54 protein-coding genes (2 of these 54 cut by a window edge) are annotated in these 57,111 nt (G+C 68.8%); 24 read left to right on the top strand and 30 right to left on the bottom strand.

What is annotated here, in order from left to right; all coding sequences use genetic code 11:
- The 3 genes from GPX89_RS18390 to GPX89_RS18380 form a co-directional block, all read left to right on the top strand.
- A protein-coding gene (locus GPX89_RS18390; protein WP_328601972.1) for an oxidoreductase crosses the window boundary here: on the top strand, positions 1–469 show its 3' portion. 413 nt of this gene lie to the left of the window's left edge; 469 of the gene's 882 nt are visible here — the last part of the coding sequence; its start codon lies beyond the left edge, outside the window; the stop codon is at positions 467–469.
- Positions 470–485: 16 nt separating this feature from the next.
- Positions 486–848: a PH domain-containing protein gene (locus tag GPX89_RS18385; RefSeq protein ID WP_157388805.1), complete on the top strand. Its 363-nt coding sequence runs from the start codon at positions 486–488 to the stop codon at positions 846–848.
- Positions 849–1,098: 250 nt separating this feature from the next.
- Complete coding sequence (locus tag GPX89_RS18380) at positions 1,099–2,235, top strand: 3-deoxy-7-phosphoheptulonate synthase (protein WP_157388803.1); 1,137 nt, start codon at positions 1,099–1,101, stop codon at positions 2,233–2,235.
- Between the two features lie 89 nt (positions 2,236–2,324).
- Here GPX89_RS18380 and GPX89_RS18375 read toward each other — a convergent pair whose 3' ends face one another.
- Positions 2,325–2,906 (bottom strand): GNAT family N-acetyltransferase, encoded by a 582-nt coding sequence (locus tag GPX89_RS18375; protein ID WP_157388801.1) that lies wholly within the window; start codon positions 2,904–2,906, stop codon positions 2,325–2,327.
- A 102-nt stretch (positions 2,907–3,008) separates the two neighbouring features.
- Between GPX89_RS18375 and GPX89_RS18370 the strand changes: the two genes are divergently transcribed.
- From GPX89_RS18370 to GPX89_RS18355, 4 genes are all read left to right on the top strand, one after another.
- Positions 3,009–3,932 (top strand): sigma-70 family RNA polymerase sigma factor, encoded by a 924-nt coding sequence (locus tag GPX89_RS18370; RefSeq protein ID WP_328601971.1) that lies wholly within the window; start codon positions 3,009–3,011, stop codon positions 3,930–3,932.
- 61 nt (positions 3,933–3,993) lie between these two features.
- Positions 3,994–5,181, top strand: a complete 1,188-nt coding sequence (locus GPX89_RS18365; RefSeq protein WP_157388798.1) for a pyridoxal phosphate-dependent aminotransferase — start codon at positions 3,994–3,996, stop codon at positions 5,179–5,181.
- Positions 5,182–5,260: 79 nt separating this feature from the next.
- On the top strand, positions 5,261–6,217 hold the full coding sequence (locus GPX89_RS18360; protein WP_157388796.1) for a zinc-binding dehydrogenase: 957 nt from the start codon (positions 5,261–5,263) through the stop codon (positions 6,215–6,217).
- Between the two features lie 115 nt (positions 6,218–6,332).
- Complete coding sequence (locus GPX89_RS18355; protein WP_328601970.1) at positions 6,333–6,977, top strand: LysE family translocator; 645 nt, start codon at positions 6,333–6,335, stop codon at positions 6,975–6,977.
- A gap of 4 nt (positions 6,978–6,981) precedes the next feature.
- On the opposite strand, the gene GPX89_RS18350 is transcribed toward GPX89_RS18355, so the two are convergent.
- From GPX89_RS18350 to GPX89_RS18335, 4 genes are all read right to left on the bottom strand, one after another.
- On the bottom strand, positions 6,982–8,409 hold the full coding sequence (locus GPX89_RS18350) for a M1 family metallopeptidase (protein ID WP_157388794.1): 1,428 nt from the start codon (positions 8,407–8,409) through the stop codon (positions 6,982–6,984).
- A 63-nt stretch (positions 8,410–8,472) separates the two neighbouring features.
- On the bottom strand, positions 8,473–9,111 hold the full coding sequence (locus GPX89_RS18345; protein WP_157388792.1) for a LysE family translocator: 639 nt from the start codon (positions 9,109–9,111) through the stop codon (positions 8,473–8,475).
- Between the two features lie 41 nt (positions 9,112–9,152).
- Positions 9,153–9,824, bottom strand: coding sequence for a DUF3239 domain-containing protein (locus GPX89_RS18340; RefSeq protein WP_328601969.1), 672 nt, complete (start codon positions 9,822–9,824; stop codon positions 9,153–9,155).
- A 37-nt stretch (positions 9,825–9,861) separates the two neighbouring features.
- Positions 9,862–11,520 (bottom strand): DNA repair helicase XPB, encoded by a 1,659-nt coding sequence (locus GPX89_RS18335; RefSeq protein ID WP_328601968.1) that lies wholly within the window; start codon positions 11,518–11,520, stop codon positions 9,862–9,864.
- A 311-nt stretch (positions 11,521–11,831) separates the two neighbouring features.
- Between GPX89_RS18335 and GPX89_RS18330 the strand changes: the two genes are divergently transcribed.
- Positions 11,832–13,316, top strand: a complete 1,485-nt coding sequence (locus tag GPX89_RS18330) for an endoglycoceramidase I (RefSeq protein WP_456237929.1) — start codon at positions 11,832–11,834, stop codon at positions 13,314–13,316.
- A 271-nt stretch (positions 13,317–13,587) separates the two neighbouring features.
- Complete coding sequence (locus GPX89_RS18325; RefSeq protein ID WP_328601967.1) at positions 13,588–14,121, top strand: LppU/SCO3897 family protein; 534 nt, start codon at positions 13,588–13,590, stop codon at positions 14,119–14,121.
- A gap of 165 nt (positions 14,122–14,286) precedes the next feature.
- Here the strand turns inward: GPX89_RS18325 and GPX89_RS18320 are convergent, their stop codons facing one another.
- The 4 genes from GPX89_RS18320 to GPX89_RS18305 all read right to left on the bottom strand — a co-directional run bounded on the left by GPX89_RS18320 (position 14,287) and on the right by GPX89_RS18305 (position 18,514).
- Complete coding sequence (locus GPX89_RS18320; protein ID WP_407939411.1) at positions 14,287–16,665, bottom strand: helicase-associated domain-containing protein; 2,379 nt, start codon at positions 16,663–16,665, stop codon at positions 14,287–14,289.
- Positions 16,666–16,809: 144 nt separating this feature from the next.
- Complete coding sequence (locus GPX89_RS18315; RefSeq protein ID WP_157388786.1) at positions 16,810–17,007, bottom strand: hypothetical protein; 198 nt, start codon at positions 17,005–17,007, stop codon at positions 16,810–16,812.
- 236 nt (positions 17,008–17,243) lie between these two features.
- Entirely contained in the window at positions 17,244–17,876 is a 633-nt protein-coding gene (locus tag GPX89_RS18310; protein ID WP_157388784.1) for a transglycosylase family protein, read from the bottom strand.
- 407 nt (positions 17,877–18,283) lie between these two features.
- Positions 18,284–18,514, bottom strand: coding sequence for a hypothetical protein (locus GPX89_RS18305; protein WP_328601965.1), 231 nt, complete (start codon positions 18,512–18,514; stop codon positions 18,284–18,286).
- 183 nt (positions 18,515–18,697) lie between these two features.
- On the opposite strand from GPX89_RS18305, the gene GPX89_RS18300 reads away from it, so the two are divergent.
- Positions 18,698–19,147, top strand: a complete 450-nt coding sequence (locus tag GPX89_RS18300) for a cold-shock protein (protein ID WP_328602065.1) — start codon at positions 18,698–18,700, stop codon at positions 19,145–19,147.
- Positions 19,148–19,232: 85 nt separating this feature from the next.
- On the opposite strand, the gene GPX89_RS18295 is transcribed toward GPX89_RS18300, so the two are convergent.
- From GPX89_RS18295 to GPX89_RS18285, 3 genes are all read right to left on the bottom strand, one after another.
- Positions 19,233–19,865, bottom strand: a complete 633-nt coding sequence (locus GPX89_RS18295; protein ID WP_328601964.1) for a DUF2771 family protein — start codon at positions 19,863–19,865, stop codon at positions 19,233–19,235.
- 16 nt (positions 19,866–19,881) lie between these two features.
- A complete protein-coding gene (locus GPX89_RS18290; RefSeq protein WP_157388781.1) occupies positions 19,882–22,035 on the bottom strand; it encodes an MFS transporter in 2,154 nt (717 codons plus the stop codon).
- Positions 22,036–22,188: 153 nt separating this feature from the next.
- Entirely contained in the window at positions 22,189–22,983 is a 795-nt protein-coding gene (locus tag GPX89_RS18285) for a glutaminyl-peptide cyclotransferase (protein WP_157388779.1), read from the bottom strand.
- Between the two features lie 17 nt (positions 22,984–23,000).
- On the opposite strand from GPX89_RS18285, the gene GPX89_RS18280 reads away from it, so the two are divergent.
- The gene (locus tag GPX89_RS18280; protein WP_328601963.1) at positions 23,001–23,996 is read left to right on the top strand and encodes a DUF3027 domain-containing protein; all 996 of its coding nucleotides are present in this window, start codon (positions 23,001–23,003) and stop codon (positions 23,994–23,996) included.
- 217 nt (positions 23,997–24,213) lie between these two features.
- On the top strand, positions 24,214–27,630 hold the full coding sequence (locus GPX89_RS44685) for a sacsin N-terminal ATP-binding-like domain-containing protein (protein WP_328602064.1): 3,417 nt from the start codon (positions 24,214–24,216) through the stop codon (positions 27,628–27,630).
- Positions 27,631–27,701: 71 nt separating this feature from the next.
- Here GPX89_RS44685 and GPX89_RS18270 read toward each other — a convergent pair whose 3' ends face one another.
- The gene (locus tag GPX89_RS18270; RefSeq protein ID WP_157388778.1) at positions 27,702–28,316 is read right to left on the bottom strand and encodes a TetR/AcrR family transcriptional regulator; all 615 of its coding nucleotides are present in this window, start codon (positions 28,314–28,316) and stop codon (positions 27,702–27,704) included.
- 149 nt (positions 28,317–28,465) lie between these two features.
- Complete coding sequence (locus GPX89_RS18265) at positions 28,466–28,708, bottom strand: DUF2530 domain-containing protein (protein WP_328601962.1); 243 nt, start codon at positions 28,706–28,708, stop codon at positions 28,466–28,468.
- A 109-nt stretch (positions 28,709–28,817) separates the two neighbouring features.
- Between GPX89_RS18265 and GPX89_RS18260 the strand changes: the two genes are divergently transcribed.
- Positions 28,818–29,255: an Rv0880 family HTH-type transcriptional regulator gene (locus tag GPX89_RS18260; protein ID WP_328601961.1), complete on the top strand. Its 438-nt coding sequence runs from the start codon at positions 28,818–28,820 to the stop codon at positions 29,253–29,255.
- Positions 29,256–29,332: 77 nt separating this feature from the next.
- Here GPX89_RS18260 and GPX89_RS18255 read toward each other — a convergent pair whose 3' ends face one another.
- The 5 genes from GPX89_RS18255 to pdxH form a co-directional block, all read right to left on the bottom strand.
- Positions 29,333–29,743: a YccF domain-containing protein gene (locus GPX89_RS18255; protein ID WP_157388776.1), complete on the bottom strand. Its 411-nt coding sequence runs from the start codon at positions 29,741–29,743 to the stop codon at positions 29,333–29,335.
- A gap of 70 nt (positions 29,744–29,813) precedes the next feature.
- On the bottom strand, positions 29,814–31,022 hold the full coding sequence (locus tag GPX89_RS18250; RefSeq protein WP_157388774.1) for a GNAT family N-acetyltransferase: 1,209 nt from the start codon (positions 31,020–31,022) through the stop codon (positions 29,814–29,816).
- Positions 31,023–31,347: 325 nt separating this feature from the next.
- Positions 31,348–32,661 (bottom strand): citrate synthase, encoded by a 1,314-nt coding sequence (locus GPX89_RS18245; RefSeq protein WP_328601960.1) that lies wholly within the window; start codon positions 32,659–32,661, stop codon positions 31,348–31,350.
- 186 nt (positions 32,662–32,847) lie between these two features.
- Positions 32,848–34,173: an MFS transporter gene (locus GPX89_RS18240; RefSeq protein WP_157388772.1), complete on the bottom strand. Its 1,326-nt coding sequence runs from the start codon at positions 34,171–34,173 to the stop codon at positions 32,848–32,850.
- A 63-nt stretch (positions 34,174–34,236) separates the two neighbouring features.
- On the bottom strand, positions 34,237–34,986 hold the full coding sequence (pdxH, locus tag GPX89_RS18235) for a pyridoxamine 5'-phosphate oxidase (RefSeq protein ID WP_157388771.1): 750 nt from the start codon (positions 34,984–34,986) through the stop codon (positions 34,237–34,239).
- A gap of 101 nt (positions 34,987–35,087) precedes the next feature.
- On the opposite strand from pdxH, the gene GPX89_RS18230 reads away from it, so the two are divergent.
- Positions 35,088–36,230 (top strand): citrate synthase 2, encoded by a 1,143-nt coding sequence (locus GPX89_RS18230; RefSeq protein ID WP_157388769.1) that lies wholly within the window; start codon positions 35,088–35,090, stop codon positions 36,228–36,230.
- 159 nt (positions 36,231–36,389) lie between these two features.
- On the opposite strand, the gene GPX89_RS45920 is transcribed toward GPX89_RS18230, so the two are convergent.
- Complete coding sequence (locus GPX89_RS45920) at positions 36,390–37,190, bottom strand: RDD family protein (RefSeq protein ID WP_157388767.1); 801 nt, start codon at positions 37,188–37,190, stop codon at positions 36,390–36,392.
- A 130-nt stretch (positions 37,191–37,320) separates the two neighbouring features.
- Here GPX89_RS45920 and GPX89_RS18220 point away from each other — a divergent pair, with 130 nt between their 5' ends.
- Entirely contained in the window at positions 37,321–37,500 is a 180-nt protein-coding gene (locus GPX89_RS18220; RefSeq protein ID WP_157388764.1) for a DUF1272 domain-containing protein, read from the top strand.
- A gap of 50 nt (positions 37,501–37,550) precedes the next feature.
- Complete coding sequence (locus GPX89_RS18215; RefSeq protein ID WP_328601959.1) at positions 37,551–38,420, top strand: polysaccharide deacetylase family protein; 870 nt, start codon at positions 37,551–37,553, stop codon at positions 38,418–38,420.
- A 3-nt stretch (positions 38,421–38,423) separates the two neighbouring features.
- On the opposite strand, the gene GPX89_RS44675 is transcribed toward GPX89_RS18215, so the two are convergent.
- The gene (locus GPX89_RS44675; RefSeq protein ID WP_235947491.1) at positions 38,424–39,506 is read right to left on the bottom strand and encodes a hypothetical protein; all 1,083 of its coding nucleotides are present in this window, start codon (positions 39,504–39,506) and stop codon (positions 38,424–38,426) included.
- Positions 39,507–39,639: 133 nt separating this feature from the next.
- Between GPX89_RS44675 and serC the strand changes: the two genes are divergently transcribed.
- From serC to GPX89_RS18195, 3 genes are all read left to right on the top strand, one after another.
- Positions 39,640–40,764, top strand: coding sequence for a phosphoserine transaminase (serC, locus tag GPX89_RS18205; protein WP_157388763.1), 1,125 nt, complete (start codon positions 39,640–39,642; stop codon positions 40,762–40,764).
- Positions 40,765–40,926: 162 nt separating this feature from the next.
- Positions 40,927–41,982: a septation protein SepH gene (sepH, locus tag GPX89_RS18200; protein WP_328601958.1), complete on the top strand. Its 1,056-nt coding sequence runs from the start codon at positions 40,927–40,929 to the stop codon at positions 41,980–41,982.
- A gap of 251 nt (positions 41,983–42,233) precedes the next feature.
- A complete protein-coding gene (locus tag GPX89_RS18195) occupies positions 42,234–42,968 on the top strand; it encodes a DUF6928 family protein (protein ID WP_157388759.1) in 735 nt (244 codons plus the stop codon).
- A gap of 25 nt (positions 42,969–42,993) precedes the next feature.
- Here the strand turns inward: GPX89_RS18195 and GPX89_RS18190 are convergent, their stop codons facing one another.
- Positions 42,994–43,314: a DUF2537 domain-containing protein gene (locus tag GPX89_RS18190; RefSeq protein WP_328601957.1), complete on the bottom strand. Its 321-nt coding sequence runs from the start codon at positions 43,312–43,314 to the stop codon at positions 42,994–42,996.
- A complete protein-coding gene (locus GPX89_RS18185) occupies positions 43,311–44,114 on the bottom strand; it encodes a TrmH family RNA methyltransferase (RefSeq protein ID WP_328601956.1) in 804 nt (267 codons plus the stop codon). Before GPX89_RS18185 ends, GPX89_RS18190 begins: the two co-directional genes overlap by 4 nt.
- Positions 44,115–44,204: 90 nt before the next feature.
- Between GPX89_RS18185 and GPX89_RS18180 the strand changes: the two genes are divergently transcribed.
- Positions 44,205–44,567: an FKBP-type peptidyl-prolyl cis-trans isomerase gene (locus GPX89_RS18180; RefSeq protein ID WP_157388756.1), complete on the top strand. Its 363-nt coding sequence runs from the start codon at positions 44,205–44,207 to the stop codon at positions 44,565–44,567.
- A gap of 70 nt (positions 44,568–44,637) precedes the next feature.
- Here the strand turns inward: GPX89_RS18180 and GPX89_RS18175 are convergent, their stop codons facing one another.
- The 7 genes from GPX89_RS18175 to GPX89_RS18145 form a co-directional block, all read right to left on the bottom strand.
- Entirely contained in the window at positions 44,638–45,279 is a 642-nt protein-coding gene (locus GPX89_RS18175) for an RDD family protein (RefSeq protein ID WP_157388754.1), read from the bottom strand.
- Between the two features lie 53 nt (positions 45,280–45,332).
- Positions 45,333–45,617, bottom strand: a complete 285-nt coding sequence (locus tag GPX89_RS18170) for a hypothetical protein (protein WP_157389149.1) — start codon at positions 45,615–45,617, stop codon at positions 45,333–45,335.
- Between the two features lie 149 nt (positions 45,618–45,766).
- The gene (locus tag GPX89_RS18165) at positions 45,767–46,924 is read right to left on the bottom strand and encodes a YhgE/Pip domain-containing protein (protein WP_328601955.1); all 1,158 of its coding nucleotides are present in this window, start codon (positions 46,922–46,924) and stop codon (positions 45,767–45,769) included.
- 29 nt (positions 46,925–46,953) lie between these two features.
- Positions 46,954–48,366: a HAMP domain-containing sensor histidine kinase gene (locus GPX89_RS18160; protein WP_157388752.1), complete on the bottom strand. Its 1,413-nt coding sequence runs from the start codon at positions 48,364–48,366 to the stop codon at positions 46,954–46,956.
- Positions 48,363–49,070 (bottom strand): response regulator transcription factor, encoded by a 708-nt coding sequence (locus tag GPX89_RS18155; protein WP_407939410.1) that lies wholly within the window; start codon positions 49,068–49,070, stop codon positions 48,363–48,365. Before GPX89_RS18155 ends, GPX89_RS18160 begins: the two co-directional genes overlap by 4 nt.
- A gap of 25 nt (positions 49,071–49,095) precedes the next feature.
- The gene (locus tag GPX89_RS18150) at positions 49,096–49,482 is read right to left on the bottom strand and encodes a hemophore-related protein (RefSeq protein WP_157388748.1); all 387 of its coding nucleotides are present in this window, start codon (positions 49,480–49,482) and stop codon (positions 49,096–49,098) included.
- Between the two features lie 215 nt (positions 49,483–49,697).
- Positions 49,698–51,839 carry an AMP-binding protein gene (locus tag GPX89_RS18145; RefSeq protein WP_157388746.1) on the bottom strand — a complete coding sequence of 714 codons (2,142 nt, stop codon included), beginning with the start codon at positions 51,837–51,839 and terminating at the stop codon, positions 49,698–49,700.
- Positions 51,840–52,178: 339 nt separating this feature from the next.
- Here GPX89_RS18145 and GPX89_RS18140 point away from each other — a divergent pair, with 339 nt between their 5' ends.
- The 4 genes in view from GPX89_RS18140 to GPX89_RS18125 are tightly spaced (at most 7 nt apart) and all read left to right on the top strand, a layout consistent with a single transcriptional unit that may run on beyond the window.
- The gene (locus GPX89_RS18140; protein ID WP_157388745.1) at positions 52,179–56,219 is read left to right on the top strand and encodes an ATP-binding protein; all 4,041 of its coding nucleotides are present in this window, start codon (positions 52,179–52,181) and stop codon (positions 56,217–56,219) included.
- Positions 56,216–56,629: a roadblock/LC7 domain-containing protein gene (locus GPX89_RS18135; protein WP_029930951.1), complete on the top strand. Its 414-nt coding sequence runs from the start codon at positions 56,216–56,218 to the stop codon at positions 56,627–56,629. Before GPX89_RS18140 ends, GPX89_RS18135 begins: the two co-directional genes overlap by 4 nt.
- 7 nt (positions 56,630–56,636) lie before the next feature.
- Positions 56,637–57,011, top strand: a complete 375-nt coding sequence (locus tag GPX89_RS18130; RefSeq protein WP_033085504.1) for a DUF742 domain-containing protein — start codon at positions 56,637–56,639, stop codon at positions 57,009–57,011.
- Positions 56,992–57,111, top strand: the 5' portion of a protein-coding gene (locus GPX89_RS18125) for a GTP-binding protein (protein WP_172416781.1). The gene runs 483 nt beyond the window's last position; only the first 120 of its 603 coding nucleotides appear in the window; its start codon is at positions 56,992–56,994; its stop codon lies beyond the right edge, outside the window. The genes GPX89_RS18130 and GPX89_RS18125 overlap by 20 nt, the downstream gene beginning before the upstream one ends.

The raw sequence follows: 57,111 nt of genomic DNA, 5'->3' as shown, positions 1-57,111 counted from the left end.
CATGCACGCCATCGGCCGCATCGACCTCGAGGATCTGAACTGGGAGCGGCGCTCCTATCAGCGCTGGGCCGCCTACGGTCAGTCCAAGCTCGCCAACCTCATGTTCGCGCGGGAGCTGCAACGCCGTCTGAGCGCCGCCGGGTCGAGCAAGGTGTCGGTGGCCGCGCATCCCGGCTATGCCGCGACCGAACTGCAGGGCCACACCGAATCGCTGTACGACACGCTGATGTCCCTCGGCAACAAGATCTTCGCGCAGAGCGCCGAAATGGGTGCGCTGCCCTCGTTGTTCGCGGCGACCGCGGAGGTCGAGCCGGGCGGCTTCTACGGGCCGACGGGGTTGCGCGGCATGCGCGGCTATCCGGGACCGAGCACCTCGACGGCCGCGTCCAAGGACGAGGTGACCGCGCGCCGGCTGTGGGAGCTCTCCGAACAGCTCACCAAGGTCAATTACCCGTTCGTGCGCAAGTGATCCGGAGCCGGGGGATATGAGCATTCCATTCGACCGGCGCGATCAGCTCGACAAGATCCAGCAGGGGCTGCTGCCCGGCGAGCAGATCATCGCCGTGTACGACGCCATCGGGGTGGGCACCGGATTCCTGGGGCTCACCGACCGGCGGGTCGTCATCCAGGACAACTCGTTCGTGGGGAAGAAGATCGCCATCACGAGCATCCCGTACGCGCGGATCACGAGTGTCAGCATCCTCACCAACAAGTCGTTCGCGGGACAGTTCTTCTCCTCCGGGCACATCGCCATCTCGACCGGGCACCACACCTACGAGGTGGAGTTCCGCGGGGACGAGAAGACCCACCACGTGCACGACGTGATCCTGCACTACATCCTGCGCTGACCTGGGACTTCCCAATAATTGGGATGCTTGTCCCACCGATCGTGTCCCACGCCACACGCACGATTCGAGATCTCTGGTACTGTGCCGGTCATGCAGCGTGTGTATTTCTGGTTTAGCCAGCCGGCCCCGGGTGGGTCGCGCGGCGCTGACCTGCGCTGACATCCTCCACCCCGAGCCGGACGAAAACAGACCGGCTCCAAGGGGTTTCGCACAACTCTCCGTGGGTCGGCCTGGGACAAGGAAACCCACGATGACTACCGCCGATCTCGACCGGCATGCCGATCTCGACGACCAGCGCACGCTGAGCATCAGCCCGCTGCGCTCACCCCGTGAGATCCGCGCCGTCCACCCGATCGACGACACCCTCGCCGACACCGTGCGCGCGGGCCGCAAGGCCACCGTCGACGTGCTCAACGGCGACGACGACCGCCTCATGGTGATCGTCGGGCCGTGCTCGGTGCACGATCCCGAGGCCGCCATGGACTACGCGCGCCGCCTGGCCGCCAAGGCCGAAGAGGTCTCCGACCGGCTGCACGTGGTGATGCGCGTGTACTTCGAGAAGCCGCGCACCACGCTGGGCTGGAAGGGCCTGATCAACGATCCGCACCTGGACGGCACCTTCGACATCAACACCGGCCTGGACCTGGGCCGGCGGCTGCTGGTCGACATCACCGCGCTGGGTCTGCCGGTGGCGTGCGAGTTCCTCGACCCGATCACCCCGCAGTACATCGCCGACCTGGTCGCCTACGGCGCGATCGGCGCGCGCACGGCCGCCAGCCAGGTGCACCGGCAGCTGTCCTCGGCGCTGTCCATGCCGGTCGGCATCAAGAACGGCACCGACGGCGACGTGCAGGTCGCGGTCGACGGCGTGCGCGCCGCGGCGGCCTCGCACGTGTTCCCCGGCACCGACCTGGACGGGCGTTCGGCGCTCATCCGCACCGCGGGCAGCCCGGACTGCCACGTCATCCTGCGCGGCGGCTCCAACGGCACCAACTACGACGCCGCCTCCTGCGCGGAAGCCCTGCTCCGCCTGGAGAAGTCGGCGCTGGCGCAGCGCCTGGTGGTGGACGCCTCGCACGGCAACTCCAACAAGGACCACAACCGCCAGGTCGACGTCGTCACCGATATCGCCGACCGCATCGCCGGCGGCGAGGACACCGTGGTCGGGCTCATGATGGAGTCCTTCATCGTGGCGGGCCGCCAGGACCTCACCCTCGGCCACCCGGAGGACCTGACCTACGGCCAGTCCATCACCGACGCCTGCATCGACTGGGACACCACCGCCACCCAGCTCGACCGGCTCGCCGACGCCGTCGCCGCGCGGCTCGCGGCTAGCCCGTCGATCTCCGACCCGCACCCGCTCGCGGCGAGTTCGTCTCGCACATAACGAGTTCGGCGTGCACACTGAGTTCGGCCCACACCCAGTCCGGCGGGTGTGGGCCGAACTTTTTCGGTCGTGACGTGGTCGTAGAAGTATCAGACGCCCGCGGGCCAATTCGGGCTGGGGATGGCCGGATCCGCGCGCAGGCGGCCCGCCACCCAGATGTCGCGGCGGATACCGCGCTGCACGCCGCCGCCGCGGATCAAGCCCTCGTAGTGGTAGCCCGCGCGGCGGGCCACGGCCGCGGACGGATGATTGCCGACGAAGGCGCGCCATTCCAGGCGCTGGAAGCCGAAGACCGTCGAGTCGAGACCCGCGGCGGAGACCAGCAGGGCGGCCCGGGTGATGAGCCCCCGGCCCCGGGCGGCGGCGGAGAGCCAGAAGCCGATCTCGGCGGTGTCGTCATCGCGGCGCGGGTAGAGCGGGCTCATGCCGATCATGCCGACCACCGGGCCGTTGTCGGCGCGGCGCACGGCCCAGGTGGGGCTGCGGCCCGCCCAGCCGGGGCCGACGATGTCGTAGATGAACTTCTCCGCGTCGGCGCGGTGATACGGGACCGGCATGGTGGTCCACGCGCCGATCGAGGGTTCCTGGCACAGGGCGGTGATGCCGTCGATATCGGAGACGGCGGGCGGCGACAGCCAGACCGTGCCGTCGGACAGGAATTCCGCGTCCATGCGGCCATGCTGTCACGGAAACGGGCGCGGGCGCACGGTCTTCCGGTCGGCAGCATCGGGGTGGTGACGGGGGTGCCGGGGCCCGGCCGTAGCATCGATGCGGTGGTTGCCGCTCTTCTCGCCGACTTGTTCGAATCGCATCGGCCGCACCTGCTCTCCGTGGGCTACCGGCTCACCGGCAGCGTCAGCGATGCCGAGGACGCGGTGCAGGAGAGCTGGTTGCGGCTCTCGGTGGCCCGCCAATCCGAGATCGAGGATCTGCGCGCCTGGCTCACCACCGTGGTCAGCCGGATCTGTCTGGACCGGTTGCGCAGCGCCGCCGTCCGGCGGGAAAAGTATGTGGGGCAATGGCTCCCGGAGCCCATCGTCACCGCGGTCACGCCCTCGAGCACCCCGGATCCGCTCGCGGCGGTGGTGCGCAAACAGGAGTACCGCTTCGCCGCGATGGTCGTGCTCGACACCCTGACGCCGCCGCAACGCGTGGCCTTCGTTCTGCACGACGGCTTTTCGGTGCCGTTCACCGAAATCGCCGACATCCTCGGCGTTTCCGCCGACGCGGCGCGGCAGTTGGCGACTCGGGCCCGCAAGGCCGTAGCCCGCGCCCCGCAACCGGTCTCGGACGACGAGCACGGTGCGGCCGTGCAACAGCTGCTGAAGGCGTTGGCCGGCGGTGACGTGGATGCCATTGTGGCGGCGCTGCATCCGGACGTGCGCACGGTCGGCGACGGCGGGGGCGCGGTCTCCACCGCCATCAATATCGTTGCGGGCGTGGACAAGAACGTCCGGCTGTGGACGGGGCTGTTCCGCAGGTTCGGGCTCTTCGAACCGACGCACATGGGACGCGAGCTCGAACCGGTCCTGGTCAACGGACAGTGGGGCGTGCTGGCGCACGAGATGGCCCCGCACGACGGTGTCCCGGGCACCCCGCAGCGGGTGTACGCGTTCACCGTGCGCGACGGCCGCGTGTGGGGCATCTACGACGTGGTCAATCCGGCCAAGCTGTCCGGCATCCGGCTGCCGCACTAGGTTCAGCCGCGCTTTTCGGGGCCTTATCAGCGCTTTTCGGGCATCGACTAGGCTCCGGGGAATGCCGTCCCGCATTCCCACCGTCGCCCGCCTGCAGCCGTTCGCCTCGACGATCTTCGCCGAGATGACCGAACTGGCCGTGCGTCACGGCGCGGTCAACCTCGGCCAGGGCTTCCCCGACAGCGACGGGCCCGCGGGCATGCTCGAGGTGGCCCGGCAGGCCATCGCCGACGGGTTCAACCAGTACCCGCCCGGACGCGGCGTGCCCGCCCTGCGGCAGGCCGTCGCCAACGACCGGGCCCGGCGCTACGGGACCCACTACGACCCGGACAGCCAGGTGCTCGTCACCGTCGGGGCGACCGAGGCCATCGCGGCCACCGTTCTCGGGCTGGTCGAACCCGGCGAGGACGTGGTGCTCATCGAGCCCTACTACGACTCCTACGCGGCGGCCATCGCCCTGGCGGGGGCGAACCGGCGCACCGCGCGACTGGTGCCCGACGGCGACGGCTTCGCTCTCGACCTGGACAGCCTGCGTGCCGCCATCACCCCGAAAACCCGGCTGCTGCTGGTGAACTCGCCGCACAACCCGACCGGGACCGTGCTCTCGCGGGCCGAGCTCACCGCCATCGCCGAGCTCGCCATCGAACACGACCTGTACGTCATGTCGGACGAGGCGTACGAGCATCTCGCCTTCGACGGCCACGAGCACATCAGCCTGTCCACGCTGCCCGGCATGTTCGAGCGCACCGTCGTGGTCTCCAGCGCCGCCAAGACCTTCAGCGTCACCGGCTGGAAGATCGGCTGGGCCTGCGCGCCCGCGCCGCTGCTGGACGCGGTGCTGGCCGCCAAGCAGTTCCTCACCTTCGTCGGCGGCGGGCCCTTCCAGCCCGCGGTCGCCCACGCGCTGAACACCGAGCAGCAGTGGGTGGCGGCGCTGCGCGAGACCCTGTCGGAGAAGCGGCTCCGCCTCTCCGCCGCGCTGGCCGAGGCCGGATTCGAGGTGAAGCGCAGTGACGGAACGTATTTCGTGTGCGCCGACATCACCCCGCTCGGCGCGAGCGACGCCTACCGGTTCTGCCGCGAACTGCCCGAACGGCTGGGCGTCGCCGCCGTCCCGGTGAGCGTCTTCGCCGATGACAAGGCCGCCTGGAATCGGCTGGTGCGCTTCACCTTCTGCAAGAAGGAGGAGACCATCGCCGAGGGCGTCCGCCGGCTTCGGGCGGGCCGTGCTGCCGAGGCGCTCCGCTAGCCGCTCGCCGCCGGGCGGTGTTGCCCAGGAGATGCTCCGGGCTGCGGAATGATCCGGCGGGCCGTACGGTTGTGAGCCGTTGTCGCACTTCCAGACGAACGGACGCACCATGCTCGGCTACCTCACCGACCCCGCCGGACCCGCGGGGCTGCGGCTCGCCACCGATCTGCCCGAGCCGGAGGCGAAGCCGGACGAGGTGGTCGTCGAGGTGCGGGCCTTCGCCATCAACCACGACGAGCTGAACCTGATCAAGCGCCGGCCCGACGGCTGGCGGCCGGGACAGGACGTGGCCGGGGTCGTGATCGCGGCCGCCGCTGACGGGACCGGACCCGCGCTCGGTGAGCGCGTAGTTTGCTACCTCGACTGGGAGGGCTGGGCGCAGCGTATTCCGGTGCCGGTGAAACGCCTTGCGGTACTGCCGGATTCGGTGACCTTCGAACAGGCGGCGGCCCTGCCCATCGCCGGGATCACCGCGCTGCGCGCAGTCCGGGTCGGCGGTGCTCTGCTGGGGAGGCGCGTCCTGATCACGGGGGCTACCGGTGGCGTGGGGCAGTTCGCCACCCAGCTGGCCGTCGCCTCCGGGGCCACCGTCACCGCCCTGGTCAGCCGCCCCGAACGCACCCCCGACGCGCTCGCGCTCGGCGCGCACCACGCCGTCACCTCCCTCGAAGACCCGGCGCTGGGCCCCTTCCACCTGGTCCTCGACGGCATCGGCGGCGATCTCACCGCCCAGGCCGTCCGCCGCCTCGCCCCCGGCGGCCATCTGGCCTGGTACGGAAACCTCGGCGGCGCGGCCGAACTCCGCCTCGCCGACTTCTACGCCCAGGGCTGGAACGCCCACATCGTCGGCTTCATCAGCCCGGTCCCCGAGGACACCCTCGGCGAAGACCTCGCCATCCTCGCCGGCCTGGTCGCCGACGGCCGCCTGACCCCGGATATCGGACTCACCTTGGACTGGACCCAGACGCCGAAGGCTTTCGAGGCCATCGAATCCCGCACCCTCCGCGGCAAAGCCGTTCTGACCCTCCGCGACTGAAGCATCTGCCCGGCGGGGTGTGTATCCCGCTGGGGCCGGTGGCCTTTGCCGTCGCGGTCCACCGGGCCGCAAGTGGACCGCGACAGAGATCGGTTGGGGTCCCAGAATTGGGCATGTGATTGAAACGACTGCGGTGCTCGGTGTGGCGGCGGCGGAGCTCGGACTGGTGCTGACGCCCGGGCCGAACATGATGTATCTGGTGTCGCGGACGATCTCGCAGGGGCGGCGGGCCGGACTCGTGTCGCTCGCGGGCGTCGGAGTGGGATTCGGGGCGTACATGGTGGCGGCTACCGCCGGGATCACCGCGGTGTTCGCCGTGGTGCCCGCGCTGTATCTGGCGCTGAAGATCGCGGGTGCGGTCTACCTGCTCTACCTCGCGTGGAAGATATTGCGGCCGGGCGGCGTTTCGCCGTTCGCTCCGATCGAGCTGCCCCCGGATTCGTCACGGCGGCTGTTCACCATGGGACTGGTCACCAACCTGCTGAATCCGAAGATCGCCATCCTGTACATGGCGCTCATTCCGCAGTTCGTGGTTCCCGCGCACGGCCGGGTCTGGTTACAGAGTCTGGTGCTCGGCGCGGTGCAGACCAGCATCGCCGTCACCGTGAACGGGCTCATCGTGCTCAGCGCCGGAGCGATCGCGGCTTTCCTTGCGGGCCGGCCGCTCTGGCTGCGCGCGCAACGGTTCGTCACGGGCACTGTGCTCGGGGCCATGGCCGTCCTCGTGCTCAACGACCGGACCCGGCCCCTTCCGGCCTGACAGGTCAGGACCGCAGCGAACCCGGGTACAGGAATTCGTCGGCGGGGCGGTCGGTGCGGTCCAGCCAGGCGGTGAAGAATCCGCTCAGGTCGTGTGGTGTGCGGGTCTGCACGAACTGGCGGAACTCCGGCATCGAGGCATTGCCGTACTTGTGGCCCATGACGAAGTCGCGCACCGCCGGGAAGTAGGCGTCATCGCCCATGGTGCGGCGCAGTGCGTGCAGGAACAGCGGGCCCCGGTAATAGACCGAGGTGAATTCGCTGCCCTTGCCGGGGTTCTGCAGCGCGATCTCCCAGAACTTCGGATCGTCATGGTATTTCGCGACCGTCTCGCGGTACTGGGCGTCGACGTCCTTGCCGTCCTTGCGTTCCGGCCACAGGTAGTCGGCGGTATAGCTGGCGAAGCACTCGTTCAGGCAGACGTCGGACCACTGCTTCACCGACATGGAGTCGCCCCACCACTGGTGGGTGATCTCGTGCACCACGGTGTCCAGATCCGTCCACGGCGCATAGATGGGCCGCGACTGGGTCTCCAGCGAGAAGTTCAGGTCGGTGTCGACGAAGATGCCGCCCGCGACATCGAACGGGTACGGGCCGTAGAGCTCCTCCTGGAAGTCCAGGATCTCCGGCAGCTGGAAGTCCAGGATCTCCGGCAGCCGCGACTCGATGTCCTTGGCCTTCAGCGCATCCGGCGCGAACGCGCTCAGCAGCTGGGTGCCGTTGGCGCGCCGCTGTTCCAGGAACTCGAACTTGTCGATGGCGATGGTGGTCAGATAGCCGATCACCGGCTGCCGCAGCTCCCAGGAGACGGTGCGGTTCGCGCCCTGCACGGTGTCGGACACCTTGTCGCCGCCCGACATCACCTCCCACTCCTGCGGCACCGTGGCGTGCAGCGTGAAAGTCGCCTTGTCCAAGGGGGTGTCGTTGATCGGATACCAGCTGCTGGCCGAATGCGGTTCACCCGCGACGAAAGCCCCGCCGCTGGGCGAGAACACCCAGCCCTCGCCGTCGGTGCCGGTCACCTCGCCCGCGTAGTCGACCTGCACGGTGAACGGCAGGCCGGGCAGCAGCGGGATCATCGGCGTCACGACCAGTTCGTGCTCGTCGGTGCGGTCGAACCAGGCGGGCAGGTTGTCGACCGTCACCTTGGAGATCTGCGGGCCGCTGTAGTCCAGGTTGAATGTCCGCAGCGCCTGGGTGGCCACCGCGTCGATGCGCGTGGACGCGGCCAGGTGATGCGACGGGGGATCGTAGGAGAGCGTGACGTCGTAATGGCTCGCGTGATAGCCGCCATTGCCGTCCATCGGGTAATAGGGATCGCCGAGCCCGGATGAACCCGCCAGGGGGTCCGCCGAATCCGCCTGTGCTGGAGCCGCATTCGCGCCCGCCAGCAGTACCGCCCCCACCGCCAAGTACCGCCAGTTCCGTCTCATGCGCCGCTACCGCCCCTTCCCACGCCGATACCCCTGCCTGCCCGATGCTAATCGGCCGATCGCTCAGTTGGTGCTGCCCGACACGGCCACGCTGGCGCCCAGCCCGATGATCATCACCCCGCCCGCGCCGCCGACCGCCTCGAGCCGCTTGGGCGAGCGCGCGAACCAGTCCCGGGCGCTCCCGGCCAGCAGGGCGTACACCGAGTCGGAGACGAGCGCGACCACCAGGAAGATCAGGCCCAGCAGCAGCATCTGGACCGGGACCGCGCCGGCCTTGGGCGCCACGAACTGCGGCAGCACCGCCGAGAAGAAGATGATGGCCTTGGGGTTGGTGACCCCGACCAGCACGGCCTGGCGCAGCGCCCGCCGATTGTCCATGGGCTCGATCTTCGCCTCGAAAGCCTCACGCAGGGAACGCCGTTCCCGGAAGGCGTGGATGCCCAGGTAGATCAGATAGAACGCGCCGATCAGCTTCACCACCGAGAGCGCGATGGCCGAGGCGGCGAGGATGGTGCCCAGCCCGGCGGCGACCAGCCCGAGAATCACCATGACGCCGATCGAATGGCCCAGCACCGACAGCAGGGCCGCGCGGCGGCCGTAGCTCAACGCCCGGCCGATCACGAAAAGCACACCGGGACCGGGGATTATGACAATGACAATGGATGCGACGAGAAATGCCAGCATGTTCGCGGCGGGAATCATCGGATCATTCTATTTTGCGGTTTCCGGTCTGTCGCCCGGAATTATCGGTGCCGCAGCTCATCCGGCAGCTGTTGCGGGTCCAGGAGCAGCCGCTTGGCATCCGCCCCGCGCACCTTGTCGGCCAGATCCAGATTGTCGGTGAGCAGCTTCCACTCCACCTCGTTGATGGCGTCGCGGGCGCGCTCGATGATATTGAGGTCGCGGGTGCCCCAGGCGATGGGCATGGCGCTCACGGTCTGCCATAGATCGCCGACCGGGCCCGGCGCACGGTCCACGCGGACGGTCACCGCGGGCACGCGCTCCCCGGCGCGGGCCCGGTGCCCCGGTAGTGAACGCACGGTCCGGGTGACCAGCGCGTAGCGCGGCCCCTGGGCGTTCGGCTTGGCCAGATCGACCAGAGCCAGCAGGGTGGCGCCGTTGCCGTGGGCCTCCGACACCACCGAGGGCACCAGGTCGCCGGCCGCGTAGAGCTTGTCGACGCGGCCGCGATGCGGCATCCAGTACCCGATGAACAGCGCTGTCACCGTGGCCAGGGTGAAGGCCACGGCCAGCAGCCAGGACCACGGATGGTTCACCCAGACCAGGAACGCGACCCCCAGGCCGAGCACGATGGCCGCGGTATACGCCCAGATCCGGAGTCGACGCAGGTACGCGACGACCTCGTTGACCGCCCGGGCATGTTCGCGGTCCACCGCGAATTCGAAGCGCCGCACGTGCGTCCCTCCCGCCTAATGGAGGCTATTCCTCCACTTATCCTATCGTCGGACCCAGCAGATCGTCTGCATCGGTGATGCGATAGGCATACCCCTGTTCCGCAAGGAAACGCTGCCGGTGCGCAGCGTATTCGGCGTCCAGCGTGTCACGTGCGACGACGGAATAGAAGTGAGCTTGGCCGCCATCGTGTTTCGGCCGAAGTAGGCGGCCCAGCCGTTGTGCTTCTTCCTGCCTCGACCCGAACGTGCCCGAAACCTGCACGGCCACAGAAGCTTCCGGAAGATCGATGGAGAAGTTGGCCACCTTCGACACCACCAGCACCGGAATCTCCCCGCGGCGGAAGGCGTCGAAGAGCTCCTCGCGCTCCTTGGTGCGGGTGGAACCCTGGATGACCGGGGCGTTCAGGTGCTCGCCCAGTTCGTCGAGCTGATCCAGATAGGCCCCGATCACCAGGCTCGGCGCGTCCTTGTGGCGGGCCAGAATCGATTCCACCACCGGCAGTTTCGTGCGCGCGGTGGAGCACAGCTTGTAGCGCTCCTCCGGCTCGGCGGTGGCGTAGGCCATGCGCTCGGCGTCGGTCAGGGTGACCCGCACCTCGACACAGTCCGCGGGCGCGATCCAGCCCTGCGACTCGATGTCCTTCCACGGGGCGTCGTAGCGCTTGGGGCCGATCAGGGAGAACACGTCGCCCTCGCGGCCGTCCTCGCGCACCAGGGTGGCGGTCAGGCCCAGGCGGCGGCGCGACTGCAGGTCGGCGGTCATCCGGAAGACCGGCGCGGGCAGCAGGTGCACCTCGTCGTAGATGACCAGACCCCAGTCGCGGCTGTCGAACAGCTCGAGATGGCGGTACTCGCCCTTGGTCTTGCGCGTGATCACCTGATACGTGGCAATGGTGACCGGGCGGATCTCCTTGCGCTCACCGGAGTATTCGCCGATCTCGTCCTCGGTCAGCGAGGTGCGGGCCAGCAGCTCGCGCCGCCACTGCCGCCCGGCCACGGTATTGGTGACCAGGATCAGCGTGGTCGCCTTGGCCTTGGCCATGGCCGCCGCGCCCACCATGGTCTTGCCCGCGCCACACGGCAGCACCACCACACCGGACCCGCCCGCCCAGAACGACTCGGCGGCCAGCTCCTGGTAGTCGCGCAGATGCCAGTCGCTGGAGGCGTAGTCCAGATCGATCTGATGCGCCTCGCCGTCCACGTACCCGGCCAGGTCCTCGGCGGGCCAGCCCACCTTGAGCAGCATCTGCTTGATGCGCCCGCGCTCGGAGGGATGCACGATCACCGTGTCGTCGTCGATCCGCGCACCCAGCATCGGCTGAATCTTCTTGTGCCGCAGGATCTCCTCCAGCACCGCCCGATCCAGGCTGACCAGCACCAGACCGTGCGCCGGATGCTTCACCAGCTGCAGCCGCCCGTACCGCGCCATGGTGTCGACGATGTCCACCAGCAACGGCTGCGGTACCGCGTACCGGGAGAAGTTGACCAGCGCGTCCACCACCTGCTCGGCATCGTGCCCCGCCGCCCGCGCATTCCACAGCGCCAGCGGCGTCACCCGATACGTGTGCACATGCTCGGGTGCGCGCTCCAGCTCGGCAAACGGCGCGATAGCCTGCCGAGCCGCATTGGCCGACTCATGATCGACCTCCAGCAGCAGCGTCTTGTCGCTCTGCACGATGAGTGGACCGTCGGTCACGACACCTCCTGGCTTGTCCGGGCCCGAATGAGCCTGGTCCATTCTCCAGCAACCCACCGACAAGGCGACGTGACCTGCGTCCCCGTTCTCTGAGAGCGGAGAAATGCGGCCGGGAGCGGGGTGGAAGGGTGGCCGGAAGTCCGGTGGATTCGGCGAAAAGGGTCAAGCCCCGAGTTTCTGTGGCTACGATCACTCGAAACTTGGACGTGTGTCCATTTGGACGTTAGACCTGATTGAACTGAACAGGGGTGCCGATGCGCGGGGTCAGAGCTCGGGGGAGATGGCGGAGGGCCGGGCGAGGGGTGGTCGGGGTGGTGGCCGCGGTGCTGGCGGGGGCGGTGCTCACTCCTGCGGTGTCGGCGTCGGGTGCTCCCGATGCCGCTTCGGTCGGGCGGATACACGCCGACGGCAGCCGGTTCGTGGACGAGAGCGGGCGGGTCGTGGTGTTGCACGGGGTCAACAATGTGGACAAGGCGCCGCCTTATATAGAGCCTGGTGACGGGTTCACGGTGACCGCCGAGGATGCGGCGGCGCTCGCGGGGCACGGGTTCAATACGGTGCGGCTGGGGGTGTCGTTCGATGCGCTCATGCCGACCGAAGGGGTGGTCGATACCGCGTACCTCGATCGGGTCGCCGGGGTCGTGGACACCTTGGCGCAGTACGGGATTCACACGCTGCTCGACAATCATCAGGACGGGCTGTCGAAGCCGTGGGGAGGCAATGGATTTCCGGAGTGGGCCATTCACTCGCGACCGGGGGTCGGGGAGCCGAATCTGGGCTTTCCGTTCTTCTACCTGATGCCGAGCATGAATGCGGGGTGGGACGAGGTCTGGAACAACACCTACGGGGTGCTCGACGAGCTGGGTGCGGCGCTCGGGGCGCTCGCGGCGCGGGTGAGCGGGCATCCGGGGGCGCTGGGGATCGAGTTGCTCAACGAGCCGTGGCCGGGATCGGCGTTCCTGTCCTGCTATCCGAACGGGTGCCCGGGGTTCGATGTGAAATATCAAGCGGCCATGCAGAAGCTGACCGATTCGGTGCGGGCGCGCAATGGCGATCTCTTGGTGCTGTGGGAGCCGAACGTCACCTGGAACGAGACCATGCCCACCAATCTGGGCAAGAATCCGCCGATCAGCGCGCCCGATATCGCCTTCGCGCCGCACGACTACTGCATTCCGAGCCAGTTGGCGATCTATTCGGGGCTGCCCGCGTTCCTGCGCGGACTCTGCCCGCTGCAGCAGGGGAAGACCTGGGGCAATATCGATTCCTTCACCGCGCGGACGCAATTGCCGACCCTGGTCACCGAATTCGGTGACGGTGATGCCGCGGTGCTGCGCAATACGCTCGTCAATGCCGACAATCGATTCGTCAGCTGGCAGTACTGGCACTACACGTCTCGGTTCGGTGCGGGCGCGCCGAAACCGGATCCGTTCACCGGCGATCTCGGCAGGCAATTGGTGCGCACGTATCCGCGGGCGACCGCGGGCACGCCCGGGCGGATGATCTTCGATCCCGATACCGGTGACTTCGCCTACCGATACACGCCGGGCGCGGGGACCACTGAGATCTATGTGTCCGATGTGCACTATCCGGACGGGTACGCGGTGCGGGTCGAGGGTGGCCGGGTCACCTCGGCGGCCGGTGCCCGGGTGGTGACGGTGGCGGCGGACGGCTCGGCGCCGGTGACCGTCTACATCAACCGGCCGGGATCGAAGGGCGCGACGGTGCCCAGCGGCCCGATCGGAACCGGCTCGGCGGACAGCGGCTCGGGTAGCGGGTCCGGCACCGGATCGGCATAGTGAGGTGCGAAACCCCTTGAGGTGCTTGTTGTAACGCCCCAGGAGCGGGCAGCGACACAGTGCCCGGGGGACATTGCTGGACAAACGCCCAGATAGATTCGATCGAGAGGTACGACTTTGCCCGCACTCAGCCTCATGTTCCTCAACTCGCTGCCCACCCTCTTCATCAACCTGTCGCTGCTGGGCATGCGTGGACTGTCGATGGTGCACTGACCAGGTATTCTCACCGCGTTCACAGCCGTGAACTGTTCGGTGAGAAAGGTTTTCGCTAGTGAAGTTCGCAGGAACGAGGCCGCTGGTGCGCCTCGTACTCGCCCTCGTGGCGGTTGCCGTGGCCGTACTGGCCTTTTCCGGCTGTTCGATGCTGAAGGATGCCGGCAAGTCCGACACCGCCAAGTCCAAGGTGGGTGACTGCATCAACGTCATCGAGGGCTCGGCGGACAACTCCAAGACGCAGCCCATCGACTGCTCCAGCGAGAAGGCCGTCTACAAGGTCGCCGCGGTCTTCGACGCCAAGTCCAGCTGCAAGGACGAGCAGACCTCCTACGAGGAGAAGGGCTCGGACAGCAAGACCGTCGCGTTCCTGTGCCTGAGCCCGAACTTCAAGCAGGGCTCCTGCTACAACGAAAGCCAGACCACCGGCTACAAGTTCGTGGACTGCGCGGCGCCCGAGGCGTCGTTCAAGGTGATCAAGCGGATCGACGGCCAGGCCGACGAATTCCAGTGCGACACCGCCACGTCTGTCGGATTCCGGATCATCCCGGACCCGAAGACCACGTTCTGTCTGGGAAACCCCAAGGGGTAGAACAACTCTCGTAACTCTCAGGGGCCAGCCCCGGAAACCCCACCCGGGGCGAGGCGCTTCGGAAACCCACGGGGTAGAGACTCCGGGGACCCGAGGGCCCGGTGTGCGGGCGGCAGTCGAAATGCCGTCGGCGCACCGGGCCTTCGCTGTTCATCCGGCCCATCGCTATTCGACCAGCGCGACCGAGGCGATGCGGTGCAGGGTGAAGTGGCGGACCGAGCCGGTGACGGGGTCGAGGGCGTCGAGCTGGCCGCCGCCGACCTTGAGCGGCTCCACCACGCGCTGGGTGGCCACGCCCTGCGCGTCCACGTAGCCGATGTGGACCGGGCGGCGGGTGCGGGCGGCCAGCTGGAGCAGATTGAGGGTGGCGGCGGTGCTGGTGCGGGAGCCGTCGGAGCGGACCGCCTGGCCGGGGCGGGCATTGGCGGCCCGCTCCCCGGCGCGGAGCTCGGCGACCAGGGACTGCAGCTGTTCGGTGCTGGGCGGATTGGGCCGCCAGTTCTGGCGGGTCGGCTGACGGGCGGGCAGGCGCGCGCCCCGGGGGCGCAAATCGACGATGGCCCCGGAGGAATCCTCCCCGGCGGGGCTGAAACCGGCGGCGCGCAGGCGTTCCAGCACCTCGCCCAGCGACGCCTGGGAAATCGCGACGGTCGGCGCGACCGCGCGCAGCGCCAGTTCCCCGGCCACCGGAGCGGCCAGCACCTCGGCCAGCAGGGTCGGGTCCTCGCTGCGCACGAAGCTCTGCGCCATGCCCGCGCGCAGGCGGCCGTGGCGCCGGGCCACATCGTCGATGAGGTAGGTCAGCGACTGCGGGACCGGGGTGCGCGAGTGCGTGGTGAACAGGTTGTGCAGCTCCGCGGCGGTGGATCCCGCGTCCAGGGCTCGGCGCACCGAGATCTCGCTGAGGCGGTAAACCGTTGCCGCACCGGCCGATTCGACATCGGCGACCCTTTCGATCCGGTGCTGGAGCTCCGGGGTGAGCGGTCCCGGCGCGATGACCGTCAGGTCGGCCTGCACCAGCACGTGATCCACCGGCTCCGGCAGCGCGGTCGCCATCTCCGACTCGGCGTCCTCGGGACTGCCGTGCAGCAGCGCGCGCCCCGCCGAAGTAACCGCCCCGCGTGCCACCAGACCCAGCGATTCGGCTTCCGCCAGTGTGCTCTCCACCGCGTCCAGCCGATAGTGCCGCCGCCGGCGCGGCTGCCGCCAGGCCAGCACGCGGCCCAGATCGGCGGCGGAAACCTCGGTGCCGGAGGGGAATTCGGCCAGCAGCTCCAGGACGGCGCGCCGGTCTCGGACGGCGTGCACGGTGCGCAGCTCGGCCGAGAGCGCCGCCAGCGGTTTGTCATTGGCGTCGCGCAGGCCGATCATCCACGGGAAGCGGTCCAGCTCCAGCCAGGCCTGCGCGAGCACCACCCAGCGGCGCGGCGGCACCACCGCGAGCCAGGCGTCGGAGGTGGTGGTGGGCGTCCAGTAGTCCTCGGTGCCGTCGCCCTCGGGTGCGGGTTCGGGCGTGCCCTTGTCGATGAGCCGCGCCGCCACCAGGATCTCGGCCAGCAGGCCGACCCGGGTCTCGTCGATACCGGTCTGCTTGGCGATGCGGCGCTGTTCGCGCACGCCGAGACCACCCGAGCGCAGCACCGGCGCGGGCGTGCGGCCCAGCACCTCGAGCAGGGAGGTGCTGTGCCGCAACAGCTCTCCCACCTCGCCCGCGCCCACCGCGTTGACGTCGGCGGGGGGGTGCTTGGTGGTGCCGGGCTGCGGCGGGGTGAGGGCGTGCGGATCGGTGACCGGCTCGTTGCGCAGGGTCTGGCCGACCGCGGCCGGCAGCTCGACGGTCTCCTCGTCGATCCAGTTCAGCAGGCGGCGCGACAGCAGCCGCTGCACCGGGCGTTCGCTCGGGGTGCCGGGCGCGGCATCGCGGGTGCGGCCGCGCGGGCCGGTGGCGGCCAGCTTGTCGAGCAGGGCGCGTTCCTGTGGCGTGGATTCGGCCAGGGCCGCGGCGATCTCGGGCTCGGTGAGCGCGTCCGGCAGTTCGGTGGTGCTGCCCAAGGGCCACGGCAGCGCCTCCTGCGCGGCGGGTGTCGCCCGCAGGGCCGTGTCCGGGCCCCACACCAGGGCGCGGGCGCGCAGTTTCTGCAGCGCGGCGTTGACCGTCGCCGCCGGAACTCGGTCCGAGAGCAGCTTGCGCAGGGTCTTGGCGGGCAGTGGCTGACCGTGGCGGCCGTCGGCGGCCCCTTGCACGACAAGGGTTTCGATGATCGCGAAGTCGAGGGTGTCGAGCTCGTCGCCGGCCCGCAGCACCGAGGCGCGCTGTTCGGTGCGCGCCGCCAGCACCGCCATCGAGGCGGGCAGGGGAACGGCCAGATCCGGGCGTAGCTCCAGCAGCGTGACGAGATCCTCGTCGGAGCGCTTGGAAAGCCATTCGGCCAGAGTCACATCGGCTCGCGCGGCAGCGGACCGGGTCTTCTTGGCGGGCGCCTCGGGGGCGGTGTCGGCGGAAGCCTCGGCGCCGGTAGCGGCGGGGGCGGGGGTGTCGGTCACTTCACCCGATCCGTCGGGCCGGGTGGACGCGGTTCAGCGGCCGCCGCGGGAAACCAGGGGGTAGTCCGAGCCTGGAGTCGAACGCACGGCGGCCGCCCGGGAACGAGCGCCGTTAACCGCATGATTTGTCGGTCGTGCCTCGGATCAGCGGTTGACGACCGTGTACGGGTGCACGTACGGCAGCTTGTCGGCCGGCAGCGGGAACTCGGTGTCCTCGCCGTAGGGGGACAGACCGCCGGAGCGGGTCGACGAGAGTTCGGTGACCGCGTGGTCGCCGTTGGCCATCTCCGGCCAGCCATTGTCGACATAGGGCTTGTTCGATTTGTTCACCACGTCGCTCATTCTGACATGAGGCCCACAAGACCGCCCGCTCCGGCACCCGGAAGTTTGCCCCCACCACCGCGTTCCGCTGGCAAACAGGATGAGACAACTCTCGTAGCTCTCAGGGGCAAGCCCCTGAAACCCCAAGTCGGAGAGGGGGGCGCCTCGGAAGCCCCAGGGAGTTACGAGAGTTGTCGAAACCGCGAATGCCCCGCGTCGGCGTCGACGCGGGGCATTCGGGAAGAGGGAACGCGGTGCTACTGGGGCAGCAGGCCCTTGTTCGCCTCGAAGAAGTTCACGACGCCCGGATCCAGCTGGGTGCCGCTGGCCTTGGTGGCGTTGAGGAAGTCCAGCGCGGGCTGGGGGATGTTGACGCCCTGCGACTGGGCGACGGCGATGGCACGGTCGACGGCCTGGAAGACTTCCTGCGTGCCGTTGGTGCCGCCGCCGGGGCCGGCCTGCTGCGGGGCCCACTGCGGGGTGCTGGAGGCCGCCGGCGCGGGGGCTTGGCGGGGGGTGGAGCCGCTGGTCAGTCCGAGGCTCGAGGAGCAGGACGGCCATGCGCCCCAGCCCTGGGTGGCGAGCACCTTCTCGGCGACCGCGATCTGCTGCTCGCGGGTGGCCTGGTTGGCGGTGGGGGCGTATTCGCCGCCGCCCGCGGCGTTCCAGGTGCCGGGGGAGAACTGCAGCCCGCCCTGGAATCCGTTGCCGGTGTTGATGGCCCAGTTGCCGCCGGCTTCGCACTGTGCGAGGCGATCCCAGTCGGAGTCGGGTGCCGCGCTGGCGTTACCAGCCATGGCCACTCCGGCGCCGCCGAGAGCGATGCCCGTCAGGGCAACCTTGGCGACAGTGCGGCCGGTGTTGGTCGGCTTGCGATGGCGTCCACTCATTTTCGGGTCTTTCCTCTCGTACGCGCCTGCGAGGCCGACTACCGGGGTCGAACTGAGAGGTCGTCCGGCCCGGCGCACATATCGTGCGCTGTTCCTCGTCTTCGCCCCTGATTCCAGTTGGGGGTCCGTACCCGCGGGGCGAAGTTCGGTGCGGCGGGCCGGTGGCGCCGGGCTGACCCGGCTGGTGGAGAACATTACGACGACCGCCGTGAAAAGTCTCCTTTTGGTAACCGTCGTGTCTGTCCGGGTCGCTAACCGGCGCAAGGGGTTCCGCTTGGCTTCTGCGCAGGTGGTCACGGCGAGTCCCGCTCGATAGGGGTCTGTCACCGCTCCGTGACCTTCTCGTTATGTGACGAAGATCACAGGCATGCTCGGGTAACGAAGTGGGCAATCCCGGTGTCGCCGCGTCATCGCGAGCGGCGACCCGACCACAGCGCGAAGACGAGCGAGAGCAGGAACCCCAGCGGCGCGCACATGGCGAGCAGATACAGCCACAGTCCCGGCTTCGCATCGGTCGCGAAGTGGACGCCGAAGATTGCGACAACCGCCAGCAACCCGATCGCGAACAGGCCCAGAGAGATATAGAGCAGCGGGCTCGCCGAACCGCGAGAACCCTGCTCGGAAGAAGTGTCCGACACCTCTGAACCGTAAAACTGATGTGCTCGCGCTATTCACACCGGGGTAGACTCGGTGTCTATCGCGTCCTGCATAGCTGTGTGGGGCGCGTTCTTTTCGCAAACGGAAAGGTCGGGGGCGCGTGCGCCTGCGGCCACGAGTGTGCCCGGCGCTGCTCGGGCTTGAATGACGAACGGGTGAGCGCAGTGCCGACCGGCAAGGTGAAGTGGTACGACGTCGAAAAGGGCTTCGGCTTCCTTTCCCAGGATGAGGGCGAGGACGTCTATGTTCGATCGTCGGCGCTGCCCGATGGTGTGGAGGCGCTCAAGCCCGGACAGCGGGTCGAATTCGGCATGGCCGCGGGTCGCCGTGGCCCGCAGGCGCTTTCGCTGAAGCTGCTGGAGACCCCGAACCTTCGCGAGGAGCGCGGTGACCGGGGTGGCCGCGGCGAACGCGGAGACCGCCGCGGCGGCCGCAACGACGGCCCCATCACCCGCAAGGAGCCGGACGAGCTGCACGGCCTCATCGAGGACATGATCACGCTGCTGGAGACCAAGGTGCAGCCGGATCTGCGCCGCGGCAAGTACCCGGACCGCAAGACCGCACAGCGCATCGCCGAAGTGGTGCGCGGCGTGGCGCGCGAGCTCGACCACTAGGCCGAGCCACACCGTCCTACGAGAGAACCCCGGTGACTCGGTCACCGGGGTTCTCTCGTACGAAATGCGGTCGCGGACGGGGGATCTAGGCGGCGGTGCTGATGGACCAGGCGGCGTGCGGGAGGTAGCCCTCCTCGCCGGTCGTCTGGTCGCGGATCAGGATCGGCAGGGCGATCTCGGTGCCGACGAGCATCAACGTCACCGACGGCGCGGCCGGCTTCTTCTCGGCCAGCTTCCCGTCGGCGGTCAGGTACAGCACGGACGGGACCGTCAGCGCGGTCGTGCCTTTGGTGTAGTCGTCGTGCTCGATGGGCTTCTGCAGGACCTTGCCATTGGGCGCCTGGTAGACGGTCTGCCCCAGCCACGGCCCGTCCGAGATCTCCTTGGGCAGCGACAACTGCAGCGGGAGGCCAGGTTTCACCGCCAGCTCGGCGGATTTGCCGGTATGGCAGCCGTCCCCGCCGGCCGCGCAGTTCAGGCCCGGGGGCAGCGGCACGTCACTGTCGGCGGGCAGGGTCTTGCAGTCCTGCATGCGCACATTGCAGTCCACGTACGGGGCGACCGTGATCGATTTGCCGTTGGCGTAGGCCGTGATCCGAGCCTGCGGCTCGGCGGCCCGGTGCACCGCGATCGTGACCACGGCGGCCACCGCCGCCACGAAAACCAGCAGCGCCGCTCCGGCGAAGGCGACGATCGTGCGGGTTCTGGGTTGGCTCACCGGGATGTCCTGTCCGTCATGGGGTGGGTTCCCCCGCGTGGTGCGCACCGGGGACTTCCTGCTTGGCGTGCTGCGGGCGGTTACCGCCCAAACCGGGCAGTAGCGAATGACCACGGTAGCTGACCACGGTTTGGATCAAGCCGAGCGCCATGACCACCGAGACCACGGCGAACCCCTTCCACCACATGGTCGGCATCCACAGGGTCGGCAGCAGCACGCCGAGCGCGCCGCCCAGCACCCAGGCGAGCTGCAGCACGGTCTCGGAGCGGCCGAAGCCGGAGGCCACCGATTCGGGTGGGAGATCGTCCTGGATGGCGGCGTCGAGCGACACCTTGGCCAGCGCGCTGGCACCGGACGCGACCAGGGTGGCCAGCGCCGCGCCCATCAGGCTGTCCAGGACCGCCGCCGCGATCGCGATGCCGACACAGGCGACGGTGCAGACCAGCACGATCAATTGGGGGCGGCCGAGTTTCATGCGGGCGCCCGTCGCGTTGCCGGCGAAGTTGCCGACCGCGGCGGCCACGCCGACCACGGCCAGCATGGCGATCTGCTGCACGCCGCGATGCTCGGTGGTCTTGACGACGAAGGCCGCGTAGAAGGTGAGGAATCCGGTCAGCACGCGGACCGTGCTGTTGCCCCATAGTCCCGTCACCACCGAACGACCCAGCGGCTGACGGCGTTTGGTGGGTGCGACCTGATCGGCCCGGCTCGGGTCCAGGATCTCGGTGCGGGCGTCGTCGCCGTGGTAGCCGAGAGTGGCGGGCACCTCGCCCTCGGTGTTCTCCACCCAGGACGGGATGCGCAGGCTCAGGAACGCGCCGGCGGCGGCGAGCGCGGCGGCGAACAGCAGCGCGCCGGTCGAGCCGGTCACCTTGGCGATGAGCGCGGCCACGCCGCCTGCGCACAGCGTGCCGCCGACCAGTCCGAAGACGGTGAGCCGGGAATTGGTGCGCACCAGGTCGATTCCCGGTGGCAGCACGCGCGGGGTGACCGCGGACTTCAGCACCGAGAAGGACTTGCTGAGCACCATCATGCACAGCGCCAGCGGATACAGCGCCCAGTTGTCGATATTGAAGATCAGCAGGCCGGCCACCAGCACCCGGATCGCGAACGATCCGGCCAGGGCGATCCGGCGGCCGTGCTGCAGGCGGTCCAGCATGGGACCGATGACCGGTGCGATCACCGCGAACGGGGCGATCGTGATCACCAGGTACAGCGCGACCTTGGTGACCGATTCCGCTGTCGCGCTGGCGAAGAACAAGGTGTTGGCCAGCGCCACCGCGATCGCCGCGTCGGTGGCGAAGTTCGCCATGGTGGCGTAGACGAGCGCGGTGAGACCGGACTCCTCCGCGCCGTCGGCCTTGGCCGCGCGCTGGAAGGTCGCGAAACCACTCTGCGTCAGCTCGATACTGCGGCGGGCCGCGACGCGGGTGACGGTCAGCTTGCGCGGCGGCTTGTGGACGCCGCCGGTGTCGTGGGTCTCCGGCTGCTGCGCGAAAGGCTGCGGCTGAGTCGATTCCGGGTGCGCCGCTGGATCGTGGGCGGGGCGGGTGGCGTCGGGCCGCGTCGATTCCGCGTCGTACGAACGGGTTCGGTCCGCGTCCCGTGCCGACTGCGGCGCCGGGCCGAACGGCGGGGTGCCGGACTCGTAGGGGCGGGTTCGCTCGGTGTCGTAGGGGAGGGTCCGCTCCGGGGCGCGGCGGGGTGCGGGTTCGTCCCCGTGCGAGTGCTTGGACTCGTGGCCGGACTCCGGGTCGTAGCGCACCCGCCGTCGGGTGCCGAAGTCGTGCGGCTGCTGCCATTCTCGCGGTTCGCTCGAACCGTCCTCGGTGGAGCCGGTGCGGTAGGGCCGCGTCGGCGGGTTGGCCTGTGGCGCGTCGCGGCCCCGGACCTCGTCGCCGCCCCGGGCGTCGTGCTCGCGCCGCGCCTCGGACTTCTCGTGGCGGCGGCGCGCCCACCGCGAGGTCCGGCCCTCCGGTTCGCGCGGTGGTTCGCCGCCGGCGGCGCGCGGGGGATTGCCGCGCGGGTCCGGTGGCGGCTCGTCGCGGCCCGGGGGCGTGCGGCGGGTGAGGAATTCCGGCACTTCGGGCTCGTCGCGCGGTGGGACGGGCCGGCGGCCCGCGCGGTTGGCGGGTGGATAGCGGTCGTACCCCGGGTGCCGTTCGATCATGGGAGAGTCCTCGTCGCCCCAGCGACCTGGGTCGGCACCGGGGTCACGGGGAGGAGTCACGCCACCAATTCTTGCAGTGCCGCAGGCCGGCGGCTGCACTACCGCCGGTGTGGGCCGCCACAAGTTCGGCCGAGCGCTGGTCGCGACGGGTGGTCAGGCCGGTACGAAGCGGACTTCGTAGGACTTCGGCCACTTTTTGCCGGTGAGCAGAAAGGTGTCGGTGCCGGGGATGTCGGCGATGCCGTTGAGGACATCGGTGTCGGGGGTGCGGTCGTGGCCGGAGAGCAGACCCGAGGCGTCGATGCGGGCCAGCACCGCCCCGGTATCGGGGTTGATGCGCAGGATGGTGTCGGTGGGCCAGACATTGGCGTAGACCGAACCGTCCGGTGCGCAATCGAGTTCGTTGAGTCGGGCGTCGCGGTGGCTGGTGAGCGCGACCGTGCCGGTGATCGCGAAGGTCTGCGGATCGCGGAAGGTGAGACTCGCGCTGCCGTTGCTCATGACCAGGCGGTTGCCGCGGGTGCACAGGCCCCAGCCCTCACCGTCGTAGTGGGTGCGGCGGATCTCGGTGAGGGTGGCCGGGTCTCGCGCGATGGCGATGCCGTCTTTATAGGTGAGCTGCCAGAGCAGGTCGCCGGCGCGGGTGATGCCCTCGCCGAACAGGGGTGCGGGCAGGTCGGCGCGGGCGAGTTCGGCGCCGGTGGCGAAGTCGGTGGCGCGGACCGCCGAGTGGCCCGAGAGTCCGGTGCCCTCATATAAAACAGACCCGTCTATTTCTAAGCCCTCGGTGAACGCGCCCGGATCGTGCGGCAGCGTAGTGATCACTTCCACGCGCATCTTCGGCGTGTTGTCGCTGCTGGTGCAGCCGCTGATGGTCGCGGCCAGGGCCATGGCGGCGCACAGCGCGATCATGGCGGCCACCACCGGTGCACGGCGTTTGCGCTCCATGCGGCAAAATGTAGACCGTGAGCGCGGTTGGAGTTTCGGAGCCCGATGTACGGCCGATCCTGGCGGAGGCGGTCGAGCTGGCTCGCCGTGCGCTCCTGGATCTGGAGCCGGTCGGGGTCGGCGTCCATCTGGGCGTGACCGCCGAGGACGAATCCTCGGCCACCCACCACTTCGAGGCCACCCTGCCCGGCTATCGCGGCTGGCAGTGGGCGGTCGTGGTGGCGGCTCCGCCGGAGGCCACGGTCGCGACGGTGAGCGAGTCGGCGCTGCTGCCCGGGCCCGACGCCCTGGTCGCTCCCGATTTCATTCCGTGGGATCAGCGCATCCGGCCCGGCGATCTCGCGCCCGGCGATCTGCTGGCCCCGCCGGTCGGCGACCTGCGCCTGGTGCCCGGCTATGTCGCCAGCGGTGACCCGGCCATCGACGAGGTGGCCCTCGAGATCGGTCTCGGCCGCTCCCAGGTGCTCTCGCGCGAGGGCCGCGAGGAAGCCTCCGATCGCTGGTTCTCCGAATACGGTCCCGATACCGACATGGCCCGGGCGGCACCGTCCACCTGCGGCCTGTGCGGCTTCTACGTCCCGCTGGCCGGTGCGCTGCGCGCCGGCTTCGGCGTCTGCGCCAATGCGATGGGGGCCGACGGGCATGTCGTGCACGTCGCCTACGGCTGTGGCGCGCACTCCGACGTGGTGTTGCCCAGCGGCAACGGCTCGCCGCTGTACGAGGCGTACGACGATGCCGCGGTGGAGCTGATTCCGGCGGCCGAGCTGCGGCCGGAAACCCCTGCGGCCGAACCGGAATCCGCTGACCCGGGCGAAACCTCCGAATCCGGGGGCGATGCGATCGAGGTCGCGCCGAGCGCGGCACCCGAGACCTCCGTGGAATCCGGGCCCGCCGAGGACGAGGGCCCGGTCGGGTTGTTCGAGGTGGCCGATCCGGATGCGGTGTACGACGATGCCTGGGCGGTCAACGCGGTACGGGTGGAACCCGATTCGGGGGCTGCGGAGTCGCGCTGAGACGCGACCGCGTAACCTCCCGCAGCGCCGCGGAGGTCGGGCAGTGGGCCCGATCGCCGGTCGGAATGTGTCGGAATTCTGTGAAATGACCGGATGGTTGGCTTTGGCCTGCCAGAAAACCGTTGTGGCGGCGACAAACCGTGGTGCGGAAGGGGTATAGCGCGTGATCGCGACCGACCTGGGGGATCCGTTCGGGACCGAGGAGCTGCGGGCCGGGGTGCTGGCGGCCTGGCGCGGATCGCCCACCCGGCTGCGCGAGGACGCCGCCACCGAGGCGGACCTGGTGCGCGCGGGCTACCGGGATCGGCTGCTGACCGAGCTGGCCCAGAATGCCGCCGACGCCGCGACGAAGGCCGGGGTGGCCGGACGCGTCGCGGTGTGGCTGGACGGCCGGACCCTGCACGTCGCCAACAGCGGCGCGGCACTGGATGTTTCGGGCGTGCACGCGCTGACGGCGCTGCGGGCCTCGGGGAAGGCGGAGGGCGCGAGCGTCGGGAAGTTCGGCGTCGGGTTCACCGCGGTGCTGACGGTCTCGGATGAGGTCGAGTTGCGTTCGAGTGGCGGGTCGGTGCGGTTCTCGCGCGCCGAGACCCGGGCGCTGTTGGGCGCACAGGGCATCGAGATCCCCGAGACCCAGGGCGGTTTCGAGCCGCCGGCGCTGCGGCTGGCCTGGGCGCTCGAGGAGCGGCCCGCCGCCGGCTTCGACACCGAGGTGGTGCTGCGGCTGCGCGAGGACGTGGACACCGTCGCCCTGCTCGCGGAAATGCGGGCCGAGGCCGCTGAGCTGCTGCTGGAACTGCCCGCGCTGCACAGTATTCGGATCGGCGACGACGAGATCACCGGCGCCTCGCGGGAACTCGATCACGGCCTGACGGAACTGCGTGTCACCGGCCCGAATTCCGACGAGCGGGTGTGGTGGCAGTACCGCACCGAGCGGGCCCGCTGGCTGCTGCCGGTGCGCGACGGCCGCCCGGTCGCCACCCATCCGGACGTGCTGCGCGCCCCCACCCGCTCCGACGAGGAACTGTCCATCCCGGCCCTGCTCATCGCCGACATCCCGATGCAGCCGGACCGCCGCCGCCTGCTGCCCGGCGCCCGCCTCACCGACCTGGCCGCCGGCTACGCCGATTTCGCGCGCGCCCTCCCGCCCCGTGACCGCCTGGTCCTGGTCCCCACCCCCGGCTTCGCGCGCAGCGAGGCCGACGGGCTGCTCCGCGAGGCCCTGATCGCCGAACTCCGCGACCACGAATGGCTCCCGGTTCTGGCCGTCCGCCCGGCCTCGCACGAAGCCACACCCATACCAGCGGATTTCGACGCCGCGCCCGCGGGCTCGGCCGCAGCGGTCGACACCGACACCACGCTCGGCGCTGCGAACTTCGCCGCACCGGCTGCCGACGACGTCCCGGATGCGGCCGCGCCGGCCGACAGCGACGTTCGGCGCGGGGTTGTGCCCGGCGATGCGGCAGTCCGGGACGTGCCCTCTGCGGCATCGGAAGCACTCCATGCCGGGCAGGTTCCACCCGCGGCTGCGGAAGGCGGTGCGCCGTCCGAAGCCGCCGGCGCGGTCGGGCTGCCGGGTGACGTCGACGCCGTCGGCGGTTCGGTACCTGCCAGGGGCCGGGATGTTGCCGGGGCGGGCGGGAAGGGCCGTGTGGTGCGGGCCGCAGAGCACGAGACGCTGCCGCTGTGGGAGCTGCCGCCGCAGGATGAATTGCCCTACGGCGCGGTCGAACCCCACGACGCGATCGGGCCGCACGATGTGGTCGCGGCGGGGACCGGGGACTTCGTTGAGCCCGGCGAGCCGGGGGAAGCCTTGGATATCGCGGGGTTCGACACCCTGGACGAATTCGGCGTGAGCGCGGACCGCCCGGGTGTGCCCGAGGCGGGCACAACCACCCTGGGGATGGTTGTGGATGAACCGGCGACCGCCGAAAGCGCCGGGGCGAGTATCGATTCGTACGGCGGGGCGGTGGCCGCGCCGCGACGGGCGAGCGTATTCACCGGTGTGACGGTCGAATTGGCCGAGTTGCTGGCGGATATGGTGGGGCCGTTGGTGATTCCGGAGTTGTCGGGGCGGCACCTCGCCGACGCGCTGGCCGTGCTGGATGTGCATCGCATCGGGTTGGCGCGGATCGCGGAGTTGTCGAGCAGCCTGGAACGCGAACCGCAGTGGTGGTATTCGTTCTACGACGCGCTGGAATTCTTCGCCGGTGATCCGCTGTCGGTGGAGGAGCTGGGCGCGCTGGCCGTGCCGCTGACCGATGGGCGGCTGGTGACCGGTCCGCGCACCGTGGTGCTGGATGACCGGATGGAGTCGGCGATCCCGGTGCACTGGGCGCGGCTGGTGCATCCGGAGGCGGCGCACGAGCTGCTGGGGCGGCTGGGGGCGCGGGCCGCCACGCCGGAGGACCTGCTGAACGATCCCGCGCTGCAGGCGATCCTGGAGGACGATCCGAGCGACCCGGACACCGTGGACGCCGTGCTGGGCCTGGCCGCGCACACCCTGGCCGCGCCCGGGGTGCTGCCGTCCTGGCTGGGGTTGCTCGAATTGCCGGATGCGGACGGCGAATCGATGCCCGCCGACGAACTGCTGCTGCCCGACGCGCCGCTGGGCCGGGTGCTGGTGGCGGACTCGCCGTTTTCGACGGTGGACGCCGAGGTGCTGGAGCGCTACGGCGCGGAAGCCTTGCGCGCCATCGGCGTCGGCTGGGGCTTCACCCTGGTGACCGAGTCGGATCCGACCGGCCCCGACCATCACCTCGACGACGAGGAGACCTGGTGGGAGGGCCTCGCCGAGGATCCCGCCGAGCTCGTCGCCGTGCGCGATCTGGATCTGGTCGACGACGCCGAATGGCCGGAGGCGCTGCGGCTGTTGCTGTCCGACCCGGCCACCCGCCCGCTGCTCGCCGACCGCGACGGCTACACCGCCTGGTGGCTGGGGCAGCACGCCCATATCGACGGCATCCCGCTGGGGCTCATGCGGCACCCGGACGACACCCTGTTCGCGGGCCTGCTCCCGCAGCTGCCCGGCTTCGACGCCAATGATCTGAAGGTGCTGCGCGGCCTGCTCGCCGACCCGGAGGTGCTGACCACAGCCCTGGCCGAAGAGCTCCTCGACGCGCTGGCCGATCCGGCGAGAAGGCCCGCCCCCGAGTCGATTTCACAGACCTACCAGCTGCTCGCCGAGGCGCTGGAGTCGGGACGTCTGGACACCGAGGAGGTGGTGCTCCCGGGCGAGGTGCGCGCCCTCTCCGGCGAGGTGATCCCGGCCGCCGACGCGCTGGTCCTGGATCGTTCCTGGCTGGGCCCGGCGCTGCCGGTGGACCGGCTCGTCGTCGGTGACATCGCGACCGCGAAATCGCTTGCCACGCTGCTGGATCTGCCGCTGGCCTCGGAGGCCGTCCAGGCCGAGGTGGTGAGCACCGGCCGCGAAACCACCTGGGCCGCCGAACCATTGGGCGTCCTGCTGCGCATGCAGTTCGATTTCACCACGCCCACAGGCGGATTGGTGGTCCACGACGAGCTGCGGGTGCGGTTGTCGGGGGCGTACGAGGCGACCGTGGCGGTGGCGTGGTGGCGCGAGGGCGATGTCACGCACGTGCAGGCGCAGCCGCAGAACTTCTCGCGTCGTTGAGGATTCGCGCCGGGAAATAGGTCCGGCGCGGGCTGATCAGCTGCCCGCGCCGGTGCTGAGTGGGGCCCGGGTCAGGCCGAATGGGCGGCCACGGTGGTGGCGAGAACATCTAATTGCTCACGGACGGCGGAACTGTCGTTGTCGACCAGCCAGCGCAGCACGATGCCGTCGATGGTGGCGAGGATGAAACGTGACAGGGTGCCGACCGGAACGGTCCACTGGGTGCCGGTGGCTTCGCGCGCGTGCTCGCAGATATCGGCGACGGTGGAGTCGTTGAAGGTGTACTGCTCGCGGGCGATCGCGAGTTTCGCGGGGGTCTGCTCACCTTCGCGCAGGGCGTAAGTGGTGGTTTCGTAGGTGAGTAGTTGGCGCTCGGGTGTGGCTTCGATGTTGAGCCACATGAGTTCCAGACCCGCGCGCACCAATTGTTGAAGCGCTGCTTTTCCGGTTCCGACGTCTTGCCATACCGCTTCGTTGGCGTCGACGGAATCACGCAATTCCATCGAGAGCGCCTTGACCAGCTCGGTCATCAGCTGATCTTTGTTTTCGAAACAGTAATGCACCACACCGAGGGAAACACCGGCTGCCTGGGCAACATCGCGCGTGGTAACTCCTGCCACGCCCTTCTTTTCGGCAAGGCCGATGGCCGCCTCGATAAGGTGGGCCCGTCGTTCTTCGACGCTCAATCGGGAGGACACTCCAGGGAGTTAAGCGTCCGCGACGCGCGCAGTCAATTCGCACGCCCCGCAAGTTCGTTTTGCGCCGTCGGTCCGGACTCGCGGTCTGCCGGGCATTCCAGACATTTCGTTACGAAATGGCGGAGTTTGTAAAGCCCTCAGTCCAAGCCGAGCTGTGCTCCCTTGTCGCCGCGCCGCGCGCTTCGCCGTTGAATCGCGAAGATCGTGTAACCCAGCAGCCCGACCGCCAAACCCATCAGGCACACCGGCCGGGCCGTCGCCCAGGCATCGTTCACCCACACCGCGACCGTCGCGATCAGGAAACCGAGGGTGCCCACGGCCAGGACGGGACGCGGATCGGTGAAGCGCTGGGGAATCTCCGGTACGGGTGGCGTGGTCACGTCCCCAGACTAGAGGGCGCGAGCTCGATCGGCGGCGCGCCGGGGCGGGTGGTGGCTACCGACGCGAACAGCCGACTCCCGCGCGGACGGTCCCGTATCGTTTGCCTCTGTGACAACGCCTTCCGACATTCGAGCGCTCGCCGGTGAACTCTCGCTGGCGGTGGTGCGCTTGACTCGGCATCTGCGGGGCAGGCGGGCCGATGCCCAGATTTCGCTGACCCAGCTCTCCGCACTCGCCACCCTGAATCGGGAAGGCGCCATGACCCCGGGCGCGCTCGCCGCCAAGGAGCGGGTGCAGCCGCCGTCCATGACGCGGGTCATCGCCTCGCTGTCGGAATTGGATCTGGTGGAACGCAATCCGCACCCGACCGACGGGCGGCAGATCATCGTGTCGCTCTCCCCGGCCGGGCGGGCGCTCGTCGCGGACGAGAACCAGGCCCGCGAGGCGTGGATGACCGATCAGCTCTCGAAACTCAGCCCCGATCAGCTGAAGGTGCTGACCGAGGCCGTGGGCATCATGAAGTACATCGTCGACGAGTCCGAATAGGGACCCAACTCTCGGGAGCTCGGGCCTCCGCCTCCCCGTGGCCGGGCTTCCCCTGAAACCCCTTTCAACCCGGGCGGTCAGTATCCGAATCGCCGGTCGCTGTCGACGATTTCGCGTCCCAGCGGGAACAGCGAGATCGGGATCAGCTTGAGATTGGCCCAGGCGAACGGGATTCCGATGATGGTGATGGCCAGCGCGATGCTGGTCATCAGGTGACCCAGCGCCAGCCACCAGCCGGCCACGATGATCCAGATGATGTTGCCGAGCATCGAGCCGACACCGGAGCTCGGCTTCTCGACGGCCTCGCGGCCGAAGGGCCACAGCACGAAGTTGGCGATGCGGAACGACGCGATGCCCCACGGGATCGTGACGATCAGGACGCAGCAGATCAATCCGGCGACGATGTAGCCGAGCGCCATCCAGAAGCCGACGAGCACGAGCCACAGGACGTTGAGTATCAACTGGATGGGTTTCACGATCCCCAGCATGCCAGCGGCCGGTGCCCGCCCACCACCGGGAAAACCCTGACTTCCCGGTGATGGGCACCCTGAGCGGCGGTCAGAAGAACCAGCCGAGCTCGGCCTCACGCTCCGAGCCGAATGCCTCGTCGAAGGCGCGCAGCCGAGCGGCGTCCTTGGCCTGGATCCGATTGGCGGCGGCGAAGTCCCTGGCCCGGTAGCTCCCGAAGTAGAGGCTGCCGAGGATGTCGATGCCGAGTTCGAGGTCCGGGGCGCGGTCGGTGGGCTCGCAGTCGGCGATGCCGTCGCGGACCCGCAGCGCGAAGGTGCCGCCCGCGTCGCGGAACGGATCGTCCACGGACAGCACGACATCCAGGTCCCGCTGATAAGTGCGCGCCGAGAGCGCGGCGGGGACGTCCATGACGCGGGCCCAGAGGGCGTCATGGCGGCCGGTGACCTTGACCAGCCTGGGATCGGTGAGCAGGTGGGGGAGTGGATCGCGGTCGGCGAGCTCGGTCTCGATCGTGTGGACCAGGTCCATGCCCAGCAGCACCCGCCACAGCGCGATGTGGGCCTCCGGTGTGATGGCCCGCAGTTCCCGGATGGTGGCGATGTTCTTTCCGTCGTCGTTCCAGGCGCGCCGGAAGATCGCGTAACCGTCGGGGTGCACGAGGAAGAACTGTGGCGAGCCGCCCTCGCTCTGTACGGCGTCGGCGAAAACCCGCTGCTGCCAGCGGGCTTCGGGGCGGATCTGCGCACCGGGGACGAATCGCCGCCAGCGGTCGTAGATTTCGGGGATCACCGTCTTCGCCTCATCCGGCGCGGCCACGCGGACGCCGCCGGGATCGGGTGTGGTGGGCCGGAATTCGGCGGTGCGGCCGGGCATCAAGACCTCGTTCGTCACGATGGTCGGGCCGTAGCCGAAGCGGCCGTAGATGGTGCCCTCGCTGGCGGTGAAGATGGTGAGCGGCAGGTTCTCGGATTCGCTGCGCCGGTGGAGTTCGGTGTAGAGCGATCGCAGGATGCCGCGTCGCCGGTGGGTCGGCGCGACCACGACACTGGTGACACCGGAAGCCTGGACGGTGCGCTCGCCGGGGACCGTGACGGTCATGACCCGGTCGTTGGCGTGTCCGACGATCTGATCGCCGTCCACCGCGACCAGCGCCCGCTCGGTCGGAAAGACCTGCTCGGCGTATTCGAGATCGGCGGGGTTGACCCGCATTCCGAAGCTGATTTCGGAGAGCTGGACGATCTCCGGCCGCTCCTCCGCTCGGGCCGAACGCACGGTAATGCCATTCGTCGATGCCATGAACCGAACATCCCACGAATTTTCGTCCGGCGCATCCGTTTTTCTCCGGGTGTCACCTGCCGCCCCCGCCGCGGCAGGTGACACCCGGAGTACGGATTCCCCCGTCCCCCCGTTCCCCCTCGCCCCCGTTGGTCCCCCGACCCCCGGTCCCCCCGTTTCCCCCCGATCCCCCGGATCCCCCGACCCCGGTTCCCCCGCTTGCGAGATCGTTTCCGTCTCACAGGAACTAGATTGCCGCCTCGTCCCAGCAAGATCCTTAACAAGTCCTTGTAAACGAAAAACCCCGCCGCAACGATGCGTTGCGGCGGGGTCGGTCGAAAAGCGATCAGCGACCGTTGATCTCGATGTAGTCGCGCTCGCCGTAGCCGGTGTAGATCTGGCGCGGACGGCCGATCTTCAAAGGCTCGCGGTGCATTTCGCGCCAGTGGGCGATCCAGCCCGGCAGCCGGCCCATGGCGAAGAGCACGGTGAACATGCGGGTCGGGAAGCCCATGGCCCGGTAGATGACGCCGGTGTAGAAGTCGACGTTCGGGTACAGGCGACGCTCGATGAAGTAGTCGTCGGTCAGCGCCGCCTCTTCCAGGGCCTTGGCGATGTCGAGCAGCTGGTCGTCACCGCCGATCTTGGCCAGGATGCCGTCGGCGACCTGCTTGACCAGGGTGGCGCGCGGGTCGTAGTTGCGGTAGACGCGGTGCCCGAAGCCCATGAGCTTCACGCCGTCTTCCTTGTTCTTGACCTTGCGGACGAACTCCTTGACGTCGCCGCCGCTGGCCTTGATCTCGTCGAGCATCTCCAGCACGGCCTGGTTCGCGCCGCCGTGCAGCGGGCCCCAGAGCGCGTTGATGCCGCCGGAGACGGAGGTGAACAGGTTGGCGTCGGACGAACCCACCAGGCGCACGGTCGAAGTCGAGCAGTTCTGCTCGTGGTCGGCGTGCAGGACCAGCAGCATGTCCAGCGCGGCGGCGATCTCCGGGTCGACCTCGTAGGGCTCGGCCGGGAAGCCGAAGGTCATCCGCAGGAAGTTCTCCACCAGCGACAGCGAGTTGTCCGGGTAGAGGAACGGCTGGCCGACCGACTTCTTGTACGCGTAGGCCGCGATGGTGGGCAGCTTGGCGAGTAGTCGGATGGTGGACAGCTCGACCTGCTCGGGATCGCGCGGGTCCAGCGAGTCCTGGTAGTAGGCCGACAGCGCGTTGACCGCGGACGACAGCACCGGCATCGGGTGCGCGTTGCGCGGGAAGCCGTCGAAGAACCGCTTCAGGTCCTCGTGCAGCAGGGTGTGGCGGCGGATCCGGTCGGTGAAGTCGTCCAGCTGGGCCTGGGTCGGCAGCTCGCCGTAGATCAGCAGGTAGCTGACCTCGATGAAGCTCGACTTGCCCGCCAGCTGCTCGATCGGGTAGCCGCGGTAGCGCAGGATGCCGGCCTCACCGTCGATGTAGGTGATGGCCGACTTGGTCGAAGCCGTGTTCATGAAACCGGGGTCGTAGGTGACGTACCCGGTGCTGGCCAGCAGCTTGCCCAGGTCGATTCCGTCATTGCCCTCGACAGCCTTGGCGACGGTCATCGGGTACTCGCCGCCCGGGTATTGCAGTACCGGCTTGGCGTCGTCGTCGACGTTGATGATGTTCTCAGCGGGCACGGAAGGATCCCTCTCAGGCTTGTAACCGTAGGCATCGGACGCGGTCGGCGCGCGATGCGCTCGAGTCAACGCTAGCCGCTGTCCAAGACGCCCGACTCATGAGGGTGTCCCTTATTACCTCACGGTCACCTGATTTGCGTGTGAGGCGAACGGCCATCATGTGCTACGTGCATGAACGCGGAAACCTCAGGCGAGCTGCACCTCCGAATGCGCACGTGTGACCCGGTAGCGCACGAAGGCCGGGAAGGCCACGGCCGCGATCATCATGCCGATCACCACCAGGACACCGCCGCCCGCCGCTGCCACAGCGGTACCCACCGCGGCCGCCGCGAAACCGTGCGCAACATCACCGATGCGCGGTCCACCCGCCACGACGACGATGAACACGCCCTGCAGCCGGCCGCGCATCTCGTCGGTCGCCACCGACTGCAGCATGGTGGTCCGCAGGGCCGCCGAGAACATGTCCACGGCGCCGCCGAAGGCCAGGCAGGCCAGGGCGATCCAGAGCGCGAGGGTCATGCCCAGCCCGTGCCCGACCAGGCCCACGGCCAGCCCGAACCCGACCATGCCCAGGCCCCACAGCACGATGCAGACCACCACGGCCAGGCCCTGGCGGCGCACCCGCGACAGCCAGCCGGAGAACACCCCGCCCAGCACCGCGCCCACCGACATGGCCGCGAACAGCAGGCCCAGAGCCGTTCCGCCGGAAGCGGAGTCGCCGAAACTGTCCTGCGCGATCTGCGGGAACAGGGCGCGCGGCATACCGAACACCATGGCCACCACGTCCACCGCGAACGAGGCCAGCAGGATCTTCTGGGTGGCCAGATAGGCGAAGCCGTCGAAGACTTCGCGCAGGCCCGCCCGCCGGGACTCGCCGTGCGGCGGGATGGGCGGCAGCTTCCAGGTCGCCCACAGCGTGGCCAGCAGGAAGATCGAATCGATCAGATACAGCATGGCCAGGCCCGCGAACGGAATCAGCATGCCCGCCAGGACGGGTCCGGCGATCGCGCCGAACTGCATTACGGTCATGCTCAGCGAGTTGGCCGCCGGGAGCTGCTCGGGCGGGAGCAGGCGCGGGTAGATGGCGCTGCGCGCGGGCTGGTTCATCGCGAAGAAAGCCTGCTGCACCGAGAACAGGACCAGCACCAGCCAGGCGTTGTTCAGCCCGGCGGCGGCCTGCCCCCAGAAGGCGAGGGAGGTCAGGCCGGTGCCGGCGCTGGTGATGAGCAGCATCTTGCGGCGGTCCATGGCGTCGGCGAGCGCGCCGCCCCACAGACCGAAAACGATCAGGGGGATGAGGCCGAAGAGTCCGGCAAGGCCCACATACGAAGAGCTGTGGGTGATGTCGTAGAGCTGTTTGGGAACGGCTACGACGGAAAGCTGTGCTCCGATGACCGTGACGATGCCGGTGGTCCACAACCGGCGGTAGTCAGGATTCCGTAATGGAGTTATATCGGCGAGCAGCTTCACCGACCTGACACTAGCCAGCCGAAATGGCGCTTGGCTAGGCATTTTGGGCGGATGATCCCACCATTTGAACGTGAGATATCCAACTTTTTCCGCGTCGAGGATCGATCAAGGCTGCAGGCGTTCGACTTTCATGGCCGCCACGTCGGTATTGCCCGGCTCCAAGGTGACCTTGATCCGGTTGTGCATGCGGCTGCGGCGGCCCTGCCAGAACTCGACCGTCTCGGGCTGAATCTGGAATCCACCCCAGAACGGCGGGACCGGGATGTCGTCCACGTCGGCGAAGCGGGCGGTCGTCTCGTCCATCTGCTTGTCCAGATCGGCGCGCGAGGCGATGGGCCGCGACTGTTCCGAGGCCCACGCGCCGAGGCGGGAACCGCGCGGCCGCGACTGCCAGTACACCTCGGTGGCCTCGGCCGGAACCCGATGGACCGGGCCGCGCACGGTCACCTGGCGGCCCATCGCCTGCCAGACGAAAGTGGCCGACGCGTAGGGGGTTTGGGTCAGTTGGCGGCCCTTGAAGGATTCGTAATTCGTGTAAAAAGTCACACCTTCGGGAGAAAGCCCCTTGCACAGGACAGTTCGCGAGGAGGGCTTCGGGCCGGTTTCGGTGATCTCCACGGTGCTCACCACCATGGAGTTCGGGTCGATCAGGCCCGCGCTGGTGGCGTCCTCTATCCACTTGCGCAGCAAGGGCTCCCAGCCGTCGCTCAGCCAGGTCTCGTCGAGGTCGGTTTCCGTGCCTGGATGGTTGTCGCCCTGATCGACTCCGTACTCCACCCGAAGTGCGGCGATATCGACGTCGGCGGAAGCCATGCGCGCCACCGACGCAGTGGCGAATTTCTCCTGGTCAACCATGGGGCAGACGTTACTCCGCGGTAATCCGCGCGTTAAGCTCCAGATGATCGGCGTGGCTGCCCAGGGATCGGGCAGCCCGACTTTGCAAGGAGAGTCACAACATGACTGCCAGCGCTGCGGTACCCACCAATGTCGTCCCGGACGGCTTCGTGAGCGGTCTCGAGGGCGTGGTCGCCTTCACCACCGATATCGCCGAACCCGACAAGGACGGCGGTGCCCTCCGGTATCGCGGCGTCGACATCGAGGACCTCGTCGGCAATCGGGTCACCTTCGGTGATGTGTGGGCCCTGCTCGTGGACGGCGAATTCGGCCGCGGCCTACCGCCGGCCGAGCCGTTCCCGCTGCCCATCCACACCGGCGACGTGCGCGTGGACGTGCAGGCCGGTCTGGCCATGCTGGCCCCGATCTGGGGTTACCAGCCGCTGCTGGACATCGACGACGACACCGCCCGCGAGAACCTCGCGCGCGCCTCGGTCATGGCGCTGTCCTATGTGGCCCAGTCGGCGCGCGGCATCTACCAGCCCGCCGTGCCGCAGGCCAAGATCGATCAGGCCCAGACCATTACCGAGCGGTTCATGACCCGCTGGAAGGGCGACCCGGACCCGCGCCACGTCGAGGCCATCGACGCCTACTGGGTGTCCGCCGCCGAGCACGGCATGAACGCCTCCACCTTCACCGCCCGCGTCATCGCCTCCACCGGCGCCGACGTGGCGGCCTCGCTGTCCGGCGCCATCGGCGCCATGTCCGGCCCGCTGCACGGCGGCGCGCCCGCCCGCGTGCTGCCCATGATCGAAGAGGTCGAAAAGACCGGCGACGCACGGGCTCTGGTCAAGGGCATCCTGGACCGCAAGGAAAAGCTGATGGGCTTCGGCCACCGCGTCTACCGCGCCGAGGACCCCCGCGCCCGCGTGCTGCGCGCCACCGCCAAGCGCCTGGCCGCCCCGCGCTACGAGGTCGCCGCCGCGCTGGAGCAGGCCGCCCTGGCCGAGCTGCGCGAGCGTCGCCCCGACCGTGCCATCGAGACCAATGTCGAGTTCTGGGCCGCGGTGATCCTGGACTTCGCCGAGGTCCCGGCGCACATGATGCCCGCCATGTTCACCTGTGGCCGTACCGCCGGCTGGTGTGCCCACATCCTCGAGCAGAAGAAGCTCGGCAAGCTGGTCCGCCCCGCCGCCATCTACACCGGCCCGGCCCCGCGCAAGCCCGAGACCGTGCCCGGTTGGAACCTGCTGTCGCACAAGTAAGTCCCTGAACAACGCGATGGCCCGCAGCGAATTTCACTGCGGGCCATCGCGTTTCCAGTGTGGTGTCCCGGGTCACCCCCCAGCCCCGGGCATCTCGAGGGGTTTCAGGGGCGCGAGCCCGGCCGCGGGGAGGCGGAGGCCCGAGCTAGGAGAGTTGCCTTACGCCTTGACGACGATCGAGCCGACCATCTTGTCGCCCAGGGTCTGCTTCTTGTCGTCGAACAGCGGCCAGAGCCAGCCGATCCCGCAGAAGCTGGTCAGGTTCTCGGCGAGGTAGCGCAGGATCGCCGTGCCGAAACCGAGTGGCTGGCCGGTCGTTTCGCGGATGACGCGAATGCCCGCGACCCGCTTGCCGAGCGTCTGGCCGGTGGTGCCCTCCTGGTAGGCGAAGAACAGCCCGGTGCCGATCCACGCGACGAATCCGATCAACGAGCAGATCAGGCCCAGCGCGTTCATCGAACCGGAGTCGCACGAGGTGTAGTAGCCGCTGGTCGTGCACGTGGGCTTCGAGGTGCCTGCGGTGATCGCGATGATGTACAGCAGTGCGAACGGGCCGACGACGACCAGGCTGTCGATCAGCCGAGCGCCCACGCGTGCGCCCCAGCTCGCATAGTCCGCTCCGTATCCCCCGAACGGAGCGTAGCCGGGCTGGGGTGCGCCGTACGCGGGTTGCGGTGCGCCGTAGGCGGGTTGGGGCGCGCCGTAGGCGGGCTGCTTCGGCGCCCCGTAGGGCGACTGCGCGTCATAGGCGGGCTGCTGGGGTGCGCCGTATGCGGGTTGCGGTGTGCCGTAGGCAGGTTGGGGTGCGCCGTAGGCGGGCTGCTGCGGAGCGCCGTACGCCGGCTGCTGAGGAGCGCCATAGCCGGGCTGGGGTGCGCCGTAGCCGCCGGCGGGCTGGTCGGCGGGCGGGTAGCCGTATCCGGGCTGCTGCTGCGGGTACGGGTTGTTCGGGTATGTCAATTCGATTCCTAGCAAAGGGTTGTTTCGGTCGGGCAGGCTACAGTCTGGAGCAATCCGGCCGAAGGGATGAACTGGAAATCCGATCACACCCTCTACGGAGCGGTCGGCACGGTTCAAGACGGAGGATCTGATGGCGCTGGAGATGCGGACACGCTGTGAGCGCTGCGAGGTAGCGGAGCTCCCCGCGGACGGTCCGGCCTTCCTCTGCTCCTACGAGTGCAGCTTCTGCGAACCCTGCGGTCGAACAATGGATTACGTCTGCCCCAACTGCGGTGGCGAACTGGTTGCCAGACCGCGACGATTGAAATAAACCCGGTGGGGGTCCTGGCACCTGAGATCAGATTCACATAACCTGCTTCGGTGTTCGACGCAGGACTGTCCAGGCGCGGCCTCTTCGCCGCGGGCGCGGCGCTGGCCGCGGGATTCGTGACCGCTGGATGCGGTGTGGCGAACGGCAATTCGTCCGACCGCATCCTGGACCCGCCGCGCGGTGCCGCCGATCCGGCCACCGCGCCGGCGCGCCTACCCATTTCCGGGGCCAATCCCGATGCGGTGGCCGCCAAGTACGCCGGGCGGCAGCCGCAGGCATGGGGCATGGACCTGGACGGCATCGTCACCGGCTTCAATGCCACCGGCAAGCAGTTCGCGATCACCTTCGACGCCTGCGGCGGCCCCGGCAACAACGACATCGACGAGAATCTGCTGGCCTTCCTGCAGGCCCAGCAGATTCCGGCCACTCTCTTCCTGAACAAGCGCTGGATCGACGCCAACCCGGCCCGCGCCGGCCAGCTGGCGAACAATCCGCTCTTCGAGATCGGCAACCACGGCACCGCGCACTGCCCGCTCTCGGTCAACGGCCGGGCCGCCTACGAGATCAAGGGCACCGCTTCGCCGCAGGCCGCCGTGGACGAGGTCTGGGGCAACCATCAGCGCATCATCGCCCTGACCGGCCACGCCCCGCGCTTCTTCCGCACCGGCACCGCCCATTACGACGATGTGGCCGTGTCGATCGTCAAGGATCTGGGCGAAACGCCGGTCGGCTTCTCACTCAACGCCGACTACGGCGCGACGGCCACCTCGACCCAGGTGCAGAACAACATGCTGACGGCCAAGCCCGGCGGCATCTCCCTGGCGCACATGCACCGCCCCAAGGCCGGCACCGGCGCGGGGATGCTCGCGTCGCTGCCCACCCTCGTGGCCAACGGTTTTCAGTTCGTCCACCTGCCCTAGGGCTCAGAGTTCGCGGGAGGCGGCCCAATCCACGGCCACCGACTCCCCGCGGTCGACGGTGAAGAAGGCGACCTCCAGGTGGCGGCCCAGGTCGATCAGTTCCATCGCCGACAACGGAACCGGCTGGATCAGCCGGACCCGCCACGGCCCCGGCTCGTCCCAGGCGCGCAGTTCCAGATCCAGCCGCAGCACCGGGTCGTCGCGGCCGGTGTAGTCGGCGGCCACCGGGGTGGCGGCCAGGACCGTGGCGCGGGCGCGGCGACCGTCGGTCAGGATCTTGGCGATATTGGTGCGCGAGATCTCGTCCGGTGCGGGCAGATAGAGGACCACCCGGTCGTGGTCGCCGGGATCGACTCGGCAGCACACGATGTCGCCGGGCTCCATGTACTCCTGATCGGCGGCATTGACGCGCTGCCGGACCCGGGTCTCGTAGGCGTGCCGATCCTCGAGCTGAATGCGCACCCAGAATTCCAAGCCGGGTTCGGCGACGTCCGCGTCGCGATTTCCGACGCGGCGCGCGGCCGCGGCCCGGGCGTCGACGCGCTTCTCGGCCCCGGTGCGAATGTCGGTGCGGCGCCCGGACCTGCCGCGCGCATCCGGCGTCCGGCCGTCGGGGTCGGTGTCCTCGGCCGCGGCCGGGATATCGGTGAGCGGTTCCGGAGCGGTGTCCGCGCCGATGAAGCGCGCGCCCATGGGGAGTCCGGACTCGGCGCGCGGCGCACCGGTTCGCCGGTCCTCGATCGGGGTCGATCCGATCTCGGGTAGCGAATCGGGCCGGGGCGGGGAGACTTTGGCGCTCGAGCGGACGCTGAGGATGGTGGCGGTGCCCTCGACGCCGTGCAGCAGCAGCTCGCGGCGGGCGGCGTCGTCGAGGGCGGGGCCGCGGCGGCTGAGGCCGCGCGAGCCGAACTGGGAGGACAGGCGCGCCAGCAAGCCCAGGCGGGGCTCGGGACCGCGGGAGCCAGGCCCGGTGTCCGGGCGGTGTTGCGGGCGGCCGGAATTCGCGGAGGCTGGGGGAGCGGCGGGAGCGGAGTCGGGTGCGTGGTCTCCGGTGGTGCTCGGTCGCTCGTGTGCGGCCATGTCCATGGCGGTAAACCGTAACGGTTGTGTGGTGCGTGACACAGCGATACGCGCGGGTTGGTGAACGACCCCGGTCGGAATGTTTTTGCGGGCCGACCCCCTCGTGAGCGCGGGTGATAGCACCTCTACCCTTGTCGCCATGACCTCTGCGTTCCCGACCATCCCCGACGATCTCAAGCCCGCCGACGGACGGTTCGGTTGCGGCCCTTCCAAGGTCCGCCCCGAGCAGCTGCAGTCCCTGGTGGATACCGGCGCTTCGGTGTTCGGCACCTCCCACCGGCAGAAGCCGGTCAAGGACGTGGTGGCCCGGGTGCGCTCCGGTCTGCGCGAATTGTTCTCCCTGCCCGACGGTTACGAGGTCGTGCTGGGCAACGGCGGCACCACCGCGTTCTGGGACGCCGCCGCCTTCGGCCTGATCCGCGAGAAGTCGCTGCACCTGAGCAACGGGGAGTTCTCCTCGAAGTTCGCCTCGGTCGCCAAGGGCAACCCGTTCATCGGTGACCCGATCGTGGTGAAGTCGGAGCCGGGCGACGCCCCCGAGCCGACCTCGGACCCCTCGGTCGACCTGATCGGCTGGGCCCACAACGAGACCTCCACCGGTGTCGCCATTCCGGTGTCGCGTCCGGCCGGTTCCGAGCACGCCCTGATCGCCATCGACGCCACCTCCGGCGCGGGCGGCCTGCCGGTGAACATCACCGACACCGACGTGTACTACTTCGCGCCGCAGAAGTGCTTCGCCGCCGACGGTGGCCTGTGGATCGCGCTGATGAGCCCCAAGGCGCTCGAGCGCGTGGAGGAGATCAAGAACTCGGGTCGCTGGACCCCCGAATTCCTCTCGCTGCCGATCGCGGTCGACAACTCCACCAAGGATCAGACCTACAACACCCCGGCGCTCGCCACCCTGTTGCTGTTCGCCAACCAGATCGAATGGCTGAATGGCAACGGCGGTCTGGACTGGGCCGTGAAGCGCACCGCCGATTCCTCCTCGCGCCTGTACTCGTGGGCCGAGACCAGCGAATTCGCCACTCCTTTCGTGCAGAACCCGGCGCTGCGTTCGCAGGTTGTCGGCACCATCGACTTCGTCGATTCGGTGGACGCCGCACAGGTTGCGAAGGTCCTGCGCGCCAACGGAATCGTGGATACCGAGCCCTACCGTAAGCTGGGTCGTAACCAGCTGCGTGTCGGTATGTTCCCGGCCATCGATCCCGAGGATGTTTCGCAGCTGACTCGCTGCATCGATTGGGTTGTGGGACAGCTCGGCTGAGATCGAAAACAGGTAAGACTATGCGGCGCGGGAGTCTGGCGACAGATTTCCGCGCCGCGTGTCTTGCCCCATGATTCACAGAAGTGCACTACTGTTCCAGAACGTGGGCGGTGTCGCGAGCCTAGCTATAGCTGTGAGTTACGCAGCGAACAGGAGGTAACGGTGCGTGAACTTCGAGTGATCGGATTGACGCCCGATTCCACGCACATCGTGTGCATCGATACCGAGAGCGGCCAGAAGTTCCGGCTCGCCGCCGATGACAAACTGCGCGCCGCTGCCCGCGGAGATCTTGCCCGATTCGGCCAAATCGAGATCGAAACGGAAGCCACGATGCGTCCTCGCGATATCCAGGCCCGTATCCGCGCGGGTGCTTCGGTGGAGCAGGTCACCGAAGAGTCGGGCATGCCGCTGTCGCGAGTCGAGCGTTTCGCCTATCCCGTTCTGCTGGAACGCGCCCGGGCCGCCGAGCTGGCGCAGAAGGCGCACCCGGTCCGCAACGACGGCCCCGCCGTGGAGACCCTGATCGAGATCGTGTCCGCCGCCTTCGCCGAGCGCGGCCACAATATCGAGGTCGCCGAGTGGGACGCCTGGAAGGACGAGAAGGGCTACTGGGTGGCCCAATTGCAGTGGCAGGCGGGCCGTTCGGTGATTGCCGCGCACTGGCGCTACCAGCCCGACGCGCACGGCGGTTCGGTGGTGCCGCTGGACGATCCGGCCTCGGATCTCATCGATCCCGACTTCGGCCGCGCGCTGCGCGGTCTGGCGACCATCCTGCCGGACCAGAACGATGTCGCGGTGGAGCCCGCGGTGGCTCCGGCTCCCGCCCCCGCTCCGGCGCCGCGGGAAGAGCGCGCCGCCGAATACGAGTCCGCGCCCGCGCGGGTCGCCAAGCAGCAGAGCTCCGAGGACTACTTCGAGCAGCGGGCCGCGGTCGGGGACGGCACCGTTCCCGCGGTCACCGCCGCCGCCCCGGCTCCGGCTCCCGCTCCGGCCGCGAAAGAGCAGGCGGCCCCGGCTGTTCCGGCGCCCGCTGCCCCGTCGGCCCCCTCCGCTCCGGTCGCCGAGCCCGCCGCGGCCACCGCGGAACCGGCGCCCGCCCCGGCGCAGCCCGCCGCGAAGCAGAACGCGCAGAAGCAGAATCGCGCGAAGCGCGGTGGCAAGGCGCCGATGCCGTCCTGGGAGGACGTGCTCCTAGGGGTGCGCAGCTCCGGCCACTGAGCCGATTGTGGGAAATCCCACGGGCAGCGCTCGAACATTTCGGATGCTGAAGGGTTGCTGAGCCCTTCGGCCCTCCGCTCTCCGGCGCGCCGTGAAACAGGGTCGGCAACAGCGACATCGCGGCGGCCTTCCAGGGTAGATTCAATTCTGTTGGCGGTCGTTGCCGGGCCGATCCGTGTCGACGCCGACGTTCGGCCGCCGCGTATTGCTCAAAAGTAGCCAGCTTGTGTGCAATGAGGGAGGTGACGTCGATGCCGTCAACGGTCGCATCCCTGTGGTACGTCGACGCCCCCGATCCGGTGGCCGTGCTGCGCGCGCATCCCGGACCCGATCCGGACGCGGCCTTCGCGCTCGCCAGACAACTCAACCCCGACCGCGACGTGGTCCCGGCCGCCTCCGGCACCATGAAGGTGTGGGCCGGGCCCGATCCCGAATCCGTCTATATCGGTTGCTATCCCGGCGTCACCGTCGTCTGCTCCAATCAGGCCGCGCTGCCGCGCCCGACCAAACTGCCGGAGCTGCTGGTCCGCCCGCTCGCCTCCGAGCACACCTTCCTCGTCTCCTACGACCTGTCGCTGGGCTGGGGCGCGTTCGCGGAATGGGAGCGCGGCGAATTCCGTCGCTCCTTCAGCGCCACCCGGGTCAATATCCTCGAGGACGAGGGCATGCCGCGGGTGTGGGAGCGGCCCTACTGGGCGGGTGAGCATCCCATCGAACTCGTGCCGGGGGAGCTGCCCGACCCGCAGCTGCTGCCCTTCGACCCGCCGGACTTCGCCGATGCCGCCAATCGCCAGTGGCTCGGATTCGGCTATCGCGGCAAGGATTCCGGGGAGGATCTGACCGCCGACCAGATCGAGGTGTGCGGCTTCTCGCTGTTCCCGAAGGGGGAGGCGCCCAAGGCGGAGTCCACGCCCGAACCGCGGATCGAGACCAACGGCAAGCGCGGTCTGCTGCGCTGGCTGCGCGGCCGCGACCGGGTGTCGTAGGGCGGTCGGGCGGTGTCGACGCCTATCAGACGGTGTCGACACCTATCGGAAGGACGGAGAGCAGCAGGATGACCCAGGCCAGCAGCACCCCGGCGGCCAGCCCCATGATCACCCAGCGCGTCACCGGCGCGTAGCGCCAGCGCCAGGCGGTCGGCGCCGCACCGCCCACCGCGATCAGGTTGACCGCCACCGACAGCGTCCAATGGATCTGGGCCAGCGCCGCCCCGAAGGCGTACACGCCCGTGGTCGTCAACGCGGCCACCAGCACCGCCACGGCGATACCGGCCGCCCACGGGGTGGGCTCGGAGTAACCGTATCCGTACGGTCCGTCGGGCGGATGGCTCACTGGGCTCGCACTCTCTCGTAGAAGGCCATGGCGGCTGCAGTCGCCACATTAAGCGAATCGGTGCCCGGCGTCATCGGGATGCGGGCCCGAATGTCGCTGGCCCGCATGGTGTCCTCGGTGAGCCCGGGGCCCTCCGCGCCGAGCAGCAGGGCCACCTTGTCGCCGGTCATGGCGGCGGCGAGGGTGTCGGCCTTGGGATTCGGGGTGAGCGCGATGATCTGGAAGCCGTTGTCGCGCAGGATGTCCAGTCCCTGCGGGAACGGCGGCAGCTGCGCGAACGGGACGCGCAGCACATGTCCCATCGACACCCGCACGGCCCGCCGGTACAGCGGATCGGAGCAGCGATCGCCGAACAGCACGGCGTCCGCGCCCAATCCGGCGGCATTGCGGAAGATCGACCCGATGTTCTCGTGATCGTTCACGCCCTCCAGGACCGCCACCGTGCGCGCCTGCGCGAGCACCTCGTCCGCGCTCAGTTCCCGCGGCCGATACGCACCGGCCAGCACCCCTCGATTCAAATGGAATCCCACCACCTGAGCCATCACATCGGCGCTGGCCCGGTAGTAAGGAATATCGACTCCGACCAGCTGCTCGGCGAGCTGTTCATATCGCTTCGCGACCCCGAACAATGCGAAGGGCGTGAATCGTGACGCCAGCATGCGTTCCACGACCACCGTGCCCTCGGCGATCACCAAACCCTTGCCTCCCGGCAGGTCGGGACGCCGATCCGCATTATTGAGGTCACGGAAATCGGCAACCCTCTGATCGTCGGGATCGTCGATATCGATTACTTCGGCCACGCTGCCATTTTCGCCTCCGGTGCGGGCGGCGGAATGCGCGGGGCATAGGGTGAGCAACGATCCCGATCCCCTAATCGAAGAGGACAACCCATGAGCAACAAGCCGGAAATCGAGTTCCAGGACGGCCCCGCCCCCGCCGAGCTCGTGATCAAGGACCTCGTCGTGGGTGAGGGCGCGGAAGCCAAGCCCGGCGACACCGTCGATGTCCACTACGTGGGCGTCGAGTACGACACCGGCGATCAGTTCGACGCCTCCTGGGATCGCGGTGAGTCCATCACCTTCCCGCTGCGCGGCCTGATCCAGGGCTGGCAGGACGGCATTCCGGGTATGAAGGTCGGCGGTCGTCGCCAGCTCACCATCCCGGCGAAGCTGGCCTACGGCGAGGCCGGCGGCCACCCGCTGTCGGGTAAGACCCTGGTCTTCGTCATCGATCTCCTGGACGTCCTGAACTGACGTTCGTCCGATCGATCAAAAACAAAATGCCCGCCGCGCTTTTCAGTGCGGCGGGCATCGTTGTTCCGGATCAGACCTTGACGACGATGGTGCCGATGATCTTGTCGGCGAAGGTCTGGCGCTTGGCGTCCCAGATCGGCCAGAGCCAGCCGAGATAGCACGCGATGCTGTCGACGAAGTGGCAGATCTGGCGGACGAACGACATGCCGAACCCGATGAACTGGCCGTCGGCTTCGCGAATCAGGCTGATGCCCAGCATCTTCTTCCCGGGCGTCTGGCCGCGCGTGCCCTCCAGATAGATGAAGTACAGGCGGCCGACGAGCGCGATGAGCGCGCCGATGACGATGAGCGCGAGCCCGGCGCCGGACAGCCCACCCGAACAGGAGGTGCTGTAGGAGGTGTCGGTCTGGTCGGTGGTGCAGTCGGCGTTCTTGAACCCGACGGCGAAGCCGATGCCGTAGAAGATCGCCGCGGGCACCCCGACGATCAGCGCGTCGATCAGCGTCGCCCCGACTCGCGCGCCCCAACTGGCATAGGGCGGTTGCGGATAGGCGGCGTAGCCGTAGCCGCCGGGCTGTCCGGGATATCCCCCGGGCATCGGCTGCTGCCCGTATCCGGAGGGTGGCGGCTGCTGCCCGTATCCGGGCGGTGGCTGCTGACCGTAGCTCGGCTGTTGCGGCTGCTGACGGTAGGGATCGTTGTCGTAAGTCATCGGATCCTCCCCTGGGGGATGCGGGGGTATTGCCCCCCGCATTGTCTCCCGAACTACGAACCTACGACGGCATTCATGATGGTTCCGGCGCTGGTGGCGGTCGCGCCGCCGAGCATCGCGTTGGCGACCATCTTGGGCGAGGCCGAACCGCCGCCCCACTTCTCCCAGGCGAAGCGGCCGCCGCCGTAGGTGATGGCCGCGATGCCCGACATCTGGGTGAACCAGGTGAAGTAGCGGAACATCTTCATCATCTTGTCGGCCATGGGCGGGGTTTCCGCGCTGGGATTGCCAATCTGGGCGAGAACCGTGCCGTACATGTCGTGCGCGGCCATCAGCATGCTCACGATCGTTTCCTCTCCGGTACCGGGGCGCTGGGTGAAGCCAGGGATCGGATAGAGCGGACGAGATTCCGAAACGGTTCGATTAGAGCAATTCGGGCACAGTCTAACCGGGTGAACCGCCGATCGTTGCCGATTGTTTGCGAACGTTATTTGCGAACAATGTCCACCGGGTCGGTCAGAGCCGCCGAAATGGTCGCCTGCTGCGGCACTCCCAGCTGGGGGAGTGAACCAAGTGCCTGATTTGTCTGGTTGCCCAGGGTTTTCGTGACCGCCTGCAATTGGGTGACACCGCCCGTCAGCGCCTGCATGGCGGTGATCAGCTGAGTGCCCGCCTGATCGGCGATGGCCGGAATCTGCTGGGCCAGCGACGCGCCCTGATTCAACTGGACGCTCGCATCGTTCAATTTGGCCGCGGCGTCGCGCAGCAGCTGCCCGACCTTCGTGTCCGGAGTGACTTGCGTGCCGGTCAGTTTGGCGAAGCCGCTCAGCTGGGTATTGGCCTGGTTGGCGACGTTCTGCAGACCCTGCAGCTGGGTGATCACACTCGCCACCTGAGGATCATTGGCGAACGGCAGCGCCTGCAGCAGCGGCACCACGAGATTGAGCCCGTTGGAGAGGATCTCCGCCGACTGGGCCACCTGGCCCATGGTCACACCGGTCGAATCCAGAGCCGTGGCAAGCTGATTCGCCTGCGTCGTCGCGGCGGAGAGCGTGGAGTTCAGGGCGTCGATGCCCGAAGTCAGCTGTCCCGCACCGGCTTTGGCCTGATTCAGGAAGTCCATCATCTGATCCGCGCCGCCCGAGAACTGCGACGCGCCGTCCGCGGCGGCCTGCACGCCCGCGCTCAGCAGCTGCGAGGTCCCGGCGATTCCCGACACCTGCAGGCGCGCGGTGTTCATGGTCGAGAACATGGTGTCCAGCCCCGCCGCGCTGATCTTCTTGGTCACCTCGTTCACCGCGTCATTGACCAGGTTGGCGTCCGCGCGAGCGTGTGTGGCCACGGTGACCTGCGCCTTCACCGGCTTGTCGGTCGCCAGCGACTTGATGTCGGTGGTGAGATCGGCGGGCAGCGTGATGACGGCGGCGTAATCCTTGGTGTCGGCCTCGGCGACCACGTCCCAGTGCCGGATACCGCTGTCGGCCAGCTCCTTGGCGATGCGCGCACCCACCGGACCGCTGTCGTCGTTGACCAGCGCCACCCCCGACGGCGCCGAGCGCAGTCGCAGGACACTGAAGGTGCCCGCGGTGACCGCGGCGGCGAGCAGCAGGACGATCAGGACCCAGCGGGTGCGTTTTCCGAACACACTGGAGACCGTAGAGGTCCCCCATGGCGCTACCTCTGATGGATGTCTGAGAGTTCGGTAAAGACCGGTCGATCCGGAAGTTCCAGCACCAGGCGCGCGCCGCCCAGCCTGCTGTCCTCGAAATACGCGCGACCACCGTGCAATTGGGCCTGCTGCGCGACCAGCGCCAACCCCAGCCCGGAGCCGCCCTTGGCCGCCCGGCTGCCCCGGACGAAACGCTGGAACACCGCCTCCCGCTCCTCGGCGGGCAGACCACGGCCGTTGTCGTCGACGGCGATCACGATGAACCCGGTGGGGTAGCGGTGCGCGGACACCACCGCCTCGGTGGCCCCGCCGTGCTTGGCCGAATTGGTGAGCGCGTTGTCCACCGCCAGCCGCAGCCCGGTGGGCAGGCCGCGGGTGACCAGTTCGGTATCGGTGTCGATGTACACCTTCAGCTGCGGGAAGTGCCGCATGGCGTCGTGCGCGGCGGTGTCACAGAGTTCGGCCACATCGGTGACCACGTGATCGCGCGCATTGGTGAGATCGCCCGCGGCCAGCCGTTCCAGCGCGGCCAGGGTGGTTTCCACCCGGTTCTGCCCGCGCTGCAGGTCGGTGAGGATCTCCCGGCGCTGGTCCTCGCTCAGGTCCAGGGTGCTCAGTACTTCCAGGTCGGTGCGCATGGCGGTCAGCGGGGTGCGCAGTTCGTGCGCGGACACCGCGGCGAAATCGCGAGCGGTCTCGAGCGCGGCGGCGGTCTCGGCCTGCGCGGTGTCCAGGCGCTCGAACATGGTGTTGACGGCCTCGGCCAGCTTGTCGGCCTCCTTGACCCCCGAACCCGCCACGGGCAGCGGGGTACTCGGCCCGCCGGTGGGTCGGCGGCGGTCCACCTCTTTGGTGAGCTGGACGATGGGCCGGACCGCGCGCCCGCCGAGGAGCCAACCGAGCCCGGCCGAGGCGGTCACCGCGAGCGCTGCCGCCAGGTACACCCACTGCCGCTGATCGTGGATGGTCTTCTCGGTCTGATTGGTCGGAATGCCCAGGGACACCACCTGTCCCGCCGGCTGCTTCTCGGTGGTGGTGAGCACGCGGTAGGTGTTGCCGTCGACCGTCACGGTGGCATTGCCGACCGGCATCGGCGGCAGTCGCACCGGTGTGCTGGTCAGTGAGCCGTCCGCGGTGCGCACGGTCAGCACCATTTCCTTGTTGGGAGCGAGGATGTCGACCACATTGACCGCGAAGACCGGCTCGATGAGGACCAGCCGTGACACCATCGACAACTGCTGATCGGCCTGCGCCAGATTGCTGCGGCCGATCGCGTAGATGGTGATCCAGCTGAGAATCGCCACGATGATGGTCGCGCCCAGGGCGGCCGCGGCGGCGACGCGCGCCCGCAGCGTGTAGGACCAGCGGCGGCCGGCGCTTCCGCCAGATCTCGTGAGAGCGCCTGCCGCCCAGCTCATTTAGGCGCCCGCAGTACGAATCCCACACCGCGGATGGTGTGCAGCAGACGCGGGGTGCCGTCGATCTCGAGCTTGCGGCGCAGATAGCCGACGAAGACGTCCACCACATTGGTGTCGGCCGCGAAGTCGTAGCCCCACACCAGTTCCAGCAGCCGCTCGCGGCTCAGCACCACGCCCGCGCTGCGCGCCAGCGTCGAGAGCAGCTCGAATTCCCTTTTGGTGAGCTCGATCTCGGTGCCGTTCAGCAGCGCGCGGTATCCGGCCACATCGACTTCCAAGGGCCCCACGGTGATCGCACCCGGAATGGCGGAGGCGGGCGCGTCGGTGCGGCGGCGCAGCAGCGCCTTGATGCGGGCGACCAGTTCGGCGAGCACGAACGGCTTCACCAGATAGTCGTCGGCCCCCGACTCCAGCCCGGCGATCCGGTCGTCGACCGAACTGCGCGCCGACAGCACGCAGATCGGCACCTCGTTGCCCATCGCGCGCAGCGCGGTGACCACGCCCGCACCGTCGAGCACGGGCATGTTCATATCGAGAACGACCGCATCGGGGGCGGATTCGTTGACGCTGCGCAGTGCGGCAGCGCCGTCCCGGGCGATGACCACCCGGAAACCGGACAAACGGAGCCCGCGCTCGACAGAGGCGAGAACATCCTCGTCGTCGTCGACAACAAGGACAGTGGGTAGCTCACCGCGTTCGGCCACGGACTCCATTTTGGCAGCCGTTACCTCAGTAGTTGTGGCAGGAGTCGGCGACCTGCTGGATGGCGGCGGCGATTCCACCGGCGCGCGGGTCGGACGCGGCCTGGTTGGCGGCGTCCGGGTTGTCCTTCAGGTACTGGTCGAGCTGGGCCTGGCGCTGCTCGGGCGACTGCTCGAACTCGGCCTTCAGCTGGGCCTTGGTGTCGGGGTTCGCGTCCAACATCGAGGCCAGCGCCGGGGCCTTGTCGTGCAGGGCCGCGTCGACCTGAGCGAAGGTGCAGGTCGAGTTGAGGAGCGGCGCGACCAGATCCGTGGGGGACGCGGAGGCGGTGGCGGGCGCGAGGGCGAGAGCCACGGCGGCGACCGCACCGGCTCCGAACAGCACACCAGCGCGGCGATTACGGATGAAGCTCATTCATCAGCCTTTCCCGGGTTCAGGCTGCGGATCTGACGATCCGCGCCCGCACGACGCTAAACCACCCGGTTGGGACGGCAATGAACCATCTCTGAGAAATCCTTGAGGCCGCGCCCGCCTCGCCGCCTCCCTCCGTCATTCCGGCGCGCTTTTGGCCGAAATCCATGCTGCCGAGGGCGGATCCCGGCCGAACCATGCCGGGATGACGAATGCGGCTAGCCCGAGACGGCCGAATCACCGCTCGTGGTGGCCGGATCCACGCCCCGATCCAGGGTCGCCGGATCGATCCGGTGAATCGGCATGGTAGCCGCCGCAGCGGCCTCGGCCGCGGCGATGCGCTCCTTGTCCTCCATGAGGGTGACCGCGTCGCGGATCTGCTTCTCCAGGGTCGGCAGCATCGCGGCGTCGTCGATGGTGGGCGGCACCTCGAAGGAATCGCCCGCGGCGATCTGACGCATGGTGCGGCGCAGGATCTTTCCCGACCGGGTCTTGGGCAGGGCGGTCACCGCGACCACGTCGTACAGGGTGGCGATGGCGCCGACGCGCTCGCGCACCCGCTCGATGATCTCGGCGCGCAGCCGCTCGGGCTCGATGTCGACGCCGGCCTTGAGCACCACGTAACCGATGGGCCGCTGGCCCTTCAGTTCGTCGGGGATGCCGACCACCGCGGTCTCGGCCACCAGCGGATGCCCGGCGATGGCCGCCTCGATGCCGCCCGCCGACAGCCGGTGGCCCGCCATATTGATGACGTCGTCGCTGCGGCCCAGGACGAACAGGTAGCCGTCCTCGTCGAAGAAGCCGGAGTCGCCGGTCAGATAGTGGCCCGGATAGGCGGAGAGATAGGAGCGTTCGTAGCGGGCGTCGTCGCGCCACAGCGTGGTCAGCGTCCCGGGCGGCAGCGGCAGCCCGATGACGATGTTTCCTTCTGTATTGGGGGCGACCGCGTTGCCCTCCGAGTCCAGCACCCGCAGCCGGTAGCCGGGCACCGGCATCGAGGCCGAACCGGGCTTGATCGGAAGCTGCTGCAGCCCGAGCGGATTGGCGCAGATGGGCCAGCCGGTCTCGGTCTGCCACCAGTGGTCCACCACCGGGCAGTCGGGATGCTCGGCCAGCAGCGTCTCCACCGACCATTCGTAGGTGGCCGGATCCAGTCGCTCACCCGCGCAGAACAGCGCGCGCAGCGAGGACAGGTCGTGCCGGTGCGCGGCCGCGGCGTCGGGATCCGCGCGGCGGATGGCGCGCAGTGCGGTCGGTGCGGTGAACATCACGTCCACCTTGTATTCGTCGACCAATCGCCAGAAGGTGCCCGCGTCCGGGGTCCCGATCGGCTTGCCCTCGTAGAGGATCGTGGTCGCCCCGACCAGCAGGGGCGCGTAGACGATATAGGAATGCCCCACCACCCAGCCGATATCGGAGGTGGTGAGCATGGTCTGCCCGGCGCCGACCTCGTAGATATTGCGCATGGACCAGGCCAGCGCGACCGCGTGCCCGCCGTTGTCGCGCACCACGCCCTTGGGTTTCCCGGTGGTGCCCGAGGTGTAGAGGATGTAGAGCGGATCGGTCGCGGCCACCGAGACCGGGTCGGCCGGTTCGGCCCCGACCTGCGCCTCGTCCCAGTCGACCCAGCGGGCGACGACGGACTCCGAGGAGGCGGGCAGGTGCTCGGTGGCCTCCTGCGAGGCCGGAAAACGAATGGTGGGGAAGCCTTCTCGCTGCTTGACCAGCACGGTGCGGGGCGCGGTGGTGGCGGCCAGGTCGAGGGCGGCCAGCACGATGGGCGGGTATTCGATGCGGCGTCCGGGCTCGAGTCCGCCCGAGGCGGTGATAATCAGCACAGGCTCGGCGTCGTCGATGCGCGCGGCCAGTTCGTGGGCGGCGAACCCGCCGAAGACCACCGAGTGCACAGCCCCGATGCGGGCGCAGGCGAGCATGGCCACAACGGCTTCCGGAATCATCGGCATGTATATGACGACTCGATCACCGGTCTTGACGCCCAATCGGAGCATGGATCCGGCGAATCGGGCGACTTCGTCCAGCAACTCCCGATATGTGTAGATCCGCCTGGACCCGGTCATAGCCGAGTCGTATATTAGGGCCGGTTGATCGGCGCGACCCCCCTCCTGACCGCCCGAAGGGCCGTCCGAGGGTGTGATCTCGCGCACATGACGATCCAGTGCGTTGTAGGAGGTGTTGAGGCGAGCGTCGGGAAACCAGCGCGCCGTCGGACGGGCCGCGGTATCGAGAATCTGGGTGGGAGGCACATCCCAGCTGATGGCTTCGGCCGCGGTACGCCAGAACTCCGAGGGATCGACCAGGCTCAGCTGATACGCCGGTCGGTACTCCTGCTTCGCGTTCAACCCGGTGACTCCCTAGCTCCGCCTTGTGTCCTTGAGATGCGCTGAGATGCCCGCCTCGATAGATCAGCCTGATTGTGGCAGACTTCACGCGACGTCCGGGCGGACGCCGCGACCTTTGATTTTGCCTGCAAACGGCAGGTCAGGGACCGGTGGTTGCCAAGAGGTCACACAAGAAGTTATTGATCCGTTAGAATCGCATGTCACATATTTCGGCCGTCATGGACGCAATTTCTCGGCCAGCCGCAGTTCTCGGCCAGCGATGCCTGTCGAGCCCAGCGTGCGATCGCGGAGGCTCGCTGATGGCGCGTGGCTGGGGCCAGTTTGGAAAGTGAGTGGGAGATGCGTGACGCCGCTAGGTCCGGCAGCAATAAGCGCTGGGCGCTGAGCAACTGGGACCTGCGATGGAAGGTGACGGCGGTCCTCGCCGTGCCGCTGTTGGTCGCCGTTGTGCTGGGAGCGTCCAGGATTTCGGCGGAGTTCGCCGATTCGAGCCGGCTCTCGACGGCGACCGACCACGTCGGGGTGATCCCGGCGATCACCGGTCTCAGTGCTGACGCGGCGCAGGTCGCGGGTGGACAGATGGTCATGCTGGGCCCGACCCAGTCGCTGACCTCCGATCCCGAGCTCGCGCAGTTGGACACGGCGATCTCCTTCGCGGAGAAGGCTTCCTCGCGGTTGAGCGACATCCCCAGCGCCCGGCAGGCGCTGGACGACATGATCACCGGCGCCAAGGCGATCCGGGCGCAGGGCCTGGCCCCGTCGAAGTCGATTCCGGACAGCGTCACCCAGGTCGAGCGGATCCGTGGCAACAGCGTCAAGACCGTGGAGAACATCGTCTCCACCGTCGCCGACAAGAGTGTGGACCAGTCCAAGCTGCGCCTGGTCGACTCGCTGAACTCGCGCTGGATGCTGTTCAACGAGGTCGCCGGCATGGCCGAGGCCCTACGCAACAACCCGAAGGATGGCCTCAAGGACATCCAGATCGGCGTCAACACCGAGCGGCAGATGCTGGCCGTGCTGGCGCACCGCTTCCCGGACGGCGACCCGATCATCGCCGACCTACAACGCGGCGCCGACACCCGCGTGCAGCTGGTCAACGGACCGCAGGCACAGGCCGGTCAGCTGCCGGTCGCCGAGTTGAAGGACTCGCTGGTCGCGAGCATCAACAGCTATCAGACCATCGCCACCAACTCGACCAAGGACATCGTGTCCCGAGTCGACGACCTGGCCTCGAGCGCCCGTTCCGGCGCCATCCGCTACTCGATCATCGTCATCGCCACCATCCTCGGCGCCATGGCGCTGGCCGTGTTGATCGCGCGCGCGATGATCGTCCCGCTGCGCCGTCTGCGCCTGGCCGCCCTGCGCGTCGCCGAATACGACCTCGGCCAGGAAGTTTCCTCGCTGCGTGACGGCGCCGACCCCGAAGACGTTCCGCTGGAACCGATGCCGGTGCACACCGATGAGGAGATCGGTCAGCTCGCCCGCGCCGTCGACGACATCCACGGTCAGGCGCTGCGCCTGGCCGCCGACCAGGCCGCCATGCGTACCCAGGTCAACGACATGTTCGAGACCCTGGCGCGACGCTCGAAGTCCCTTGTCGACCATCAGCTCTCGCTCATCGAGGCGATGGAGTACGACGAGAAGGACCCGCGCCTGCTCGAGAACCTCTTCCGCCTCGACCACCTCGCCGCCCGTATGCGGCGTAATGGCGACAACCTGCTCATTCTGGCCGGCACCAAGCAGCGCCGGACCAAGTCCGCGCCGGTCGAGATCGCCGACGTGCTGCGCGCCGCCATCTCCGAGGTGGAGGACTACGAACGCGTCAAGCTGGGCGCGACCCCGCGCGGCGCCCTGGTCGAACCCGCCGCCTCCGACCTCGCGCACCTGTTCGCCGAGCTCCTGGACAACGCGCTGCGCGCCTCTCCGCCGGAGACCGACGTCAAGTTCACCTTCGCCCAGGCCCACGATCAGGGTCTGCTGATCGAGGTCGCCGACCGCGGTATCGGTATGCCCCCGGCCGAAATGGCCGAGATCAACCGGCGATTGGAGGCCGTGGCCGAGGTCGGCCCGGACACCGCGCGCCACATGGGTCTGTTCGTGGTCGGCCGCCTGGCCGAGCGCCACGGCCTGACCGTGCGCCTGCGCCCGACCTTCGACACCGCCCGGGACCCGGGCGTGACCGTCACCGTGCACGTGCCCAAGCCACTGATCGTCACGGCGGGCGGGGCCATCTCGGTGCCGCCGCAGCCGCAGGACACGCCGCAGCGTCCGCAGCCGGCTCCGGCCGCCGCGCCGCAGGGCGCGGGCAACCAGGCCGGTGCGCCGTCCTCCATGCAGATGCGCGCGGTCACCCGCACGGCGACCGGCAATGTCATGGTCACCGTGGATCCGGGTGTGAGCGGGCCGATTCCGGCGGGCGCGGGGGCCGGTTCCGGCGCCGCGCCGACGCCGGCCGCGGCCAGCGCCGCCACCGGTCTGCCCACCCGGCAGCCGGGCGCGCAGGTGCCCGGTGGTCTGCCGGTGCGCCAGCCGGGCGTGAACGGGCCCACCGTCAAGCACACCGTCTCCGCGCCCGGGGGTGCCCCGGGCGGTGCGAGACCCGGCGGACTACCCCAGCGGGATCCGGGTGCGCACGGCCCGGCCGCGCCCTCGGCTCAGCCGGGTGCGAATCTGCCGCAGCGCGGCCAGGGCGATGCCCCGGCGCAGCCGCGGGGCGGTCTCGCCGCCAATATGCTGAAGCGTCAGGGTGCTCCGGGCGGCATGCCGCCGCGGCCGGGTGCGCCGGGCGAGCCGGGTGCCGCGCAGCGCGGGCCGGGACAGTTTGGGGGGACAGCGCAGGGAGGTGGAGCGACGCAGCCGGGTCAGTCCGGTGCGATGCCGCAGCGCAATCCCTCGGTCGGTTTGCCGCAGCGGGATTCGGCCTCGGGCGGGTTGCCGCCGCGGGAGCCGGGTGCCGGTGGTCTGCCCGTGCGTCAGCCGGGCACCAATGGTGCGCCGGGCCGCGAGTCCGGTCTGGGCCAGCCGCAGCGGTCCGCCTCGGGCGGTCTGCCGCAGCGCGAGCCTGGTACCAACGGTGCGCCGCAGCGTGAGTCCGGACTGGGCCAGCCGCAACGGGATTCGGGCGCTACTCGTCGTGAGCCGCTCGCCGGTGGTCAGCCGCCGCGCGATGCCGCTCCCGGTGGTCTGCCCCAGCGCGGTGATGCCGCTCCGGGTGGTCTGCCCCAGCGCGGTGATGCCGCTCCCGGTGGTCTGCCGCAGCGTGGCGATGCCGCCTCGGGTGGTCTGCCGCGGCGTGAGCCGGGCGCGAACGGTGCGCCGTCGCAGCGCGGTGCGGGTGCGCCGGGGCAGCGCGGTGCGGCGCAGCAGGATTCGGACAAGCCGGGCTTGCCGCAGCGGGACGCGATTCCGCCGCGCGACGGCGGTCTGCCGCAGCGTGGGCCGGGCGGCCTGCCGCAGCGGGACGCGGGCAATGGTCTCCCGCAGCGGGAATCGTCGGGTGGGTTGCCGCAGCGCGGTGCCCCGGGTGCCGATGCCCTGTCGGGTGGCCTGACGCAGCGTGATCCGGCCGCGGGCGGTCAAGCGCTGGGAGGTGGAGCGGCGCAGCGTGGTCCGGGCGGTCTGCCGCAGCGGGACGCGGGCAATGGTCTGCCACAGCGGGAATCGACCGGTGGTCTGCCGCAGCGCGGTGCCGCGAAGCCGGATCCGCTCTCGGACCCGCTGCCGCCGCAACGGGATCCGCTGTCCCAGCGCGATCCGCTCGGTGGCCCGCTGCCTACGCGGGATCCGCTCGGGGGCGGCACGCCGCAAGCGCTGGGAGGCGGAGCGACGCAGCGTGGCGCGACCGGTCTGCCGCAACGGGATCCGGGCGCCGTGCTCCCGCAGCGTCCGTCCCCGATTCCGGGTGTCGGCCTGCCGCAGAACGGCACCGAGGGTGTCAAGGAGCCAGGACGCCACAGCTTCCGTTCCAACCCCACGAAGGCGGCCTCGTTCTTCCAGTCGCGGCTGCAGCCCGCCGACGCGGGAGCCGACCCCATCATGGGCGGCACGCCGATTTTCGCCGAGATGATGTCGGCGTGGCTTTCGGATCCGAATGCCGACCGGTCCCAAGTGGCCGCTTCCTTCGAATCACCGGGTGACGAGGGCTGGGTGGCCGCACGGCGTGCCATCGAGACCACGCCGGACAAGCGCACCGCGGCCGGTCTGCCGCAGCGTGATCCGGGTAACCGACTTGTGCCCGGCGGTGTCAACGGAAACGCTGACAAGGCGGCCCACCGAGACCCAGAATCCATCAGGTCAAGTCTGAGTCGTCACCAGCAGGGCGTCCGGGATGGCCGCGCGATGAAAGCTATGAACCTAACCGGAGATAAAGGAGACCGATGAACCCCGATCTAGGTGGTACGAAGCGTCAGCTGGATTGGCTGGTTTCGAACTTCGCCAATGAGGTTCCCGGCGTTGCGCACGCGGTCCTGGTATCCGCTGACGGCCTGCTGATGGCCGCGAGTGCGCAGCTGCCCGTGGACCGTGCCGAACAGCTGTCCGCGGTGACCGCGGGGCTCGCGAGCCTCTCGGTGGGTGTGTCGAACTTGTTCGAGGGCGGCACCGTGTTGCAGTCGGTGGTCGAGATGGAACACGGCTACCTGCTGCTCATGGCGGTCGGCGATGGCTCTTACCTTGCGGTGCTGACGAATACGTCGTGCGACATCGGCCAGGTGGGCTACGAGATGGCGTTGTTGGTCGAGCGAGTGGGCCAGACGGTGCAGGCCACACCTCGCGTCACGATGGGTTCCTGATGGCGGGATGGACATAGACAACGAACGCGTTGGGAGCGCCGAACCGAGCTTGGTTCGCCCCTATTCACTGACGGCCGGTCGCACCCGGCCGAAGGTGGAGCTCGCCTTGGAGGCGCTCGTCGCATCGCATCCGGTCGCCCTCGAGCGGCAGTTCGAACTCACCAATATCGAGACGTCAATCGTGGAGTTGTGCAGAGAATCGCCGTCGGTCGCCGAGGTGGCCGCGCGTCTGGGCATCCCGCTCGGTGTGGCGCGGGTGCTGGTCGCCGACCTCATCGATGCCGGCCATGTGCGGGTATCGGCGACTTTGAAAGACGATTCCAGCGACGATGAACGTCGCGAGCTGATCGAAAGGGTTCTCAGTGGACTCCGGCGTATTTGATTCGACGACACAGGTCGACACGCGCACCAGCAAGCCCACGTCGGCCAAGATCGTCGTGGCCGGTGGTTTCGGTGTCGGCAAGACCACCCTGGTCGGTGCT

Origin of the sequence: Nocardia terrae (genome assembly GCF_009760405.1) — a bacterium.
GTDB lineage: Bacteria > Actinomycetota > Actinomycetes > Mycobacteriales > Mycobacteriaceae > Nocardia > Nocardia terrae.
The sequence above is the reverse complement of the archived record's forward strand: the minus strand, read 5'-3'. Positions and strand labels throughout refer to the sequence as shown.

Excerpts from the sequence above, each read along its gene's own strand:
- GPX89_RS18170 (WP_157389149.1), bottom strand. The coding sequence starts at position 45,617 with ATGCTGATGGCCGCGCACGACATGTACGGCACGGTTCTCGCCCAGATT.
- serC (WP_157388763.1), top strand. The coding sequence starts at position 39,640 with ATGACCTCTGCGTTCCCGACCATCCCCGACGATCTCAAGCCCGCCGAC.
- GPX89_RS18380 (WP_157388803.1), top strand. The coding sequence starts at position 1,099 with ATGACTACCGCCGATCTCGACCGGCATGCCGATCTCGACGACCAGCGC.
- GPX89_RS18255 (WP_157388776.1), bottom strand. The coding sequence starts at position 29,743 with ATGCTGGGGATCGTGAAACCCATCCAGTTGATACTCAACGTCCTGTGG.
- GPX89_RS18375 (WP_157388801.1), bottom strand. The coding sequence starts at position 2,906 with ATGGACGCGGAATTCCTGTCCGACGGCACGGTCTGGCTGTCGCCGCCC.
- GPX89_RS18365 (WP_157388798.1), top strand. The coding sequence starts at position 3,994 with ATGCCGTCCCGCATTCCCACCGTCGCCCGCCTGCAGCCGTTCGCCTCG.
- GPX89_RS18130 (WP_033085504.1), top strand. The coding sequence starts at position 56,637 with ATGGACATAGACAACGAACGCGTTGGGAGCGCCGAACCGAGCTTGGTT.
- GPX89_RS18160 (WP_157388752.1), bottom strand. The coding sequence starts at position 48,366 with ATGAGCTGGGCGGCAGGCGCTCTCACGAGATCTGGCGGAAGCGCCGGC.
- GPX89_RS18220 (WP_157388764.1), top strand. The coding sequence starts at position 37,321 with ATGGCGCTGGAGATGCGGACACGCTGTGAGCGCTGCGAGGTAGCGGAG.
- GPX89_RS18290 (WP_157388781.1), bottom strand. The coding sequence starts at position 22,035 with ATGATCGAACGGCACCCGGGGTACGACCGCTATCCACCCGCCAACCGC.
- GPX89_RS18285 (WP_157388779.1), bottom strand. The coding sequence starts at position 22,983 with ATGGAGCGCAAACGCCGTGCACCGGTGGTGGCCGCCATGATCGCGCTG.
- GPX89_RS18310 (WP_157388784.1), bottom strand. The coding sequence starts at position 17,876 with ATGAGTGGACGCCATCGCAAGCCGACCAACACCGGCCGCACTGTCGCC.
- GPX89_RS18135 (WP_029930951.1), top strand. The coding sequence starts at position 56,216 with ATGAACCCCGATCTAGGTGGTACGAAGCGTCAGCTGGATTGGCTGGTT.
- GPX89_RS18230 (WP_157388769.1), top strand. The coding sequence starts at position 35,088 with ATGACTGCCAGCGCTGCGGTACCCACCAATGTCGTCCCGGACGGCTTC.
- GPX89_RS18180 (WP_157388756.1), top strand. The coding sequence starts at position 44,205 with ATGAGCAACAAGCCGGAAATCGAGTTCCAGGACGGCCCCGCCCCCGCC.
- GPX89_RS18385 (WP_157388805.1), top strand. The coding sequence starts at position 486 with ATGAGCATTCCATTCGACCGGCGCGATCAGCTCGACAAGATCCAGCAG.
- GPX89_RS18315 (WP_157388786.1), bottom strand. The coding sequence starts at position 17,007 with ATGAGCGACGTGGTGAACAAATCGAACAAGCCCTATGTCGACAATGGC.
- GPX89_RS18195 (WP_157388759.1), top strand. The coding sequence starts at position 42,234 with ATGCCGTCAACGGTCGCATCCCTGTGGTACGTCGACGCCCCCGATCCG.
- pdxH (WP_157388771.1), bottom strand. The coding sequence starts at position 34,986 with ATGGTTGACCAGGAGAAATTCGCCACTGCGTCGGTGGCGCGCATGGCT.
- GPX89_RS18240 (WP_157388772.1), bottom strand. The coding sequence starts at position 34,173 with ATGCCTAGCCAAGCGCCATTTCGGCTGGCTAGTGTCAGGTCGGTGAAG.
- GPX89_RS18250 (WP_157388774.1), bottom strand. The coding sequence starts at position 31,022 with ATGGCATCGACGAATGGCATTACCGTGCGTTCGGCCCGAGCGGAGGAG.
- GPX89_RS18175 (WP_157388754.1), bottom strand. The coding sequence starts at position 45,279 with ATGACTTACGACAACGATCCCTACCGTCAGCAGCCGCAACAGCCGAGC.
- GPX89_RS18150 (WP_157388748.1), bottom strand. The coding sequence starts at position 49,482 with ATGAGCTTCATCCGTAATCGCCGCGCTGGTGTGCTGTTCGGAGCCGGT.
- GPX89_RS44675 (WP_235947491.1), bottom strand. The coding sequence starts at position 39,506 with ATGGACATGGCCGCACACGAGCGACCGAGCACCACCGGAGACCACGCA.
- GPX89_RS18345 (WP_157388792.1), bottom strand. The coding sequence starts at position 9,111 with ATGATTCCCGCCGCGAACATGCTGGCATTTCTCGTCGCATCCATTGTC.
- GPX89_RS18140 (WP_157388745.1), top strand. The coding sequence starts at position 52,179 with ATGCGTGACGCCGCTAGGTCCGGCAGCAATAAGCGCTGGGCGCTGAGC.
- GPX89_RS18350 (WP_157388794.1), bottom strand. The coding sequence starts at position 8,409 with ATGAGACGGAACTGGCGGTACTTGGCGGTGGGGGCGGTACTGCTGGCG.